The 41,930-nt window shown below is 72.9% G+C and carries 36 protein-coding genes, 1 pseudogene and 2 riboswitches; of the genes and pseudogenes, 29 read left to right on the plus strand and 8 right to left on the minus strand.

The window, feature by feature from the left end:
• The 4 genes from ACWDNY_RS21655 to gcvT all read right to left on the minus strand — a co-directional run.
• Positions 1-1,185, minus strand: a 1,185-nt coding sequence (locus tag ACWDNY_RS21655; RefSeq protein ID WP_451647423.1) for an L-serine ammonia-lyase, incomplete at its 3' end; no start/stop codon positions are given.
• A gap of 160 nt (positions 1,186-1,345) precedes the next feature.
• Positions 1,346-2,608, minus strand: coding sequence for a serine hydroxymethyltransferase (gene glyA, locus ACWDNY_RS21660; RefSeq protein WP_451647424.1), 1,263 nt, complete (start codon positions 2,606-2,608; stop codon positions 1,346-1,348).
• 15 nt (positions 2,609-2,623) lie between these two features.
• Positions 2,624-3,001 carry a glycine cleavage system protein GcvH gene (gene gcvH, locus ACWDNY_RS21665; RefSeq protein WP_451647425.1) on the minus strand — a complete coding sequence of 126 codons (378 nt, stop codon included), beginning with the start codon at positions 2,999-3,001 and terminating at the stop codon, positions 2,624-2,626.
• A gap of 140 nt (positions 3,002-3,141) precedes the next feature.
• Entirely contained in the window at positions 3,142-4,269 is a 1,128-nt protein-coding gene (gene gcvT, locus ACWDNY_RS21670; RefSeq protein ID WP_451647426.1) for a glycine cleavage system aminomethyltransferase GcvT, read from the minus strand.
• Positions 4,270-4,337: 68 nt separating this feature from the next.
• A riboswitch (glycine riboswitch) is annotated at positions 4,338-4,461 on the minus strand.
• A riboswitch (glycine riboswitch) is annotated at positions 4,462-4,561 on the minus strand.
• A gap of 177 nt (positions 4,562-4,738) precedes the next feature.
• Here gcvT and ACWDNY_RS21675 point away from each other — a divergent pair.
• The 10 genes from ACWDNY_RS21675 (at position 4,739) to ACWDNY_RS21720 (ending at position 16,345) form a co-directional block, all read left to right on the plus strand.
• Positions 4,739-5,428 carry an AAA family ATPase gene (locus ACWDNY_RS21675; RefSeq protein WP_451647456.1) on the plus strand — a complete coding sequence of 230 codons (690 nt, stop codon included), beginning with the start codon at positions 4,739-4,741 and terminating at the stop codon, positions 5,426-5,428.
• A gap of 306 nt (positions 5,429-5,734) precedes the next feature.
• The gene (locus ACWDNY_RS21680; RefSeq protein WP_451647427.1) at positions 5,735-6,526 is read left to right on the plus strand and encodes an enhanced serine sensitivity protein SseB; all 792 of its coding nucleotides are present in this window, start codon (positions 5,735-5,737) and stop codon (positions 6,524-6,526) included.
• A gap of 262 nt (positions 6,527-6,788) precedes the next feature.
• Entirely contained in the window at positions 6,789-7,544 is a 756-nt protein-coding gene (locus ACWDNY_RS21685) for an enhanced serine sensitivity protein SseB C-terminal domain-containing protein (RefSeq protein ID WP_451647457.1), read from the plus strand.
• Between the two features lie 324 nt (positions 7,545-7,868).
• Entirely contained in the window at positions 7,869-8,876 is a 1,008-nt protein-coding gene (locus tag ACWDNY_RS21690; protein WP_451647428.1) for an ABC transporter permease, read from the plus strand.
• Between the two features lie 68 nt (positions 8,877-8,944).
• Entirely contained in the window at positions 8,945-10,738 is a 1,794-nt protein-coding gene (locus ACWDNY_RS21695) for an ABC transporter substrate-binding protein (RefSeq protein WP_451647429.1), read from the plus strand.
• Positions 10,739-10,846: 108 nt separating this feature from the next.
• Positions 10,847-11,845 (plus strand): ABC transporter permease, encoded by a 999-nt coding sequence (locus ACWDNY_RS21700; RefSeq protein ID WP_451647430.1) that lies wholly within the window; start codon positions 10,847-10,849, stop codon positions 11,843-11,845.
• Positions 11,842-12,939 (plus strand): ABC transporter ATP-binding protein, encoded by a 1,098-nt coding sequence (locus ACWDNY_RS21705; RefSeq protein WP_451647431.1) that lies wholly within the window; start codon positions 11,842-11,844, stop codon positions 12,937-12,939. The genes ACWDNY_RS21700 and ACWDNY_RS21705 overlap by 4 nt, the downstream gene beginning before the upstream one ends.
• 23 nt (positions 12,940-12,962) lie before the next feature.
• Positions 12,963-14,492, plus strand: coding sequence for an ABC transporter ATP-binding protein (locus ACWDNY_RS21710; RefSeq protein ID WP_451647432.1), 1,530 nt, complete (start codon positions 12,963-12,965; stop codon positions 14,490-14,492).
• A 243-nt stretch (positions 14,493-14,735) separates the two neighbouring features.
• Entirely contained in the window at positions 14,736-15,392 is a 657-nt protein-coding gene (locus tag ACWDNY_RS21715; protein ID WP_451647433.1) for a trimeric intracellular cation channel family protein, read from the plus strand.
• Positions 15,393-15,484: 92 nt separating this feature from the next.
• Positions 15,485-16,345, plus strand: a complete 861-nt coding sequence (locus ACWDNY_RS21720) for a thioesterase family protein (protein WP_451647434.1) — start codon at positions 15,485-15,487, stop codon at positions 16,343-16,345.
• A gap of 240 nt (positions 16,346-16,585) precedes the next feature.
• Here ACWDNY_RS21720 and ACWDNY_RS21725 read toward each other — a convergent pair whose 3' ends face one another.
• On the minus strand, positions 16,586-17,212 hold the full coding sequence (locus ACWDNY_RS21725; RefSeq protein WP_451647435.1) for a TetR family transcriptional regulator: 627 nt from the start codon (positions 17,210-17,212) through the stop codon (positions 16,586-16,588).
• A gap of 155 nt (positions 17,213-17,367) precedes the next feature.
• Here ACWDNY_RS21725 and ACWDNY_RS21730 point away from each other — a divergent pair, with 155 nt between their 5' ends.
• The 3 genes from ACWDNY_RS21730 to ACWDNY_RS21740 all read left to right on the plus strand — a co-directional run bounded on the left by ACWDNY_RS21730 (position 17,368) and on the right by ACWDNY_RS21740 (position 19,124).
• A complete protein-coding gene (locus ACWDNY_RS21730; RefSeq protein WP_451647436.1) occupies positions 17,368-17,535 on the plus strand; it encodes a hypothetical protein in 168 nt (55 codons plus the stop codon).
• A gap of 34 nt (positions 17,536-17,569) precedes the next feature.
• Complete coding sequence (locus tag ACWDNY_RS21735) at positions 17,570-17,836, plus strand: DUF4190 domain-containing protein (RefSeq protein WP_451647437.1); 267 nt, start codon at positions 17,570-17,572, stop codon at positions 17,834-17,836.
• Between the two features lie 124 nt (positions 17,837-17,960).
• A complete protein-coding gene (locus tag ACWDNY_RS21740) occupies positions 17,961-19,124 on the plus strand; it encodes a cysteine desulfurase family protein (protein ID WP_451647438.1) in 1,164 nt (387 codons plus the stop codon).
• 33 nt (positions 19,125-19,157) lie between these two features.
• Here the strand turns inward: ACWDNY_RS21740 and ACWDNY_RS21745 are convergent, their stop codons facing one another.
• The gene (locus tag ACWDNY_RS21745; RefSeq protein WP_451647439.1) at positions 19,158-19,817 is read right to left on the minus strand and encodes an N-acetylmuramoyl-L-alanine amidase; all 660 of its coding nucleotides are present in this window, start codon (positions 19,815-19,817) and stop codon (positions 19,158-19,160) included.
• Positions 19,818-19,877: 60 nt separating this feature from the next.
• Here ACWDNY_RS21745 and mnmA point away from each other — a divergent pair, with 60 nt between their 5' ends.
• Positions 19,878-21,002, plus strand: coding sequence for a tRNA 2-thiouridine(34) synthase MnmA (gene mnmA / locus ACWDNY_RS21750; RefSeq protein WP_451647440.1), 1,125 nt, complete (start codon positions 19,878-19,880; stop codon positions 21,000-21,002).
• Between the two features lie 67 nt (positions 21,003-21,069).
• On the opposite strand, the gene ACWDNY_RS21755 is transcribed toward mnmA, so the two are convergent.
• Together ACWDNY_RS21755 and ACWDNY_RS21760 are read right to left on the minus strand one after the other, a co-directional pair.
• A complete protein-coding gene (locus ACWDNY_RS21755; protein ID WP_451647441.1) occupies positions 21,070-21,849 on the minus strand; it encodes an alpha/beta fold hydrolase in 780 nt (259 codons plus the stop codon).
• Positions 21,850-21,896: 47 nt separating this feature from the next.
• Positions 21,897-22,226: a DUF427 domain-containing protein gene (locus tag ACWDNY_RS21760; protein WP_451647442.1), complete on the minus strand. Its 330-nt coding sequence runs from the start codon at positions 22,224-22,226 to the stop codon at positions 21,897-21,899.
• A 51-nt stretch (positions 22,227-22,277) separates the two neighbouring features.
• Here ACWDNY_RS21760 and ACWDNY_RS21765 point away from each other — a divergent pair, with 51 nt between their 5' ends.
• The 15 genes and pseudogenes from ACWDNY_RS21765 (at position 22,278) to ACWDNY_RS21835 (ending at position 41,840) form a co-directional block, all read left to right on the plus strand.
• Complete coding sequence (locus tag ACWDNY_RS21765; RefSeq protein WP_451647443.1) at positions 22,278-22,817, plus strand: LOG family protein; 540 nt, start codon at positions 22,278-22,280, stop codon at positions 22,815-22,817.
• Between the two features lie 24 nt (positions 22,818-22,841).
• Positions 22,842-23,531: an SDR family oxidoreductase gene (locus tag ACWDNY_RS21770; RefSeq protein ID WP_451647444.1), complete on the plus strand. Its 690-nt coding sequence runs from the start codon at positions 22,842-22,844 to the stop codon at positions 23,529-23,531.
• An 86-nt stretch (positions 23,532-23,617) separates the two neighbouring features.
• Positions 23,618-24,622 (plus strand): methionine synthase, encoded by a 1,005-nt coding sequence (locus tag ACWDNY_RS21775; protein WP_451647445.1) that lies wholly within the window; start codon positions 23,618-23,620, stop codon positions 24,620-24,622.
• A 15-nt stretch (positions 24,623-24,637) separates the two neighbouring features.
• The gene (gene ligA / locus ACWDNY_RS21780; RefSeq protein WP_451647446.1) at positions 24,638-26,830 is read left to right on the plus strand and encodes an NAD-dependent DNA ligase LigA; all 2,193 of its coding nucleotides are present in this window, start codon (positions 24,638-24,640) and stop codon (positions 26,828-26,830) included.
• A 261-nt stretch (positions 26,831-27,091) separates the two neighbouring features.
• Entirely contained in the window at positions 27,092-29,332 is a 2,241-nt protein-coding gene (locus ACWDNY_RS21785) for a putative bifunctional diguanylate cyclase/phosphodiesterase (RefSeq protein ID WP_451647447.1), read from the plus strand.
• 286 nt (positions 29,333-29,618) lie between these two features.
• Positions 29,619-29,915: an Asp-tRNA(Asn)/Glu-tRNA(Gln) amidotransferase subunit GatC gene (gene gatC / locus ACWDNY_RS21790; protein WP_361509248.1), complete on the plus strand. Its 297-nt coding sequence runs from the start codon at positions 29,619-29,621 to the stop codon at positions 29,913-29,915.
• A 6-nt stretch (positions 29,916-29,921) separates the two neighbouring features.
• Positions 29,922-31,421, plus strand: a complete 1,500-nt coding sequence (gatA, locus tag ACWDNY_RS21795) for an Asp-tRNA(Asn)/Glu-tRNA(Gln) amidotransferase subunit GatA (protein ID WP_451647448.1) — start codon at positions 29,922-29,924, stop codon at positions 31,419-31,421.
• Positions 31,418-31,657, plus strand: a complete 240-nt coding sequence (locus tag ACWDNY_RS21800) for a hypothetical protein (protein WP_451647449.1) — start codon at positions 31,418-31,420, stop codon at positions 31,655-31,657. Before gatA ends, ACWDNY_RS21800 begins: the two co-directional genes overlap by 4 nt.
• Before the next feature lie 15 nt (positions 31,658-31,672).
• On the plus strand, positions 31,673-33,187 hold the full coding sequence (gene gatB, locus ACWDNY_RS21805; protein ID WP_451647450.1) for an Asp-tRNA(Asn)/Glu-tRNA(Gln) amidotransferase subunit GatB: 1,515 nt from the start codon (positions 31,673-31,675) through the stop codon (positions 33,185-33,187).
• Positions 33,188-33,972: 785 nt separating this feature from the next.
• Positions 33,973-34,227 (plus strand): annotated as a pseudogene (locus ACWDNY_RS21810) (hypothetical protein); the annotation flags it as partial.
• A 257-nt stretch (positions 34,228-34,484) separates the two neighbouring features.
• Entirely contained in the window at positions 34,485-36,725 is a 2,241-nt protein-coding gene (locus ACWDNY_RS21815) for an MMPL family transporter (RefSeq protein WP_451647451.1), read from the plus strand.
• Positions 36,703-37,254, plus strand: a complete 552-nt coding sequence (locus ACWDNY_RS21820; protein WP_451647452.1) for a GNAT family N-acetyltransferase — start codon at positions 36,703-36,705, stop codon at positions 37,252-37,254. Before ACWDNY_RS21815 ends, ACWDNY_RS21820 begins: the two co-directional genes overlap by 23 nt.
• A gap of 79 nt (positions 37,255-37,333) precedes the next feature.
• The gene (locus tag ACWDNY_RS21825; RefSeq protein WP_451647453.1) at positions 37,334-38,074 is read left to right on the plus strand and encodes a hypothetical protein; all 741 of its coding nucleotides are present in this window, start codon (positions 37,334-37,336) and stop codon (positions 38,072-38,074) included.
• 293 nt (positions 38,075-38,367) lie between these two features.
• Positions 38,368-38,541, plus strand: a complete 174-nt coding sequence (locus ACWDNY_RS21830; RefSeq protein WP_451647454.1) for a hypothetical protein — start codon at positions 38,368-38,370, stop codon at positions 38,539-38,541.
• A 149-nt stretch (positions 38,542-38,690) separates the two neighbouring features.
• On the plus strand, positions 38,691-41,840 hold the full coding sequence (locus tag ACWDNY_RS21835) for a helix-turn-helix transcriptional regulator (protein ID WP_451647455.1): 3,150 nt from the start codon (positions 38,691-38,693) through the stop codon (positions 41,838-41,840).
• Positions 41,841-41,930 lie beyond the last annotated feature (90 nt).

The raw sequence follows: 41,930 nt of genomic DNA on the forward strand, positions 1-41,930 counted from the left end.
GGGACCCGGAGGACGAGGCGTTCTGGCGGGCCGGCGGGGAGCGGATCGCCCGGCGGAACCTGCTGTACTCCGTCCTGTCCGAGCACATCGGGTTCCCCGTGTGCCGCCCATGACCTCCGCGAGCGCGCCCGCGGCCATCGAGCAGGCCGAGCCGACCTCGCCCTGGCAGCCGACCTCGGCGCCGGAGATGGAGGCGTTCTCCTTGAACAGCATGCCGATGGCGCCCGCGGCGAGCAGGAAGCGGACCACGCCGTCCTCGTCGGCGCCCGGCACGAAGTCCATGTAGTAGTGCAGGACCGCCGGGATGATGCCGGCCGCGCCGTTCGTCGGGGCGGTCACCACCCGGCCGCCGGCCGCGTTCTCCTCGTTCACCGCCATCGCGTACAGCGTGATCCACTCCATGGCGTGCGCCAGCGGGTCGCCCTCGGCGCGCAGCTGGCGCGCGGTGACGGCCGCGCGGCGGCGCACCCGCAGGCCGCCCGGCAGGATGCCCTCGCGGGTCATGCCGCGCCGCACGCAGGCCTGCATGACCCGCCAGATCTCCAGCAGGCCCGCGCGGATCTCCTCCTCGGTGCGCCAGGCGCGCTCGTTCTCCAGCATCAGTGAGGAGATCGAGAGGCCGGTCTCCCGGGTCAGGCGCAGCAGCTCGTCGCCTGTGCGGAAGGGGTATTTCAGGACCGTGTCGTCGAGTTTGATCCGGTCCGCGCCGACCGCGTCGTCGTCGACGACGAAACCGCCGCCCACCGAGTAGTAGGTCTTGCTCAGCAGCTCGGACCCGGAGGCGTCGTGCGCCCACAGGGTCATGCCGTTGGCGTGGTAGGGCAGCGCCTTGCGGCGGTGCAGGACGAGGTCGTCGTCGAAGGAGAACGGGATCTCGTGCTCGCCGAGCAGGCTGATCCGGCCGGCGGTCCGGATGGTCTCCACCCGCTCGTCGGCGCTCTCCACGTCGACCGTCCGGGGCGAGGCGCCCTCCAGGCCGAGCAGCACCGCCTTCGGCGTGCCGTGGCCGTGCCCGGTCGCGCCGAGGGAGCCGTAGAGCTCCGCGCGCAGCGACGCGACGGAGCCGAGCAGGCCCTCGTTGCGCAGCCGGCGGGCGAACATGCGCGCCGCGCGCATCGGGCCCACCGTGTGGGAGCTGGACGGGCCGATGCCGATCGAGAACAGGTCGAACACCGAGATGGCCACGGTGACTCCTCAGGACGGGGTGGTGCGGGGTGGGCACCGGGTACGGGTGTGCGGGACGTGCGACGGCGGCACCGGCGCGGGGTGGGCGCCGCGTGCCGGGCGGGCGCGCGAGGGGCACCGCGCCCACGGTCCAGTGTGCGCGGTGCCCGGCGAAGGGGTTCTACCGGTTCAGACCCGGGTAGAGCGGGTGCTTGTCGGCCAGCGCCTTCACCCGCGCCTTGAGCGTCTCCGCCTCGTAGGACGGCTTGAGGGTCTCGGCGATGACGTCCGCGACCTCGGCGAAGTCGTCGGCGGTGAAGCCGCGGGTCGCCAGGGCGGGCGTGCCGATGCGCAGGCCGGACGTCACCATCGGCGGCCGCGGGTCGTTCGGGACGGCGTTGCGGTTGACCGTGATGCCGACCTCGTGGAGGCGGTCCTCGGCCTGCTGCCCGTCGAGCTCGGACTCGCGCAGGTCGACCAGGAGCAGGTGGACGTCCGTACCGCCGGACAGGACGTTCACCCCGGCCGCGCGGGCGTCCGGCGCGGTGAGCCGCTCGGCGAGGATCTTCGCACCCTCGACCGTCCGGCGCTGCCGCTCCTTGAACTCCTCGGAGGCGGCGACCTTGAAGGACACCGCCTTGGCCGCGATGACGTGCTCCAGCGGACCGCCCTGGAAGCCGGGGAACACCGAGGAGTTCAGCTTCTTGGCGAAGTCCTTCTTCGCCAGGATGATGCCGCCGCGCGGGCCGCCGAGCGTCTTGTGGGTGGTCGAGGTGACCACGTCCGCGTACGGCACCGGGTTCGGGTGCAGACCGGCGGCGACCAGGCCCGCGAAGTGGGCCATGTCGACCCACAGGTGGGCGCCGGTCTCGTCGGCGATGCGGCGGAAGGCGGCGAAGTCCAGCTGCCGCGGGTACGCGGACCAGCCGGCGATGATCACCTTCGGGCGGTGCTCCTTGGCCAGCCGCTCGACCTCGGCCATGTCGACCAGGCCGTCGTCGTCCACGTGGTAGGCGACCACGTGGAACTGCTTGCCGGAGAAGTTCAGCCGCATTCCGTGGGTCAGGTGGCCGCCGTGGGCCAGGTCCAGGCCGAGGATGGTGTCGCCGGGCCGGGCCAGCGCGAAGAGCGCGGCCTGGTTGGCGGAGGCGCCGGAGTGCGGCTGCACGTTGGCGTACTCCGCGCCGAACAGCTCCTTGACCCGGTCGATCGCGATCTGCTCGGTGACGTCGACGTGCTCGCAGCCGCCGTAGTAGCGGCGGCCGGGATAGCCCTCGGCATACTTGTTGGTCAGGACGGAGCCCTGGGCCTCCATGACCGCGACGGGGGCGAAGTTCTCCGAGGCGATCATCTCCAGCGTGGACTGCTGGCGGTGCAGTTCGGCGTCGACCGCGGCGGCCACCTCGGGGTCGAGCTCGTGCAGGGGGGTGTTCAGCATCGACATGTCGCTGGGTCTTCCTCAGCCGGCGGTGTGGGAGGCGTACTCGTCGGCGGAGAGCAGCTCGGCCGGCTCCTCCGTCACCCGCACCTTGAACAGCCAGCCGCCCTCGTACGGCGCGGAGTTCACCAGCGACGGGTCGTTGACGACGTCCTCGTTGATCTCGGTGACCTCACCACTGACGGGGGAGTACAGGTCGGACACCGACTTGGTCGACTCCAGCTCGCCGCAGGTCTCGCCCGCGCTCACCTCGGTGCCGACCTCCGGGAGCTGGGCGTAGACGACGTCGCCGAGCGCGTTGGCCGCGAACTCGGTGATGCCGATCGTCGCGACGCCGTCCTCGGCGGGCGACAGCCACTCGTGCTCCTTGCTGTAACGCAGCTGCTCGGGGTTGCTCATGGCGTGAATTCTCCTTTAATCGGGTCGGTGGTGGTGACGGGGGACGGACGAAGGTGCCGGCGAGCGGGGGAAAGTGCCCGGTGTCACACGCGGGCGGCCGGGCGCGCGTCCGACGGCGCCGGGCCCCGCCCGACCGGTTGCTACTTCCGGCGCTTGTAGAACGGGAGCGCCACGACCTCGTACGGCTCGTGGCTGCCCCGGATGTCCACGCCGACGCCGGCGGTGCCCGGCGCCGCGTGCGCGGCGTCGACGTAGGCCATGGCGATCGGCTTGCCGAGCGTGGGGGAGGGGGCGCCGGAGGTGACCTCGCCGATCACCTGGCCGCCGGCGACGACGGCGTAGCCGGCCCGCGGGACGCGGCGGCCCTCGGCGACCAGGCCGACCAGGACACGCGGCGGGTCGTTCTCGGCGCGCGCGGCGGCGGCCAGCAGAGCCTCGCGCCCGACGAAGTCGCCCTCCTTGTCGAACTTCACCACCCGGCCGAGACCCGCGTCGAACGGGGTCAGCGAGGTCGTCAGCTCGTGCCCGTACAGCGGCATCCCCGCCTCCAGGCGGAGCGTGTCGCGGCAGGACAGCCCGCACGGGACCAGCCCGGCGGGGGCGCCCGCGTCGGTCAGCGCCTGCCAGAGCTTCTCCGCGTCGGCCGGGGCGACGAACAGCTCGAAGCCGTCCTCGCCGGTGTAGCCGGTGCGGGCGATCAGTGCGGGGACGCCGGCGACGGTGCCGGACAGGCCCGCGTAGTACTTCAGACCGTCCAGGTCGGCGTCGGTCAGCGACTTCAGGATGCCCGGGGACTCCGGCCCCTGCACGGCGATCAGGGCGTAGGCGTCGCGGTCGTCGCGCACCTCGGCGTCGAAGCCGGCGGCCCGCCCGGTCAGCGCGTCGAGGACCACCTGGGCGTTGGAGGCGTTGGCGACGACCATGTACTCGCTCTCGGCGAGCCGGTAGACGATCAGGTCGTCGAGGATGCCGCCGTCCTCCCGGCAGATCATGGTGTAGCGGGCGCGGCCGACGCCGACGGAGGCGATGTTGCCGACCAGGGCGTGGTTCAGCAGCCGCGCGGCCTGCGGGCCGGTGACGGTGATCTCGCCCATGTGGGACAGGTCGAACAGGCCCGCCCTGGTCCGGACGGCGAGGTGCTCGTCGCGCTCGGAGCCGTAGCGCAGCGGCATGTCCCAGCCGGCGAAGTCGGTCATCGTCGCACCGAGGGAGCGGTGCAGCGCGTCGAGCGCGGTACGGCGCTTGGGTGCGGGTTCGGTACTGCTCATCGGTCGGTCTCCAGGCGATGGGGGTCCCCCGCGCGGGCGCGGCCGGGCGGGGGGCGGGCGAGGAACGTTCCTCCCCATCTGTCATCGGAACCTGAGAGGTTCGCCATGACCACCGGTCCGCGTGGGAGCCGGGCCGGGTCACGGCTTGCACCTTGGGTGGGGCCGCACGGGCGGCCCGCTTTTCAGATGTGCCTCGCCCGCGCGGTGACGGGGCCTGAGAGATTCAAGGGAGGGACTTGCTCCTTCGGCGCCCCGGCGAAACGGCTGCCGGGGACTCTCCCGCGCGGATTCAAACGGCCGGTATGCAGTTGGCGCGAACATCATTGCACGCCCCGCCCGCTCCTGGCAGGACCGCATCCGTAACCGGGTTGTGGCGTTACGTGCACGAAAACGCGAGACACCGGGTATTACCTTCTTTTTACACTCGAGGGGGAGGGGATCTGTGACCACTCCAGGGGAGGCGATCACGGTGAACAGCACCACGGCACGCGCCACGACTCCGGCACTCGCGCTGCCGCAACGGGCCCAAGCACTGCCGGGGCGTCCCGCGGCTCCGGCCCGCGTGCGGTCCGGGGAGCGCCCCGCGCCCGTCGTCCGGGACCTGCGCGAACGGGCCGGCCGCAGCCCGCACGCCCTGCTCTTCGGGCCCCGCGACCTCGTCGTGGTGACCGGCCTGCCCGGCAGCGGCAAGTCCACCCTGATGCGCCGGGCGGTGCGGGGCACCCGCATCGACTCCCAGGACACCCGCGACCGCTTCGACGACCGGCTCGCGCGGTTCCTGCCGTACGCGGTCTACCGGCCGCTCGTCCGCCTCGCCCACTACGCGGGGCTGCGTCGCGCCCTGCGCACCGGTGAGGGGATCGTGGTGCACGACTGCGGGACGCAGGCCTGGGTGCGCGGCTGGCTGGCCCGCGCCGCCCGCCGCCGCGGCGGCACACTGCACCTGCTGCTGCTCGACGTTCCGCCCGCCGCGGCCCTGGCCGGCCAGCGCGAGCGCGGCCGCGGCGTCTCGCGCTACGCCTTCCTGCGCCACCGCACGGCCGCCGAACGACTGCTGCGCGCGGCCGAACGGGGCCGCCTGCCCGACGGCTGCGGTTCGGCCGTCCTGCTCGACCGGGACGCGGCGGACACGCTGCGGCGCATCGACTTCACGGGGTGATGCACGGCGCCACCGGGGGCGTGCGCCCGTGCGGCGGCGGCGCGGGCCCACGCCCGGCCCGCGCCGCAGTGGCGCCCGCCCGTGTGCGCCCGTGCACCGGTGGGGTCGGCCCGTTGTGCGAGGGTGGCGCCGGTGGTGCCACCGGGGGGCGCCCGCGTGCGGCGGTGCGGGCCGGCGGCGGCGGGCGGCACGTTCCGCGGCGGGGGACCCCCGGGCGGGGAGCCCGCTCCGTGGGCATCGGAGGGGGCGGCGCGGGACCCGTTAGCCTTTCAGCCACACCCGTGGTTCACAGCAGGCGGTAGGCAGATGGACTTCCCGGCGGACATCCCCGCTGACTTCCCGGCACAGGCGCACCCCCAACCGCACGGCGGCTGGCCCGGCAACGAGCTGGAGGAGGTGCTGTCGGCGTCGCTCGGCATGCCCTCGGCCGGCGGGCGCATCCTCGAGGTGCTCGGCCGCAGCTTCGTCTGGGTGCCGCTGCCCAACGGCGGCGGTCCGCACAGCGGTCCGCTCGACCTGCCCACGCTGGAGATCGAGGGCCAGGCGTACGTGCCGGTCTTCAGTTCCGAGGAGCAGTTCCGCCAGGTCGCCGGCGCCCACATGCCCTGTACCGTCGCGCCCGCCGTGGAGTTCGCGCGCGGGCTGCCCCCGCAGGTCGGCATCGCCGTGAATCCCGAGGGCGTGGTCGGTGTCCCGCTGCCCCCGCAGGCCGTGGCGGAGCTGTGCCGGGCGGGGCGGACGTCGCTGGACGGCCCGGTGACCGGCGGCCGGGTCCGGCTGTTCGAACCGGACTGGCAGGACGACCCGGTGGACTTCCTCGCCGCCGCCTCCGCGGAGTTCGACGGCACCGGCGTGGTGCTCACCGCCCGCCGCTGCCTCGCCGCCGTCGAGACCGCCGACCCGGTCATGTTCGTCGGCGTGGAACTGTCCCACTGGGAGGGCGACCTGCGGGCCCGGCCGCTGGAGGCCCTCGGCCGCGCCCTCGGCCGGGTCCCGGTCGCATGGCCCGTGAACCTGGTTCTCCTGGACGTGGCCGAGGACCCGGTGGGGGAGTGGATGCGCGCGACGGTGCGGCCGTTCTACCAGCAGGGCCACTGAAGGAGCCCGGCCGGGACGCGGGCGGTGACCGCGCGCGGGTCGCGCCGCGTGGGACGTCGGCGGCCCGGGCGATCCGCGGTCGCGGGCCGACGGCGGCGGGTCCCGCGCCGCGGGGCGGCTTAAGCTAGAGCGTCCACGGGCGATGTCGTGTGAACGCGGCCTGCCCGGGCACTGGACGCACGGCTCGGTCGGAGTGTTGGTTGCATGAAGGGGCGGTAAAAAGGTGAGCGCTGGCACCGCCGCGGCCGGGCAGGTCGAGCAGATGCTGCGCCAGGTGACGCCCGGGCGGTACGACGCCTACGAGGCACTCCTGCGCGCGCTCGCGACGCCCTCCTCCGGCCAGGTCTGGATGCTGCTCTGGCACGGCCAGGCCGGCTCCCCCGACGCGCAGTACGGTCACATGGAGGTCGACGGCCACGGCTACGCGCCCTGCGTCACCTCCGCGCAGGAGCTGTCGGCCAGCGGCTGGATGCGGTCGTACGAGGTGGTGGACGGCCTCGACGTCGCCCGCACCCTCTACCCCGACCACTACGGCCTCTGGCTGAACCCGCACGCCCCCGGCGGTGGCGTCGGCATCCCCTGGCTCGACCTGCGCCGCATCGCCACCGGCCTGGACCGCCAGCCGGCCGGACCGCTGAGGCTGTCCGAACCGGCCATCGACGTCGCGCAGTTCTACGCCCTGCTCGCGCAGAACGCGCACCGCACTCCGGCGGTCCGCTCGCTGCGCCGTGCCTGGGTCCAGCCCGCGCTCGGGGCGCCGTACCTGGCCATCGGCCTCGACGTGTACGACACCTCCCCGCCGGCCGTCGACTCGGTGCGCGCCATGATGCAGCAGTCCGTCGGCGCCGTCCCCGACGGTCTGCCGGTCTCCACGGTCGCGATGTCCGACGAGTACGACCCCATCGCGATGTGGCTGCGCGCCAACGCCCGTCCGTTCTACGACCGCGAGGCGCACGGCGCCCCCGCGCAGGCCCCGGCGGCCGGCTACGGGTACCCGCAGCCCCGCGGCGGCTACTGACGCGCGGCACCGTCCACCGGCACCGAGGGCTTCCGAACCGGGAGCCCTTCTTCGCGCGTAGATGAGGGCGAGACGTCCGCTTCTCCCACTGATTGCTCCAATTGGTCCGCGTCCGACCCCCGTTACCCAGTGTCCGGATAACGGAACCCCCCAGACAGCATCACGTTTACGCATCCATTCACCGTCAAGTCTGGCAACAGATCGCCAAAGCGTTGAAGACTCCCGCACCAGGGGGCCTTTCGCCCCTGTGTACGACGGACTGATCATGCCGCCACAGCGGCAAGTGCGGGCCGGCTACCGCCGGTTGAGAGGGGTCCCTGCCTGATGACGGCACCATTGCACGAGCCGACCGCGGAAGCGGCCCCGAGCGCGGCCGACGAAGCGGCGGTAGCCACCACCGGCGCGAAGGCCGTCCAGGGGCGCTCCCTGGGCCGGATCGCCTGGGAACGCCTTAAGCGGGACAAGCTCGCCCTCTCGGGCGGTGTCGTCGTGCTGCTCCTCATCCTGGTCGCGATCCTGGCGCCCGTGATCGCGCACCTGGTCGGCCAGGACCCGGAGACCCACCACGAGGACCTGATCGACCCCCTGTTCGGCACGCCCACGGGCTCCCTCGGCGGCATCAGCGGCGACCATCTCTTCGGTGTGGAGCCGGTCAGCGGCCGCGACATCTTCGCCCGCATCGTCCACGGCGCCCGCATCTCCCTGCTGGTCGGCTTCCTGTCCGCACTGGTCGCCGTCGTCGTCGGCACGATCCTCGGCATCCTGGCCGGTTTCTTCGGCGGCTGGATCGACGCGGTCATCAGCCGGGTGATGGACGGTCTGCTCGCCTTCCCGCAGCTGCTGTTCATCATCGCGCTGGTCTCCGTCATGCCCACCACGATGCTGGGTCTCACCGGCACGGGTGTGCGCGTCTTCGTGATGATCCTGGTCATCGGCTTCTTCGGCTGGCCCTACATCGGACGCGTGGTGCGCGGCCAGACGCTCTCGCTGCGTGAACGCGAGTACGTCGAGGCCGCCCGCTCCCTGGGCGCGGGGCGCTTCTACATCCTCTTCAAGGAGCTGCTGCCCAACCTCGTCGCGCCGATCATCGTGTACACGACCATGATGATCCCGACCAACATCCTCACCGAGGCGGCACTCAGCTTCCTGGGCGTGGGCGTCAAGCCGCCCACGGCCTCCTGGGGGCAGATGCTCTCGAGCGCGATCGACTACTACGACTCGGATCCCATGTACATGGTGATCCCCGGCGTGGCGATCTTCATCACCGTTCTTGCCTTCAACCTCTTCGGCGACGGCGTGCGCGACGCGCTGGACCCGAAGGGCTCCCGCTGATGCCGTACCCCAAGCCTCCCGTGGCGCTGCCCACGGGGTCTCTCATCAAATCCGGAGGATCCAGGATCGTGACTACCCAACGCACCTCAGGGCGGCGCAAGCAGGCCGTGGCCGCTGCCGCCGTGGTCGCGGCGCTGCTGACCACGGCGGCGTGCGGCGGCGGCGACGACGGCAAGGGCGGTTCGAAGAACGGTGCGGCCGGCTTCGACGCCGCCAACAACAAGGTCGCCCAGGCCTCGGCGGCCAAGAAGGGCGGCGTGCTGAAGTTCGGTGCGGCCCAGGACGCCGACTCGTGGGACACCACGCGCGGCTACTACGGCTTCATGTGGAACTTCGCGCGCTACTACAGCCGCCAGCTCGTCACGAACAAGACCGAGCCCGGCAAGACCGGCGCCGAGCTCACCCCGGACCTCGCCACCGGCCTGGCCAAGGTCACCGACGGCGGCAAGACGTACACGTACACGCTGCGTGACGGCGTCACCTGGGAGGACGGCAAGCCGATCACCTCCAAGGACGTCAAGTACGGCATCGAGCGCGTCTGGGCGCAGGACGTGCTGTCCGGCGGCCCGACCTACCTCAAGGACGTCCTCGACCCCACGGGCGCGTACCAGGGCCCGTACAAGGACAAGACCGCGGACAAGCTGGGCCTGAAGGCGATCGAGACGCCCGACGACAAGACCGTCGTCTTCAAGCTGCCGAAGGCCAACTCGGACTTCGAGGAGATGCTGGGCCTCACCTCGGCCTCCCCGGTCCGCCAGGACAAGGACACCAAGTCCAAGTACGCGCTCCACCCCTTCTCCTCCGGCCCGTACAAGTTCGAGTCGTACAACCCGGGCAAGGACCTGACCCTGGTCCGCAACACCGCGTGGAAGCAGTCCTCGGACCCGATCCGCAAGGCCTACCCGGACAAGATCACGGTCAAGTTCTTCTCGAACGCCAACGACCTGGACGCGCGTCTGATCGCCGGTGACTACGACCTGGACATCAACCAGACCGGCATGTCGCCGCAGGGCCGCACCACCGCCCTGAAGCAGCACCGGGCCAACCTGGACAACCCGGTCTCGGGCTACATCCGCTACGCGGTCTTCCCGCAGAGCGTGGCGCCGTTCGACAACATCCACTGCCGCAAGGCGGTCATCTACGGCGCGGACCACGTGTCGCTGCAGACCGCGCGCGGTGGCCCCGTCGCCGGTGGCGACATCGGCACCAACATGCTGCCGCCGTCCGTGCCGGGCGCCGAGGGCCAGAAGTACGACCCGTACCAGCTGGCCGGCGCCAACAAGAGCGGCAACGCCGCCAAGGCCAAGGAGGAGCTGAAGGCCTGCGGCAAGCCGAACGGCTTCAGCACCACCATCGCCGTCCGCAACAACAAGCCGGTCGAGGTGGCCACCGCCGAGTCCCTGCAGGCGTCGCTGAAGAAGATCGGGATCAACGTCCAGATCGACCAGTACGACGGCTCGCAGACCACCGGCATCATCGGCAGCCCGGCGAACGTGAAGAAGAAGGGCTACGGCATCATCATCATGGGCTGGGGCCCGGACTTCCCGTCCGTCCAGGGCTTCGGTCTGCCGCTGTGGGACAGCAAGTACATCCTGCAGAGCGGTAACAACAACTACGCCCTGATCAAGGACAAGGCCATCGACGGCCTGTTCGACCAGTACGTCAACACGCTGGACGACGCCGGCAAGACCAAGATCGCCACGGAGATCAACCACAAGGTGATGGAGGGCGGCTACTACCTGCCCTTCGTCTTCGAGAAGTTCATCAACTGGCGCTCGAACCGACTGGCGAACGTGTACACGACCGACGCCTACAGCGGTCAGTACGACTTCGTCAACCTCGGTCTGAAGTCCGCGAAGTAAACCCGGCACACCCGCCGTACGGCACGAAAGGCAGGTGAAGGCCGGCGCGGCGTGACCGCGGGCCCTGGACGATCTCCGGGGCCCGCGGTCCGCGGCGGGCCGTAAGCTGTGCTCGCTTACCTCATCAGGCGGCTGTTCGCCGCCGCAGTGATGCTGGTGGTCATCATCGTGGTGGTCTTCGGCATCTTCTTCCTCGTCCCGAAGTGGGCGGGCGTCGACGTGGCCACGAGCTTCGTGGGCAAGCAGGCCGATCCCGCCGCCGTCGAGGCCATCCGGCAGAAGCTGGGTCTGGGCGACCCGATCTACCTCCAGGTCTGGGAGTTCTTCAAGGGCATCTTCGCAGGCCGCACGTACGCGGTCGGCGGTGACGTCACGCAGTGCGCCGCGCCGTGCTTCGGCTACTCCTTCAAGAGCGAACAGGCCATCTGGCCGGTGCTGACCGACCGCTTCCCGGTGACGCTGGGACTCGCGCTCGGCGCCGCCGTGCTGTGGCTGATCTTCGGTATCGCCGCCGGTGTGCTCTCCGCCCTCAAGCGGGGCAGCCTGTGGGACCGCGGCGCGATGATCGTGGCCCTCGCGGGTGTCTCCCTGCCCATCTACTTCACCGGCCTGCTCAGCCTGGCGATCTTCTCCTACGGCCTCGGCTGGATCGACGCGGAGTACGTGCCCCTGGAGGACTCCTTCACCGGCTGGCTCGGCGGCATGATCCTGCCCTGGATCACCCTGGCCTTCCTGTACGCGGCGATGTACGCCCGCATCACCCGGGCCACCATGCTGGAGATCCTGGGCGAGGACTACATCCGCACCGCCCGCGCCAAGGGCCTGCGTGAGCAGGTCGTCATCAGGAAGCACGCCATGCGCTCGACGATGACGCCGATCCTCACCATGCTCGGCATGGACCTCGGTGCCCTCATCGGCGGGGCGATCCTGACGGAGACCACGTTCAGCCTGCCCGGACTCGGCCAGGCCGTGCTCAACGCGATCAAGACCCAGGATCTGCCCGTCATCCTGGGCGTCACCCTGATCACCTCGCTCGCGGTGCTCATCGCCAACCTCGTGGTGGACGTCCTCTACGCCGTGATCGACCCCCGAGTGAGGCTCGCATGACCGAACTGAGCAAGAGCGGAGCGGCCGTGGGCGAGCCCACCGTCACCTCGCCCGCCCCGACCGCCTTCCTGGAAGTGCGCGACCTGAAGGTGCACTTCCCCACGGACGACGGTCTGGTGAAGTCCGTCGACGGGCTCAGCTTCCGGCTGGAGAAGGGCAAGACCCTCGGCATCGTGGGCGAGTCCGGCTCCGGCAAGTCGGTGACCTCGCTCGGCATCATGGGCCTGCACACCGCCGGCCAGTACGGCAAGCGCAAGGCGCAGATCTCCGGCGAGATCTGGCTGGACGGCACCGAACTGCTGTCGGCCGACCCGGACCACGTCCGCAAGCTGCGCGGCCGCGAGATGGCGATGATCTTCCAGGATCCGCTGTCCGCGCTGCACCCGTACTACACGATCGGCCAGCAGATCGTGGAGGCGTACCGCATCCACCACGACGTCGACAAGAAGACCGCCCGCAGGCGGGCGGTCGAGATGCTCGACCGGGTGGGCATCCCGCAGCCGGACAAGCGGGTGGACAGCTACCCGCACGAGTTCTCCGGCGGCATGCGGCAACGCGCCATGATCGCCATGTCGCTGGTCAACAACCCCGAGCTGCTGATCGCCGACGAGCCGACGACCGCCCTCGACGTGACCGTCCAGGCGCAGATCCTCGACCTCATCCGCGACCTGCAGAAGGAGTTCGGCTCCGCGGTCATCGTCATCACCCACGACCTGGGCGTCGTCGCCGAGCTGGCCGACGACATCCTGGTGATGTACGGCGGCCGCTGCGTCGAGCGGGGTCCGGCCGAAGAGGTGTTCTACGAGCCCCGGCACCCCTACACCTGGGGCCTGCTCGGCTCGATGCCGCGCCTGGACCGTGAGCAGCAGGACCGCCTGATCCCGGTCAAGGGCTCCCCGCCCTCCCTGATCAACGTCCCGTCCGGCTGCGCCTTCAACCCCCGCTGCCCGTACGCCGACGTGCCCAAGGACAACGTCACCCGCACGGTCCGCCCCGAGCTGACCGAGGTCGGCGACCAGCACTGGGCCGCCTGCCACATGACGCAGGAGCAGCGGCAGCGGATCTGGACCGAAGAGATTGCGCCGAAGCTGTGAGTGAGAACGCAGAGGACAAGGCAGTGAGCATCCCTGCCCAGAGCAACGGCGAGAAGGCCACGGCCTCCGGCGCGGCCACCCTCACCCGGGACGTCGCCCCCGGCGAGGTCCTGCTGAAGGTGACCGGGCTGCAGAAGCACTTCCCGATCAGGAAGGGCCTCTTCCAGCGCCAGGTCGGCGCCGTGCGCGCGGTCGACGGCATCGACTTCGAGGTGCGCTCCGGCGAGACCCTCGGCGTCGTGGGCGAGTCCGGCTGCGGCAAGTCGACGATGGGCCGGCTGATCACCCGGCTGCTCGAGCCGACCGGCGGCACGGTCGAGTTCGAGGGCCAGGACATCACGCACCTGGGCGTCGGCGGGATGCGCCCGCTGCGCCGCGACGTGCAGATGATCTTCCAGGACCCGTACTCGTCGCTGAACCCGCGCCACACCATCGGCACGATCGTCGGCGCACCCTTCCGGCTCCAGGGCGTCGAGCCCGAGGGCGGCATCAAGAAGGAAGTGCAGCGGCTGCTGTCGGTCGTGGGTCTCAACCCCGAGCACTACAACCGCTACCCGCACGAGTTCTCCGGAGGTCAGCGCCAGCGCATCGGCATCGCCCGCGCGCTCGCGCTCAATCCGAAGCTGGTCGTGGCGGACGAGCCGGTCTCCGCACTGGACGTGTCGATCCAGGCGCAGGTCGTCAACCTGCTCGACGACCTCCAGCAGGAGCTGGGCCTGACGTACGTGATCATCGCGCACGACCTGTCCGTCGTCCGGCACGTCTCGGACCGGATCGCGGTGATGTACCTCGGCAAGATCGTCGAGCTGGCCGACCGGGACTCGCTGTACCGGGCGCCGATGCACCCGTACACCAAGGCGCTGATGTCCGCCGTGCCCATCCCGGACCCGCGGCGCAGGAACGCCAAGAGCGAGCGCATCCTGCTCCAGGGCGACGTGCCCTCGCCGATCGCCCCGCCGAGCGGCTGCCGCTTCCACACCCGGTGCTGGAAGGCGACGGAGATCTGCCGCACGACCGAGCCGCCGCTGAAGGAGCTCAAGCCGGGTCAGCGCGTGGCGTGCCACCACCCCGAGAACTTCGAGGACCAGGCGCCGCAGGACACGGTGCTGCTGCTGGACGCGAAGAAGGCGGCGGAGTCGGTGTCCGACGAGGTCCTGGCCGAGTCGGCGGCGACCTCGGCGGCGGTGGCCGCGGAAGTGGCCGCGGAGACCGCCGAGAAGGACGGCGCTTCCGTGGAGGACGGCGGTCCTGTGCAGGACGGTGCTTCCGTGGCGGAGGCGTCCGCTGAGGAAGCGGCGCCCGTGAAGGACGCGCCTGGGAAGGGCGAGGCTGCGGTCGAGGGCGACGCTCCTGCGGAGGAGGCGCCCGCGAAGGGCGAGGCTGCTGTGGAGGACGGCGCTCCGGTCAAGGGCGGCGCGACCGCCGAGGCGGACGCGCCCGCCGAAGCCGAGGCGTCCCCGGCCGCGGAGGAGTCCGGCGACCACGCCCCCAAGGCGTCAGCCGAGCCCGATGGGTCCGTGGGGTCCGACGGCCGGGAGTCGAGCGACGACTGACGTGTGACCCGCACGGTCACGCAGCCACCCGAACGGGAGAGCGCGGAGCCGGCCCGTCCCCGCGGCGGGCACCCGCCCGAGGAGGGCGCGGCTCACGGCGCTCTCCCGTTCGGCGTCCGCATGGCGCCCCGCCGTCCCGGCGGCTGGGCGCCATGCGGACGCCGAACCGGCACAACGGGGTCCCAACCGCCCTCCCGCCTTCCATCGCAAGGCGGACACCCATCTCTGGGTGAGAATGTACGGGTGCTGTCCCAACTGTTCAGTCCCTCCGTCCAGCACACACTGGACCTGATCGGCATCTTCGTGTTCGCCATCTCCGGCGCGCTGCTGGCCGTTCGCAAGAACTTCGACGTCTTCGGCATCGCCGTGCTCGCCGAGGTGACCGCCCTGGGCGGAGGGCTGTTCCGCGACCTGATCATCGGGGCCGTGCCGCCGGCCGCGTTCACGGACCTGGGGTACTTCATCACCCCGCTGCTCGCCGCGCTGCTCGTGTTCTTCCTGCACCCGCACGTGGAGCGCATCCAGATCGCGGTCAACGTCTTCGACGCGGCCGGTCTCGGCCTGTTCTGCGTGGCCGGCACGACGAAGGCCTACGACTACGGCCTCGGCCTCACCTCGTCGGCGGCCCTCGGCCTGGCCACCGCCGTCGGCGGCGGTGTGCTGCGGGACGTGCTCGCCAACGAAGTGCCCTCGCTCCTGCGGTGGGACCGCGACCTGTACGCGGTCCCGGCCATCGTCGGCGCCACCCTGGTGGCGCTGTGCATCCGCTACGGCGCGCTGACTCCGTTCACCACCGGGTTCGCGGTGGTCGTGGCCTTCGTGCTGCGCCTGCTCGCGATGCGCTTCCACTGGCGGGCCCCGCGCGCCTGGAACCGGCGGTCGACGGTCCGCGAGGAGTAGCCGCCCCGGGAGCTCCAGGCGCACGAGGCGGCGACGGTCGGCGTACGAACGGAAAGCTACCGCTTAGTAGTTACCTGTTGTACGGTTCACGCATGCCCGAAGCAGCTTCCGCACCGGCCGCGCCGGCCACGATCGGCGACAGCGAGTTCGACCGCGACACCGCCGTCACCCCGCGCGCGCCCGGCGTCTACGACATCGACCTCTCGGCCGGCTGGACGATCATCAACGCCGTCAACGGCGGCTATCTGCTGGCCGTGCTCGGCCGGGCCCTCGCCCATGCCCTGCCCCACCCGGACCCGTTCACCGTCTCGGCGCACTACCTGACCGCGTCGCAGCCGGGCCCGGCGGTCGTCCGCACGGACGTCGTCCGCACCGGGCGCAGCCTCTCCACCGGCCAGGCCTCCCTGTTCCAGTACGACGAGGAGGGCCGGGAGGTCGAGCGCCTGCGCGTCCTCGCCTCCTACGGCGACCTGGACGCCCTGCCCGACGACGTCCGCACCAGCGCGAAGCCGCCCGCCGTCCCGCCGATCGACCAGTGCTTCGGGCCCGCGGACGGCCCGGCTCCGATCCCCGGCAGCTCGGCCATCACCGACCGCCTGATGCTCAAGCTGGACCCGGCCACCCTGGGCTGGGCCCTCGGCTCGCCGTCCGGCAAGGGGGAGATGCGGGGCTGGTTCGGGCTCGCCGACGGCCGGGACGCCGACCCGCTCTCCCTGCTGCTCGCGGTGGACGCGCTGCCCCCGACGGCCTTCGAACTCGGCCTGAGCGGCTGGGTGCCGACGGTCGAGCTGACCGTCCACGTCCGCTCCCGTCCCGCCCCCGGGCCGCTGCGCGTGTCCATCACCACCCGCAACCTGGCCGGCGGCTTCCTGGAGGAGGACGCCGAGGTCTGGGACAGCGCCGACCGGCTGGTGGCCCAGTCCCGGCAGTTGGCACGCGTCAGGCTGGGCTGACCGACCGCCCCGCGGTCCGGGCCGCCGCCCCGGAGGCGGCGGCGCGCGCCGGGGGGCACACCTCGGCCGCGCCATCGGCCACGCCGCGACCGTGGCGTGCCGGCGTCGTCACGGCGCTCGGCATGGGCCCGCCGCGGCGCAGACGACCGCGTGCCGCCCGTCGGCCCCGGCCGGGTGTCCGTCGCCCGTCCGCCCGGGCCGGGTGTCCGCCCGTCGAAACCCGGGCCCTCGTGCCGCCCGTCAGTCCAGCCAGTGCCGGCGGCCCAGGCTGATCAGGCGCAGTTGCCTGCCCGCCAGCCCGGCGACGCGTCCCCGCTCCTCTCGTGGAGCGTCCAGGGTCTCCAGGAACAGGGAGGCCGTCATGAGCATCTGGTCCACGTACAGATGGGCCAGCATCAGCAGGTCGTCCTCGCCCCAGCCCGCGGACTGCCGGTCCTTGGCGAGTTCGTCCTTCACCTCCCGCGCGAACCGGGCGAGTTGCTCCCGGATGGCCTCCCGGACCTGCCGCACCCCGCCGTGGCGCTCCCGGGCGACGAACCGCACGTGAGCGGGGTGCGCCTGGACATGACGGGCGATCACATCGACGGCGCGGGTGATGCGTTCCCCGCTGTCGTCCGCCGTGGACACCGTCGTCCGGATCACCGGGTGGAGGCTGCCCAGGGCCTCCTCGACCAGGGCCACCCCGAGGTCCGCCGTGGACCGGAAGTGCCGGTAGAAGGCCGTGGGTGCGACACCGGCGGCGCGGGTGACCTCGCGCAGGCCCAGGCTGCTCAGGCTCTGGTCCTCCAGCAGGGCCAGAGCCGCGTCCAGGAGCGCCTGCCGGGTCCTCTGCTTCTGCGCCTGCCGGAGACCGGGGGTGTGACTCATGCCATGCAGTTAACAACTGTTCTCCGGAATTGCAAAGGCCGGTAGCGCGCTAGACTGGGTAGTCAGTGAACAACTGTAATCAGAAATGTTCACCCAAACGCTCCGGGGGTTCACCCGAACGTCCTCGGACGCACGTCGGAGGGGGATCCGATCCCATGCTGTTCCTCGTCGCCACCCTGATGCTGCTCGGTGTCGTCATGGGCACCGTGGCCCACGCGCCGCTCGGCCTCAGCGCCGTGGCCGCCGCCGTCATCGCCGCCTGGCTCGCCGTCTTCGCACTCCGCGAGCGGCACGGCCGCCGGCGCGGCACGTCGGCCCACTGACCACCCGTCCCACCGACCGCCGGGAGTGACCACCATGCACCTGACCGCACCCGCCGCACGCCGCACCGGACTCCGAGACGTCGACGGCATGGCCGTCGCGTCCTTCGTCCTCGGCCTGCTCGGCCTCCTCGTCCTCAACGTCTTCCTCGGCCCGATCGCCATCGCCCTCGCCGGCGCCGCCCTGTGGCGCGGCACGACCCGCCGCGGCCGAGCGCTGCTGGGGCTGGCCCTGGGCGTCGCCGACCTGCTGGTCCTGCTCGCGTTCGTGCAGGCCGACAGCACTGTCTCCTGGAGTTTCTGAGCCGTCCGGCGGCAGGCCGCGGCTCGCGGCCCCGGGGACGACGGGGCGGGCCGGACGGCGGACCGGGACGCGGCGCACGCCGGTCCGGGCTCCGCGACGGCGGCGCCGTAGAATCGGGCTCACCATGGCATACCTCGACCACGCCGCGACCACCCCGATGCTTCCGGAGGCGGCAGAGGCGCTGACCGCCCAGCTGAGCGTCCTGGGCAACGCCTCCTCCCTCCACGCATCCGGCCGCAGAGCCCGCCGCACGGTCGAGGAGTCGCGCGAGACCCTCGCCGAGGCCCTCGGCGCCCGCCCCAGCGAGGTCGTGTTCACCTCCGGCGGCACCGAGGCCGACAACCTCGCGGTCAAGGGCCTGTACTGGGCCCGCCGTGACGCCGACCCGGCCCGCGTCCGCGTGCTGGCCAGTCCCGTCGAGCACCACGCCGTCCTCGACGCCGTGCACTGGCTCGGTGAGCACGAGGGCGCCACCGTGGAGTACCTCCCCGTCGACTCCCAGGGCCGCGTGCGTCCCGAGGCCCTGCGCGAGGCCATCGCCCGCAATCCCGAAGACGTGGCCCTCGCCACCGTCATGTGGGCCAACAACGAGATCGGCACGGTGCTGCCGGTCCGTGAACTGGCCGAGGTGGCACGGGAGTTCGACATCCCTCTGCATGCCGACGCGGTCCAGGCCCTCGGCCAGGTCCCGGTCGACTTCGCCGCCTCCGGCCTGGCCGCGATGACGGTCTCCGGGCACAAGATCGGCGGGCCGTACGGCATCGGCGCCCTGCTCCTCGGCCGCGAGTACACCCCCGTTCCCGTCCTGCACGGCGGTGGACAGGAGCGGCACGTCCGCTCCGGCACCCTCGACGTCCCCGCCATCGTCTCCTTCGCGGTGGCCGGACGGCTGGCCACCGAACGGCGCGCGTGGTTCGCGCGGGAGATCGGCGCCCTGCGGGACAGCCTGATCGAGGCCGTCCGCACGGCCGTGCCGGACGCGATCCTCGGTGGTGACCCCGTGGACCGCCTGCCCGCCAACGCCCACTTCACCTTTCCCGGCTGCGAGGGCGACTCGCTGCTGCTCCTGCTGGACGCCCAGGGCATCGAGTGCTCGACCGGCTCCGCGTGCACCGCGGGCGTCGCCCAGCCCAGCCACGTCCTGCTGGCCACCGGGGCCGACCCCGACCTGGCGCGCGGCACCCTGCGCTTCTCCCTCGGCCACACCTCCACGCAGGCGGACGTCGAGGCGGTCGCCAAGGCCATCGGTCCCGCCGTGGAACGCGCCCGCGCGGCGGGCCTGAGCTGAGGCGCCCGGCCCCGCTGTTCCGCCCTCCGGCCGCTACGTCCGCGTCGTGCGCGCCTGCCGCACCAGCCGCAGATACCGGTCCCAGTCCCAGTGCGGCCCGGGGTCCGTGTGGTCGGTGCCCGGCACCTCGACATGGCCGACGACGTGCTCCCGGTCCACCGGTATGCCGTACCGCGCGCAGATGCCCGCCGTCAGCCGCGCCGAGGCGGCGTACATCGCGGCCGTGAACGACGACGCCCTGTCCACGTAGCCCTCGTGCTCTATGCCGACGCTGCGCTCGTTGTAGCCGCGGTTGCCGGCGTGGAAGGCCACGTCCAGCTCGCGGATCATCTGCGTGACGTGCCCGTCGGCGCCCACGACGTAGTGCGCGGCGGCCTGGTGGGCCGGGTCCTGGAACACCTTCACGGCACCGGCGTAGCTGCCCTGCGTGACATGGACGACGACCCGGTCGATCGAGTAGTCGTCCGGGCGGTCGGCCCGCCGGTAGTTGGCCGGGGAGGCCGCCACCCAGCGGGCGCCGCGGAAGTCGACCGCGCCCTCCACCCGCGGCCGCTGCGCGCCCGGCAGCCGCCACCACAGGTGCGGCAGCCGCTCACGGGCCAGCGCGGCCCCGCCCACGACCGCCACCGCACCGCCGATCAGCACCGTCCGCCGTGCCGTGCGCCGGCCGGCCTCGTCCTTCGTCGCCCCCATGTGATCGACAACGGATACGCGCGCGTGACGGTTCCCGCCGCCCCGTACTCTGGAGTGGTTATGACTGAGACCCCGCAGCGCCCCCTCCGCGTCCTCGCCGCCATGTCGGGCGGAGTCGACTCCGCCGTCGCCGCCGCGCGCGCCGCGGAAGCCGGCCATGACGTCACCGGCGTCCACCTCGCGCTCTCCGCGAACCCGCAGTCGTTCCGCACGGGCGCGCGCGGCTGTTGCACCATTGAGGACTCGCGCGACGCCCGCCGCGCCGCGGACGTCATCGGCATCCCGTTCTACGTCTGGGACCTCGCGGACCGCTTCCGCGAGGACGTCGTCGAGGACTTCGTCGCCGAGTACGAGGCCGGCCGCACGCCCAACCCGTGCCTGCGCTGCAACGAGAAGATCAAGTTCGCCGCGCTGCTCGACAAGGCGCTCGCCCTCGGCTTCGACGCCGTCTGCACCGGCCACTACGCGAAGGTCGTCACGCTGCCCGACGGCACCCGCGAACTGCACCGCGCCTCAGACATGGCCAAGGACCAGTCCTACGTCCTCGGCGTGCTGGACGACCGGCAGCTGGCGCACGCGATGTTCCCGCTCGGGGACACGGTCACCACCAAGGACGAGATCCGCGCGGAGGCCGAGCGGCGCGGCCTCGCCGTCGCCAGGAAGCCCGACTCGCACGACATCTGCTTCATCGCCGACGGCGACACCCGGGGGTTCCTCGCGGACCGCCTCGGCACGGCAGAGGGCGACATCGTCGACGAGTCCGGCACCAAGGTCGGCACCCACGAGGGCGCGTACGGCTTCACCATCGGCCAGCGCAAGGGCCTGCGCATCGGCACCCCGGCACCCGACGGCAAGCCGCGCTACGTCCTGGACATCTCGCCGGTCGACAACACCGTCACGGTCGGCCCGGCGTCCGCCCTCGACGTGTCCGCCCTGACCGCGATCAAACCCCGTTGGTGCGGCGCGCGCCCGTCCGGGCCCGGCACGTACACCGCCCAGCTGCGCGCCCACGGCGACGAGACGGAGGTGAGCGCCGAGCTGGTCGACGGCGAGCTCCACGTCACCTTCGCCGAGCCGGTGCGCGGCGTCGCCCCCGGCCAGGCGGTCGTCCTGTACGACGGCACCCGCGTGGTGGGCTCGGCGACGATCGCCTCGACGGCCCGCGCGACGGCCGGGGCGGCCTGACACCGCCGGCCCGTTCCGCCGCCGGCGCGCCGGCCGGCCCGGTCCCGTCGGCGGTCCGTCCGGGCGCTCAGGAAGCGAAGAACTCCGCCAGCACAGGCGCCAGTACGTCCGCCTCCACCGCGTGGCTCTGGCCCTCCAGCGTGCGGAACGTCCCCTGCGGCACGAGCTGCGCCACCTGTTGGGTGGCCGCGCGCAGCCAGCCGGGGCTCGCCCCGCCCGCGAGGGCCAGGACCGGCACCGTGACCGAGGCGAGCAGGTCGCGTGGGATCCGGCCGCCGCCCATCACCGCGTCGTCGTAGGCGAGCGTCGGCGCCAGGGCCTCCATGCCGGCCCACAGGGGCGCCTGGCGGGCGCTGGCGATCACCTCCGGGCTCAGTCCGGTGAGCCGGAGGAACAGCTCGACCGCGTCCCCGCGCCGGCCCTGCCCCAGCGCCTCGGCCAGGTCCCTGGTGTACTGCGCGCGCTCCCCCAGACCCTCCTCGTCCAGGACGAACGGCGGCTCGTACACCGCCACCCGGCGCACCGGCAGCCCGCTCGCCGCCGCCCTGAGCGCCAGCGCGCCGCCCGACGAGATCCCGTACAGGGCAGCCTCTCCGCCGACCGCCCCGATCACCGCGGCGAGATCCTCGACCTCGCGTTCCACCGCGTAGGGCGTCGTGTCCCCGCTCCCGCCCCGCCCCCGCCGGTCGTACACGACCGCAGAGAAGCGCTCCGACAGCGCCGCCGCCAGCGGCGCCAGCGTGCCGCCCGTCGACATCGCGCCGTGGACCAGGACGACCGCGGCCCCCTGCCCGCTGCGGTGCTGGGCGAGCGAGGTGCCGTCACGCGAGAGGGTCTTGTTGTCCATGACTGTCAAGAGTGCCACGCGCGGGTGGAGAGGCGAGGGACCGCACGTCAGCCGGCCACGACCTCCACGTCGTAGAAGCAGAGGTGGTCCTTGAGCTCGGCGACGGCGGGCTTGGGGTCGGGGTACGCCCACACCAGGTCCGGCGCGTCCGGCAGGGACCAGTACGACGCCGTGCCCTTGAACGGGCAGTGCGTGTGCGTCCCGGATGCCTTCAGCAGGTCCAGGCGCACGTCCTCGGCGGGGAGGTAGTAGCGCGCGGGGCACCCGGTCTCCCGCAGCACCAGGGGGCGGTCGCTCTCGGCCAGGACCAGGCCGTCACGGACGACCCGTACGCGCTGCGTGCCGTGCTCGATGGTGATCTCGTGTGCAGAAGCCATGTGAGGGAAGCGCCCGCGGGCCCGCGATTCTTCCCGCGTACCGTTGAGCGCATGAACATCTGCGTCTTCCTCTCCGCCGCCGACCTCGACGACCGCTACACCCGCCCCGCCCGCGACTTCGCCGAGCTGATCGGCAAGGGCGGGCACACCCTGGTCTGGGGCGGCAGCGACAGCGGTCTGATGAAGGTGGTCGCGGACGGCGTGCACGAGGCGGGCGGCCGGCTCGTCGGCGTCTCGGTCGATTTCCTGTCGGCGAAGGCGCGGCCCGGCGCCGACGAGATGGTCATCGCACGGGACCTGGCCGAGCGCAAGAAGCTGCTGCTGGAGAAGGCCGACGCGGTGGTGATCCTGGTCGGGGGCACCGGCACCCTCGACGAGGCCACCGAGATCCTGGAGCTGAAGAAGCACGGCCGCACCGACAAGCCGGTGGTGCTGCTGAACACGGCCGGCTTCTGGGACGGCCTGAAGGAGCAGTTCCAGCGCATGGACGCGGAAGGGTTCCTGCCCCGCCCGCTGGCCGAGCTGATGTGCTTCGCCGACGAGCCGGCCGAGGCCATGGCCTACCTGGAGGAGTCGCTCGCGGACCGCTGAGCCGGGGGTGCGAGCATGGCGGGCATGGCTACTCATGTGATCACCGGGGCGGGCTCCGGCATCGGCGCGGCCGTCGCCCGCCGCCTGCACGCGCGCGGGGACGAGATCGTGCTGCACGCCCGCGACGCGGCCCGGGCGAAGGAACTGGCCGCCGCCTTCCCCGGCGCGCGGACCCTGGTCGGCGACCTGGCGGACCCCGGCCGGCTCAGCTGGGCCCTCTCCCACCAGACACTGCCGGACCGGGTCGACTCGCTGCTGCACATCGCCGGCGTGGTCGACCTCGGCCCGGTGGGGGAGCTCACCCCGAAGACCTGGCGCCACCAGCTCGACGTCAACCTGATCGCGCCGGCGGAGCTGACCCGGCTGCTGCTGCCGCAGCTGCGCGCCGCCCGCGGCCACGTCGTCTTCGTCAACTCGGGCGCCGGACTGCACGCGAACGCCGAGTGGGCCGCGTACGCCGCGTCCAAGCACGGCCTGAAGGCCCTCGCCGACGCCCTGCGCCAGGAGGAGCACGCGGCGGGCGTCCGGGTCACCTCGGTCTACCCGGGCCGCACCGCGAGCCCGATGCAGGCCAAGGTCCACCAGCAGGAGGGCAAGGAGTACGACCCGGGTCGGTGGATCGACCCCGAGTCCGTCGCGACGGCCCTCCTCATGGCCCTCGACCTTCCCGAGGACGCCGAGGTCGTCGACCTGACCGTGCGACCGGGACGGTGACCGGCCGCGGCCGCTCCGGCCCGCCTCGACAGCGACTGGAGGCGGTCGCGGCGGACCGTTCGAGGAACGTTCCGTAGGCTTCCCGCGTGAGTGAGAACAGCGAGTACCGCTTCCCGGCCGCCACGGGCGTCGGATCCCTGCCCGGCGAGGACGCCCGGGAGGCCGTCAGGACGGTCACCGGGACCTTCGAGGACTTCCCCTTCCTGCCGGAACTGCCCGCGCGCGGGCCCGGCGCGGACATGATCGGGCGGACCGCGGGGATACTCGCCGAGCTGTACGCGCGCGTCGAGCCCAGCGGGTGGCGGATCAGCGACAGGCCGGGCCGGGACACCAGGCGGGCGCGCGCGTGGCTCGGTGAGGACCTCGACGCGCTGGAGGAGTTCACCCAGGGCTACGAGGGACCGCTGAAGGTGCAGGCCGTCGGGCCGTGGACGCTCGCCGCGAACCTGGAGCTGAGGAACGGCGAGGCCGCTCTCTCCGACGCCGGCGCCTGCCGCGACCTCGCCGCGTCCCTCGCCGAGGGGCTGCGCCTGCACCTGGCGGAGGTGCGGCGGCGCGTGCCGGGGGCACAGCCCGTCCTCCAGCTCGACGAGCCCTCCCTGACCGCGGTGCTGCGCGGCCGGGTGAGGTCAGCCAGCGGCTACCGGACCCACCGGGCCGTGGACCGGCAGGTCGTCGAGGCGGCGCTGCGCGACGTCGCCGGCGTCCACCGCGGCCCGGTCGTCGTGCACTCCTGCGCCCCGGACGTCCCCTTCGCACTGCTGCGCCGGGCCGGTGCCGCCGGTATCTCCTTCGACGCCTCGCTGCTCACCGAGCGTGACGACGAGGCGATCGGGGAAGCCGTGGAAGGGGGTACCCGGCTCTTCGCCGGAGTGGTCCCGGCGACGGAGGGCCCGTTGTCGGACCCTGCGAGTAGCGTCATGGGTGTCAGGACGCTGTGGCGCAGGCTGGGACTGCGTCCGGGGCTTCTCCCGGAGACGGTCACCGTGACCCCGGCGTGCGGCCTCGCGGGCGTTTCCCCCGCGTACGCACGCCAGGCGCTCGCCCACTGCGTCCAGGCGGCGAGATCACTCGCGGACAACCCAGAGTAACGGGAGGACAACACGGTGGCCGGCGACAAGCAAGCGGAGACGACGGTGCCCGCCGAGGCACGGGAGAAGCACGCGCAGCTCGCGGAACAGGTCGAGGAGCACCGCTTCCGGTACTACGTCAAGGACGCGCCGGTCATCAGCGACGCCGAGTTCGACCGGCTCCTGCGCTCCCTGGAGGCGCTGGAGGAGGAGTACCCGGAGCTGCGCACGCCCGACTCGCCGACCCAGAAGGTCGCGGTGGCGTACGAGACGGGCCTCGCGGAGGTCGTGCACCGCGAGCGCATGCTCTCCCTGGACAACGTCTTCGACGACGCGGGGCTCGCCGCCTGGGCCGACCGCGTCGCCAAGGACGTCGGCACGCCCGACCACCACTTCCTGTGCGAGCTCAAGGTCGACGGCCTCGCGGTGAACCTGACGTACGAGGAGGGGCGGCTCACCCGCGCGGCCACCCGCGGCGACGGCCGGGTCGGCGAGGACATCACGCCCAACGTGATGACGATCGCGGAGATCCCGCACCGGCTGAGCGGCGACGCGGTCCCGCGCCTGGTGGAGATCCGGGGCGAGGTGTACTTCCCGATGGAGGCCTTCCAGGACCTCAACGCGCGCCGGGTGGCCGCCGGCGAGAAGCCGTACGCCAACCCCCGCAACTCCGCCTCCGGCTCGCTGCGCCAGAAGGACCCCAAGGTCACGGCGACGCTGCCGCTGCACATGGTCGTCCACGGCATCGGCGCGCTGGAGGGCTTCGAGGGCTTCTCCCGGCTCTCCGAGGCCTACGAACTGCTGAAGTCCTGGGGCCTGCCCACGTCCCCCCACAACCGGGTGGTCGACGACCTCGACGGCGTCCGCGAGTTCATCGCCCACTACGGCGAGCACCGCCACTCCGTGGCGCACGAGATCGACGGCGTCGTCGTCAAGCTCGACGAGATCCCGCTCCAGGGCCGGCTCGGCTCCACGTCGCGTGCGCCACGCTGGGCCATCGCGTACAAGTACGCGCCGGAGGAGGTCAACACCAAGCTCGTCAACATCCGTGTGGGGGTGGGCCGGACGGGCCGGGTCACGCCGTACGCGCAGGTCGAGCCGGTGACCGTGGCCGGCTCCGAGGTCGAGTTCGCCACGCTGCACAACCAGGACGTCGTCAAGGCCAAGGGCGTCCTGATCGGCGACACGGTGGTGCTGCGCAAGGCCGGTGACGTCATCCCGGAGATCCTCGGCCCCGTCGTCGACCTGAGGGACGGCAGCGAGCGCGAGTTCGTGATGCCGTCGGAGTGCCCCGAGTGCGGGACGCCGCTTCGGCCGATGAAGGAGGGCGACGTGGACCTGCGCTGCCCGAACGCGCGGGCGTGCCCGGCCCAGTTGCGTGAGCGCCTCTTCTACCTCGCCGGCCGCAAGGCGCTGGACATCGAGCACTTCGGCTACGTCGCCGCGGCCGCCCTCACCAAGCCGCTGGAGCCCGCCGAGCCGCCGCTGAAGGACGAGGGCGACCTCTTCGACCTCACCGTCGAGCAGTTGCTGCCCATCAAGGCGTACGTGCTCGACCAGGACAGCGGTCTGCCCAAGCACGACCCGAGGACCGGCGAGGAGAAGGTCGCCACGGTCTTCGCGAACCAGCAGGGCGAGCTGAAGAAGAACGCGCAGGCGATGCTGGACAACATCGCCGCCGCCAAGGAGCGTCCACTCGCCCGGATCCTCACGGGCCTGTCGATCCGTCATGTCGGGCCGGTGGCCGCCGAGGCACTCGCGCGCGAGTTCCGCTCCATCGAGCGCATCGAACAGGCCAGTGAGGAGGAGCTGGCCGCCACCGACGGTGTCGGCACGATCATCGCCGCCTCCCTCAAGGAGTGGTTCGCCGAGGACTGGCACCAGGAGATCCTCCGCAAGTGGCGGGCCGCGGGCGTCCGGATGGAGGAGGAGGGTGCCGACGAGGACCAGGGGCCGCGCCCGCTCGAAGGCCTGACCGTGGTGGTCACCGGCACGCTCGAGCGCTTCACGCGCGACGGCGCCAAGGACGCGCTGCAGAGCCGGGGCGCGAAGGTGACCGGGTCGGTCTCGAAGAAGACCTCGTTCGTCGTGGTGGGCGACAACCCCGGATCGAAGTACGACAAGGCGGTGCAGCTCAAGGTGCCGGTCCTGAACGAGGACGGTTTCACCGTCCTGCTGGAACGAGGGCGGCAGGACGCGGCCGAAGTCGCCCTTCCAACCGAGGAGTAGTGGTTGAAGGCCACCCGATCGGCGCATATCAGATGCATACGGGTGGCCGGGGCGCATTCGGGCAACCGTCGGCGACCGCTGCCCGTGACAGCCTTCAGCGGCCTACTGTTGAGGTTGCCACCTGCCGTGCCCAGCCGGGGTCGGAGCATTCCCGCACACGTCACGGGCACGGGGAAAGGGGTTCCCAACGCCGTGCCGCCGCAGGGGAGTCGGGCATCGGGCCGCGTGGCGTGGGCACCGCCGGTTGTGAGAGGGACGGGAATGGAACCGACCGAGAGCGCCACCGGGCCCTCGCGGTTGCGCCGGATGACCGGCGCATGGCGGGGGTGCCGGGGGCGGACTTCGGAGCGTGCGGGCACGGAGGCGTGCGCCCTCGGGCCGTACGCCGTCACCGAGGAGCGCGGCTCCGCGCAGCCGGCCGCCGAAGCCGCACCCCGCCCCTCCCACCCGGGCGACACCGACCGCCCCCCGTCCTGGCCCGCACTGCCCGCGGCGGTCGTCGCGGCCGCCGGGCTCACCTTCGCCGCGGGCCTGTACGCGGCCTTCGCCGGCGGCCACGCGCTCTTCCCCTCCGGCACCGCCGGCTGGTCCCTGGCCGTGCTGACCGGAGTCATCGTCGGCCACTTCGTCGCACTCGGCCGCGCCCGCTGGTGGGGCGGCGCCGGCTCGGGCGCCGCCCTCACCCTCGCCGTGCTGCTGCTCTACGGCTGGGTGGCCGCCGGCCTGGTCAGCCTCACGATCGTCGTCCTGGTCGGCGCGGCCCGCCGCCACCGCCGGCGGCAGGGCGTGCTCCTCGGCGCCGCGGACCTCCTCGGCATCGGCGCCGGAGCCCTGGTGCTGGCCGCGTCCGGCCGCGTGCCGACCGTGGAGGAGCCCTGGGACCCGGGCACCTGGGACGCCGGCACCTCCGTCCAGGTGATCCTCGTCGCGGCCGCCTACCTCGCGGTCTCCCGGGTCCTGCTGTGGTACGTGAACACCCCGCGCGGCGGGAGCCTGCCCACCGTGGCCCGCACCGCCCTCGTCCGGCACGGCCTGATCGCGGTCGCGCTGCTCGGCATAGCACCCCTGCTCTGCGTGGTCGCCGTCGCCAAGCCCGTGCTGCTGCCGTTGTTCTCCGTCCCGCTCATCGCCCTCGACTCCACCCTGTGGATGGCCCGCGCCCGCGCCGAGGAGCAGTTGCGCGACCCGCTCACCGGGCTGCCCAACCGGCAGTGGCTCCTGGAGCGGATCTGGACCGCCCTCGACGACGCCGAACGCATCGGCGCCCGGTCCGCCCTGATGCTGATCGACCTGGACCGCTTCCGGTCCGTCAACGACACCCTCGGGCACCTCGCCGGTGACCGGCTGCTCCTCCAGATCGCCGACCGGCTGCGGGTGGCGCTGCCGCGAGGGGCGGAGGCCGCCCGGCTCGGCGGCGACGAGTTCGCCGTCTTACTGCCCGTCGCCGACTCCACCACGTCCGCGACCCGGGCCGCCCGCGCGCTGGTCACCGCGCTCAGCTCCCCGCTCGACCTCGACGGGCTCACGCTGGTGCTGGAGGCCAGCGCCGGGGTCGCCGTCTTCCCCGACCACGCCCTGGACGCCGAGGGCATGCTGCGCCGGGCCGACGTGGCGATGTACCAGGCGAAGCGGGACCGCACGGGCGTGGAGGTGTACGAGTCCAAACGGGACTCCAACACGCCCGACCGGCTCGGCCTGCTGGGCGATCTGCGCCGCGCCCTCGACGCGCACGAGGTCGAGCTGCACTACCAGCCCAAGGTGCGCTTCGACGGACAGGTCGCCGGGCTGGAGGCCCTGGTGCGCTGGGTGCATCCCGAGCGGGGCAAGGTGCCGCCGGACGAGTTCATCGCGATCGCCGAGTCCTCCGGACTGATGCCCCACCTGACGGAGTACGTGCTGGAGACCGCCCTGGGGCAGGTCGCCGCGTGGCGGGCCCAGGGCCTGGTCGTGCCGGTCGCCGTCAACGTCTCCCCACGCGACGTCCACAGCCCCGGCTTCGCCGGATCGGTGGCCGCCCGGCTGGCCCGGCACGGCGTCCCGGCCGGAGCGCTGCAACTGGAGATCACCGAGCACGTCCTGCTGGAGGACCCGCAGCGCGCCGCCGACACGCTGCACGCGCTGACCGGGCACGGGGTGAAGATGTCGCTGGACGACTTCGGCACCGGCTACTCCTCGCTGGTGCATCTGCGCCGGCTGCCGGTGAGCGAGCTGAAGATCGACCGTTCGTTCGTGGCCCGGCTGGCCGTGGACACCCAGGACGCCGAGATCGTGCGCTGCACGGTCGACCTCGCGCACTCCCTCGGTCTGCTCGTCGTCGCCGAGGGCGTCGAGGACGACGAGACCTGGGAGCGGCTGCGTGACCTCGGCTGCGACGCCGTCCAGGGGTGGCTGGTCGCGGCCGCGATGCCGCCCGGGGAGACCACGGCGTGGCTGCGGGCCCGCGGGTCGCGCGGCTGGCAGCGGCCCGCCGCGGCGTTGCCCGCGGCGGCGGCCGAGGAGTGACCTGCGCGGCCGTACCGGCCGGCCGGCGGCCTGACCGCTCGGCCCGCGGCGGCCGCTCTTCCGGCGCGGCGGGGTCCGGATCGGGCGCCGGCGGACGTCCCGGCCGGGGGACGCGGGGGAAACCGTTTCACGGGCACCGGGCGCGGCCCCATAGGATTGGAGCCTGACGCCACATTTCCGACCGCCGCGCGACGCCTGGCCCGCACGCCCGCCGCGTCGCCGGACCGGGAAGGTGACGACAGGCCCTAGGCCCGAACCACACACACTCACCCCAGAGGATCGCTGCATGCCTGGCATCACGCGCGAGGAGGTCGCCCACCTCGCCCGGCTGGCGCGTCTGGAGCTGAAGCCCGAAGAGCTCGACCACTTCGCGGGACAGCTGGACGACATCATCGGCGCGGTCGCCCGCGTCAGTGAGGTCGCCGACCGAGACGTACCGCCGACCTCCCACCCGCTGCCGCTGACCAACGTCATGCGCGCGGACGAGGTCCGTCCGTCGCTCACCCCCGAGCAGGCGCTGTCCGGCGCCCCGGCACAGGAGCAGCAGCGTTTCAGGGTGCCGCAGATCCTGGGGGAGGAGTAACCAGCCATGACGGACAGCCCCATCATCAAGCTCACGGCCGCCGAGATCGCCGGCAGGATCGCCTCCGGCGAACTCACGGCCGTCGAGGTCACCGAGGCCCACCTCGCCCGGATCGAGGCGGTCGACGAGAAGGTGCACGCCTTCCTGCACGTCGACCGCGAGGGCGCCCTGGCGCAGGCCCGCGCCGTCGACGAGAAGCGGGCGCGCGGCGAGAAGCTCGGCCCGCTGGCCGGCGTGCCGCTCGCGCTGAAGGACATCTTCACCACCGAGGGCGTGCCGACGACCGTCGGCTCCAGGATCCTCGAAGGCTGGATCCCGCCCTACGACGCGACGCTCACCAAGCGGCTGAAGGCCGCCGACGTCGTGATCCTCGGCAAGACCAACATGGACGAGTTCGCCATGGGGTCCTCGACCGAGAACAGCGCCTTTGGGCCCACCGGCAACCCGTGGGACCTCACCAGGATCCCGGGCGGTTCCGGCGGCGGTTCGAGCGCCGCCCTCGCCTCCTACGAGGCCCCGCTCGCCATCGGCACGGACACCGGCGGCTCCATCCGCCAGCCGGCCGCCGTCACCGGCACGGTCGGCGTGAAGCCGACCTACGGCGCGGTCTCCCGCTACGGCATGGTCGCCTTCTCGTCCTCCCTCGACCAGGGCGGTCCCTGCGCCCGCACGGTCCTGGACGCGGCCCTGCTGCACGAGGTGATCGCCGGGCACGACCCGATGGACTCCACGTCCATCGACGCCCCGGTCCCGCCGGTCGTCGAGGCCGCCCGCAACGGCTCGGTCGCCGGTATGCGCGTCGGCGTCGTCAAGCAGTTCCGCGGCGAGGGCTACCAGGCCGGCGTCGTCCAGCGGTTCGACGAGTCGGTCGAACTGCTGAAGGAGCTGGGCGCGGAGATCGTCGAGCTGGACTGCCCGTCCTTCGACCTGGCCCTGTCGGCGTACTACCTGATCGCGCCGTCCGAGTGCTCCTCCAACCTGGCCCGCTTCGACGGCCTGCGCTACGGCCTGCGCGTCGGCGACGACGGCAGCCGCTCCGCCGAGGAGGTCACCTCGCTCACCCGCGAGGCCGGCTTCGGCGCCGAGGTCAAGCGCCGGATCATGCTCGGTACGTACGCACTGAGCTCCGGCTACTACGACGCCTACTACGGCAGCGCCCAGAAGGTCCGCACGCTGATCAAGCAGGACTTCGACGCGGCGTTCGAGCAGGTCGACGTGATCGTCTCCCCGACGACCCCGACCACCGCCTTCCCGATCGGCGAGCGCGCCGACGACCCGATGGCGATGTACCTCGCCGACCTGTGCACCATCCCGACCAACCTGGCGGGCAACGCGGCCATGTCGCTGCCGTGCGGCCTGGCGCCCGAGGACAACCTCCCGGTGGGCCTGCAGATCATCGCCCCGGCGCTGCAGGACGACCGGCTGTACAAGGTGGGGGCCGCCGTCGAGGCCGCCTTCGTGAAAAAGTGGGGACACCCGCTGCTCGAGGAGGCTCCGTCGCTGTGAGTGCACTGACCAAGGCCAAGGGCTTCAAGAAGTCCAAGTCCGGAACGTACATGTCCATGGCCGCCACCGCGTTCGGCGCGATCGGCGTCGCCAAGCAGATCAAGAAGGCCCGCGTCGAGAACGACACGCTGCGGCTGATCGACGCCGTCGTGACCGCCGCCGGCGTCGCCACCGGCCTGGCCATCCTCTACCGCGAGCTGAAGCGGCTGGGCGACGACGACGTCCTGCTGGGCTGAGAGGGAAGTTTCACCGTGACCACCACGACCGACCTGGTGTCGTACGAGGACGCGCTGGCGTCGTACGACCCCGTCATGGGCCTCGAGGTCCATGTGGAACTCGGCACCAGGACCAAGATGTTCTGCGCCTGCTCGACCGCGCTCGGCGCGGAGCCGAACTCGCAGACCTGCCCGACCTGCCTCGGCATGCCCGGCGCCCTCCCGGTCGTCAACGCGACCGGCGTGGAGTCCGCCATCCGGATCGGTCTCGCGCTGAACTGCGAGATCGCCGAGTGGTGCCGCTTCGCCCGGAAGAACTACTTCTATCCGGACATGCCGAAGAACTTCCAGACCTCCCAGTACGACGAGCCGATCGCCTCCGACGGCTACCTCGACGTGCAGCTGGAGGACGGCGAGACCTTCCGCGTGGAGATCGAGCGCGCCCACATGGAGGAGGACACCGGCAAGTCCACGCACGTGGGCGGCGCGACGGGCCGTATCCACGGCGCCGACCACTCGCTGCTCGACTACAACCGCGCCGGCATCCCGCTGATCGAGATCGTCACCAAGCCCATCGTGGGCGCCGGCGAGCGCGCCCCCGAGGTGGCCAAGGCGTACGTCCGCGAGCTGCGCGAGCTCATCCGGGCCCTCGGCGTGTCCGAGGCCCGTATGGAGATGGGCCAGATGCGGTGCGACGTGAACCTGTCGCTCATGCCCAAGGGCAGCGACACGTTCGGCACCCGCAGCGAGACGAAGAACGTCAACTCGCTGCGCTCGGTGGAGCGCGCCTGCCGCTACGAGATCCAGCGGCACGCGGCCGTCCTGGGCGACGGCGGCACGATCATCCAGGAGACCCGCCACTTCCACGAGGACACCGGGTCCACGACCTCGGGCCGCGTGAAGGAGGAGGCCGAGGACTACCGGTACTTCCCGGAGCCCGACCTGGTGCCCGTCGCGCCCTCGCGTGAGTGGGTCGAGAAGCTGCGGGCCTCGCTGCCGGAGCTGCCCCTGGTGCGCCGGAACCGGCTGCGTGAGGAGTGGGGGATCTCCGCCACCGACATGCAGGCGATCGTCAACGCCGGCGCGCTGGAGCCGATCGTCGCGACGATCGAGGCGGGCGCCGACGCGGCCGCCGCCCGCAAGTGGTGGATGGGCGAGCTCGCCCGCAACGCCAACGAGTCGGGCAAGGCCCTGGAGGAGCTGGCGATCACGCCGAAGCAGGTCGCCCGGGTGACCGAGCTGGTCGCCGCCGGCGACCTGAACGACAAGCTGGCCCGTCAGGTCATCGAGGGCGTCCTCGCCGGCGAGGGCGAGCCGGACGAGGTCGTCGACAAGCGCGGCCTGAAGGTCGTCTCCGACGAGGGCGCGCTGACCGCCGCCGTCGACGAGGCGATCGCGGGCAACCCGGCCGTCGCGGACAAGATCCGCGGCGGCAAGGTGGCCGCGGCCGGCGCCCTGGTCGGCGCGGTCATGAAGGCCACGCGCGGCCAGGCCGACGCCGCCCGGGTCAAGGAGCTGATCCTGGAGAAGCTGGGCGTCGGCGAGGGCTGAGCCCGCGCCGGGCAGTGCGCCGCGCGGGTCCGGCCGGTTCGCCGGCCGGCGCGCCGGAGCCGGCCCACCGGCCCGAGCGGAGGGGGACGCACCACACCCGGTGCGTCCCCCTCGGCATGCCGCCACCGGTACGTGCCCGGACCCGGACCCGGATCCGGGCGTCCCGGCCCGAGGCGCTACGCTCGCGCGGCATGAGTGGACGCGCCGATTCCGAAACGCACCCCGGGATATTCGACGGGGAGGACGTCGAGGGCGCCGGCGTACGCGCCCCGCGGGAGGCCCGCGGACCCTGGACGGGGGACGGCCCCGGGCGCGCCGCGGGGCCCCGGACCGGGCACTGTGCCGCGGCCGCCCATGGGCACGGCACCGGTGACGGCACAGCCGAGACGGCCACCGAGGCCGACGCCGGCGAGACCGCCGACGCCGGCGAGACCGCCGACGCCGGCGAGACGGCCGTAGCCGAGACCGCCGCCGACGGCACGCACGAGACCGCTGACGTCGGCGTCGACGCCGCCGACGCGGGAGCCCTGACCGAGACCGCCGCCGGCACGCACGCTGACGCTCACGGCGTCGCCCACCCCGCCGACACCGCTGGCGCCGGCGCCTACGCCGGTCCGTCGGCCGCGGCCGAGACGGCCGCCGCCGACGCCGGCACCGGCGACACCGCTGACGCCGGCGCCCCTGACGCCGCCCCGACGGCCGCAGCCGAGACCGCCGCCGACGCCGGTACGGGCGAGAGCGCCGTCACCGGCGAAGCCGCTGACGCCGGCGCCGACCACGCCGAGGACCCGGTCGAGGACGCCCGCCGCGCCCGCTGGACGGCGGGCGGCGCCGGGGTACTGCTGGCACTCGCCGGGCTCGCCGCCTCGCTGCTGCGCCTCGCCGGGGCGTCCCCGGCCCTCGTCCCGGTCGCCTACGCCGCCGGGGCCGCCGTCTGCGCCCTGGCCGCGGTGCTCGGCTCCAGGGGCCGCACCCGGCGGGCGCTGTGGCTGCTGATCGCGGGCGTGATGGTGATGGCCCTCGGGGACCAGTTCGACTGAACCTCCCGGTCGGCGCCGTGCGCCGAGGGCCTTGGGCGCCGGGTCCGAGCGGCGGGGGCCCTGCGGCCGCGAGGTGCCCCCCTCTGACCAGGCGTTTAGGCAGTCCTTACGGCTGTGAAGAGCACCACTAACGCCGCAAATGATCTTTTTGGCCTGGAATAATCGCCACTGCTCTTGCGTTCTTGGCGGGCCGTTCACCTGCGTATCCGTGTTCCCGGTCAAAGATGCACCATCACCACCATTCTGGGGGCACGTTCGTGGCAGCCCTTGCACGCTGGTGTGTTCGGCACCGGCTCGCCGCCGTTCTGCTCTGGCTCCTCACCTTCGCCGGAGTCACCGCGGCCGGCGCCGTCGCCGGTTCGGCCTACTCCAACGACTACGAGGTGCCCGGCACCGAGTCGGGCCGTGCCACCCAGCTGCTGCACAAGGGCTTCCCCGGCCTGGGCGGTGACAGCGACACCGTCGTCTGGCACACCGCGCCGGGCTCCGTGCGCGACGCCGACGTCGAGCAGACGATGACCCGGACCCTGGAGCGGATCGCGGACCTGCCCGGTGTGGCCTCCGTGGTAGGCCCGTACAAGGCGCAGGGCACGGGCCAGATCAGCGCCGACGGCCGGACGGCGTACGCGACCGTCACCTTCGACGACCCGGCCGGGGACGTCACGCCGGCCGAGGCGCGGGCCGTGACCGACACCGCGAAGGCGGCCGCGGCCGACGGGCTCCAGGTGGAGCTGGGCGGCACCGCCGTCGCCGGCCATTCGTCCCAAGGGCACACGGCCGAGATCATCGGCGTCGTGGTGGCGGCCGTGGTGCTCTTCCTCGCCTTCGGCTCGCTCGCCGCGTCCGCGCTGCCCATCGCCACCGCCCTGGTCGGCGTCGGCACCGCGTACGCGGGCATCGGACTGCTCGGCCACGCCATGACGGTCGCGGACTTCGCGCCCATGCTCGGCCTGCTGATCGGGCTCGGCGTCGGCATTGACTACGCCCTGTTCATCGTCACCCGGCACCGGCGCGGCCTGAAACGCGGCCTGAGCGTCGACGAGGCGGTCACCAACGCCGTCACCACCACCGGTCGCGCCGTCGTCTTCGCCGGCGCGACCGTGTGCATCGCCCTGCTGGGCATGCTCATCCTGCGTCTGCGGTTCCTCAACGGGGTCGCCGTGGCCGCGTCCCTGACGGTGATGCTCACCGTGGCGGCCTCCGTCACCCTGCTGCCCGCCCTGCTGTCCTTCATCGGGCCCCGCGCACTGAGCCGGCGCGAGCGGCGCCGGCTGGCCGAGCACGGGCCCGAGCCGGAGGTGCCCACCGGGTTCGCCGCCCGCTGGTCGGCCTTCGTCGAGCGCCACCCCAGGCTCCTGGGCGCCCTCGCCCTGGTGGTCGTCACCGTCCTGGCCCTGCCCACCCTCTCCCTCCGCCTCGGCACCTCCGACCAGGGCAACGACCCCGCCGCCACGACCACGCGGAAGGCGTACGACCTCGTCGCCGAGGGCTTCGGCCCCGGCGTCAACGGGCCCCTGACCCTGGTGACGAAAGTGGCGGGCGCCGAGGACCGGCTCGCCCTGGACAACCTCGGCACCGGCCTGCACGGCACCGACGGCGTCGCCGCGGTCACCCCGGTGACGTACAACAGCGCAGGCGACACGGCGTACCTCACCGTCGTCCCCGACTCCGCGCCGCAGTCGGAGCGGACCAGCGACCTGGTCGACCGGCTGCGCACCGACGTGCTGCCCCGTGCGGAGACCGGCACCTCGCTCGACGTACAGGTCGGCGGGGTCACCGCCGGCTACGACGACTTCGCCGCCGTCATCGTCGGCAAGCTGCCCGTCTTCGTCGGCGCCGTCATCGGCCTGGGCTGCGTGCTGCTGCTGCTCGCCTTCCGGTCCGTCGGCATCCCCCTCAAGGCCGCCGCGATGAACGTCGCCGCCGTGGCCGCCGCCTTCGGCGTGGTCGTCGCGATCTTCCAGTGGGGCTGGGGGAGTGAACTGCTCGGCCTCGGCCGCGCGGGCCCCATCGAGCCGTTCCTGCCCGTGATCATGGTGTCGGTCCTGTTCGGGCTCTCCATGGACTACCAGGTCTTCCTGGTCAGCCGGATGTACGAGGAGTGGCTGGAGACCGGTGACAACCGGGTGGCCGTGCGCGTCGGCCTCGCCGAGACCAGCCGCGTGATCAACTCCGCCGCGGTCATCATGATCTCGGTCTTCCTCGCCTTCGTGCTCAGCGGCGACCGTGTGATCGCGATGTTCGGCATCGCGCTGGCCGCCGCCGTCGCCTTGGACGCCTTCGTCCTGCGCACCCTCCTGGTGCCCGCCCTGATGCACCTGCTCGGCGCCGCCAACTGGTGGCTGCCGCGCCGGCTGGACCGCGTGCTGCCGCGGATCAGCATCGAGCCGCCCGAGTGCCGGACCGCCCATGAGAGGCTGGCCGCGGCGACGGACGCCGAGGTGGCGGCCGTACTGGCGAAGGAGCGGCAGCAGGATGTACGCGATATCCCTGGGTGACGACGCCGAACTGCGACCCCTGGAACCCTGGCACGCCGAGGAGTTCCTGGCGCACCTGGACCGCGGACGTGACTTCGTCACCCGCCACGTCCCGTTCGGCTCGACGGCCACGGACGCCGACTCCGCGCGCGCCGTCCTGCAGTCCTACGCCGACAAACGCGCCGCCGACACCGGCTTCCTGCACGGGCTGTGGCTGCACGGGACGCTGGTGGGCGGCCTGCTGTTCCGCGTGTTCGACGCCGCCACCGGCACCTGCGAGCTGGGCTGCTGGCTGGAGCCGGCCGGCACCGGGCGGGGGCTGGTCACCCGGGGCGCGCGGGTGCTCATCGACTGGGCGTTCGACGAGCGGGGGATGCACCGGGTCGAGTGGTGCGCGTCCTCGGCCAACGCGCCGAGCGTCGCCGTGGCGCGCCGCCTGGGCATGACCCGCGACGGCGTGCTCCGGGCGCACTATCCCTACCGGGGTGTGCGCCAGGACATCGAGGTCTGGTCCGTGCTCGCCCCCGAGTGGGCCGGGCGGGGCGCATGACCCGGTCGGCCCGCCGTTCCACCCCGATGGCCGACGATCATTAAGGCGCCTCTCAGAGAGCGTCCGTACCGTGCGAAGCATGGGTAGCAAGAGTGCAGACGAAACCGGAGCCGCCGGCAGGGCGGCCGAGGTGAGGAACGACCGGGAGACGGCGGGCGTCACCGCGTCCGACCACGGTGACGGGGCGACCCGGGCCGAGACGCAGGGTGCCGGGAGTGCCGCAGCCGCCGAAGGAACCGACGCCTCGCGCCCCGAGGGCGAGGGGACCGGCGCGGGCGGGACCGGCGCGAACGCAGCCGACGCCGACGGGGCCGGCGCGGAAGGGACGGGCGCGGAAGGGGCCGGTGCCGATTCCGGCGCGGACGCGAAGGACGCCGACGGAAGCGGCGCCGACCGGAGCGACGCCGGTACCGCCGGGGCCGGACCGTCCGGGGCCGGCCAGGGTGCGGGCGCCGTCGTCGCCGCCGCGCTCGGCACCGTCTCGCTCACCGGCAGCTGGCTCGGCACCGTGGCCGGGGCGCGCGAACAGCTCATCGGCCAGCTGCAGACGTCGTCCTCCGCGAGCGTCGCCCGGCAGATCAAGGAGGTCTACGGCGACGCCTGGCACGCGACCGCGCTGTGGAGCGGACTGTTCGCGCTGGTCGCGCTGATCGTCGGGGTGGTGGTCCTCGCCCGGCCCGCGTTCGGCGCCCCCGGCCGGCCGCAGGCGCCGTGGATCAAGTCCGTCGCCTGGGCGGGCGTCGCGCTCGGCGTCGTCGGCCTGCTGCTGGCCGTCCTGAAGTACACCGACGTCCTGCTCGGCCTGCCCTCGGCCGGCTGAGACGCACCCGACCGGAAGAGGGGGCCTCCCCGCAGCCGGCGCAGACGCCCGCGGCGGCCCGAGGCCCCTCCTCCGCCTGGCCGCCGTACGCACCGGACCCCGCTCGGGCCGGCCGGAAGGCGCCGCACTTCTGAGCCTGGCTGATCCGGACGACAGGCTCTAAGGCCCTCCTTAAGGCCCCGCGTCCGACGAAGATGCGGAACTCTCCCGATGTGGTGGCACCCCCTGGGGGACGAGGGTGAGGGACATCGCCGGCGAACGTCGCCGGGCACCCCTCCACCACGGGAGACACCATGTTCGAGTACGAGCTGCAGAAGATGCGGGCCGCGGAGCTGCGCCGCCGGGCCGACCACGAACGCCTGGTCCGCGAGGCGGTGGACGGCCGGCGCGCGGCCGCCCGCCAGGACCCCGAGGCCCGGACCGACACCCGGCCTCCCCGCAGGCACCGGTTCACCCGCGCCGCGTGAGCACCGGGGGCAGGAAGGCCGGCCGCACGGGCCCCGGCCTTCCGCACGGTTCCGGCGGGCACCCCGCGGCACCGGTCTCCGCGGACGGCAACCCGCCCCACCCGTCCGCCCAGGGGAAAACCGGTGCCGCGGTGCCGGAGCGCCGTGCGATGCTCAGGGCTGTGGAGACCAGGTCCGTCAGTCCCGTGTTCGTCGGCCGCACCGAAGAGCTGCACACGCTGAACGAGGCGCTCACCCGGGCGGCGGCGGCCGAGCCGCAGGCGGTGCTGCTCGGCGGCGAGGCCGGAGTGGGCAAGACCCGCCTCATCGAGGAGTGGGCCGCCGCCGCCCGCCGCCGGGGCGCCGTCGTCGCGCTCGGCGGCTGTGTGGAGATCGGCGCCGACGGGCTGCCCTTCGCCCCGTTCTCCTCCGCGCTGCGCGCCCTGCGCCGTGAGCTGCCCGACGCCCTGGCCGCCGCGGCCGCCGGCCAGGAGGAGGAACTGGCCCGGCTGCTGCCCGAACTGGGCGAGCAGTCCACCGCACGCCGGCCCGGCCGGCACCACGAGGAGGGCATGGCCCGCCTCTTCGAGCTCACCGCGCGCCTGCTGGAACGCGTCGCCGCCGAGCACACCGTCGTCGTCGCCCTGGAGGACCTGCACTGGGCCGACGCCTCCACCCGCCACCTCCTCACCTACCTCTTCCGCACGCTGGGCACCGGCCGCCTCCTCGTCCTGGCGAGCTACCGCTCCGACGACATCCACCGCCGGCACCCGCTGCGTCCCCTGCTCGCCGAACTCGACCGGATGCGCACCGTCCGCCGGATCGAGCTCGCCCGGTTCAACCGGCAGGAGGTGGGCCGCCAGATCGCCGGAATCCTCGCCACCGAACCCGATCCCGCCCAGGTCGACGAGATCTTCGAGCGCTCCGACGGTAACGCCTTCTTCGTCGAGGAACTCGCCGTCGCCGCGCACGAGGGCTGCCGCACCAGCCTCAGCGACTCCCTGCGCGACCTGCTCCTCGTCCGGGTCGAGAAACTGCCCGAGCCGGCCCAGCGGATCGCCCGGATCGTCGCCGAGGGCGGCTCCACCGTCGAGTACCGGCTCATCGCCGCCGTCGCCGGGCTCGGCGAGGACGACCTCATCGAGGCCCTGCGCGCCGCGGTGAACGCCAACATCCTCATCGCCGCGCCCAGCGGCGACGGCTACCGCTTCCGGCACTCCCTGGTCCGCGAGGCCGTCAGCGACGACCTGCTGCCCGGCGAGCGCTCGCGCCTCAACCGCCGTTACGCCGAGGCCCTGGAGACCGACCCGAGCCTCGTCCCTCCGGACCAGCGCGTCATGCGGCTGGCCAGCTACTGGTACCACGCCCACGATCCGGCCAAGGCCCTGCCCGCCGTCCTGGACGCCTCCGTCGCGGCCCGCGCCCGACACGCCTACAGCGAGCAACTGGGGCTGCTGGAGCGGGCGATGAACCTGTGGGACATCGCGCCGGAGGGTGTCCGGGCCCGCCTGCGCACCGTCGACTACACGGACGCCTACCCCTCCGCACCGCCGGGACGGCGCGGCGGCGCCCCCGGCGGCTGCGAACCCGCCGCCACCCCCCTGCGCTACCTCGACCTGATGGCCGAGGCCGCCGTCGCGGGCCGCTTCTGCGGGGAACGCGAACGCGCACTGAAGATCACCAGACGGGCGCTGCGCCTGCTGGAGGACGACCGCGACCCCGCCGCGCACCCGGCCCACGGTGCGGGCGGCGGAGATCCCCTCCGCGCCGCCTGGTTCTGGGTGCAGCGCTCCCGCCTGGTCCAGTCGAAGGCCCAGGGCGACGGCTGGCAGGAACTGGCCACCGCACAGGACCTGGTGCGCGGGCTGCCGCCGTCCGAGGTGCACGCCGAGGTACTGGCCAACGTCGCCAACTGGTCCATGGTGCACGCCCCCGGCCCCGACACCTTCTCCGCCGCCGAGCGGGCCGTGGAGTACGCGCGCATGGTGGGCGCCTGCGAGACAGAGATGAGCGCGCGCCTCACCCTGGGCGGCCTGATGGTCCAGGCCGGTGACATCGAGGCGGGGCTGGCCGAGATGTACGAGGTCAACCGGCGCACCCTCGAGGAGGGTCTGTCGGCCGTCGCGGGTCGCTCCTATGTGAACCTGCCCTCCGAGCTGGAGGGGATCGGACGGTCCCGTGAGGCCGTCCCCCTCATGGAGGAGGGCCTCGCGTACACGCGGCGCTTCGGCTACCTGGACCACGAGGCGTGGGTGTGGGGCAACCTCGCCGAGTCCCTGTACACGCTGGGCCGCTGGGACGAGGCGGCGGAGGCGGCCACCCGGTCCGAGCGGGTGGGCCAGAGCGCCCAGCCGCGCGGCTTCCACGCCCGCATCCGGGCCGAACTCGCCCTGGCCCGCGGTGACCTGACCGAGGCCGCCGGGCAGCTCCACGCCGCCCGCGGTCACTTCGGCACCCACTCCGACGCGCCCCAGCACTGCCTGCCGCTGTCCCGCATCGCCGTCGGCGTCGCCGCGGGAGAGGGCCGCCTGCTGGACGCCCGCACCGAACTGGCGCGCGCCCTGGACGCCGGCTTCCCGCCCGGCACCCAGCGCTACGGCTGGCCGCTGCTGGTCACCGCCGCGACCGTGGAGAGCCGCGCCGCCGGCCTGCCCGCGGCCGGTCCGGGACGCCCGGAGGTCCTCGAACGCATCGGGCAGGCCGCCAAGTCCCTCGCCGCCAACGTGCCCGTCTGGCAGGCCTACGCACGGTGGGTGCGCGCCGAAGTGCTGCGCGCCGAGGGCCGCGGAGACCCGGAGGAGTGGGCGGAGGTCGTCGCGGCCTTCGAACCGCTGGAGCGTCCGTACGACCTCGCCCGCGTGCGATGCCGTCTGGCCGAGGCCCTGCTCGTACCCTGTCCCGGGCACCGGGGCGGCCCGGTCGGCGACGAGGACGGGCGCGAGCGCGCCACGGAGCTGCTGCGGCTGGCCCACGCCGTCGCCGAGCACCTGGGCGCCCGCCCGCTCGCCGACTCCGTCGGCCGGCTCGCCCAGCGCGCCCGGCTCACCCTCGGCCCCGCCGCGCGTCGCGGGCCCGGGGCCGACGACCCCGCCGGATCGCTCGGCCTGACCAGCCGGGAACGGGACGTCCTGCGCCTGGTCTCCGTCGGCCGCACCAACCGCCAGATAGCCGAGGAACTGTTCATCTCGCCCAAGACGGCCAGCGTGCACGTCTCGAACATCCTGGGGAAGCTGGGGGTCTCGGGAAGGGGCGAGGCGGCGGCGGTCGCGCACCGCCTGGGGCTGTTCCCCGACACGCTCCCCGCCCGCACGGCGGGCTAGTGCCGCGGCAGGCAACGTTCGCCCCGTCGCGACGCCCGGCACGCTCCCCCAAGCTCTCGGCTCCGCTCGAGCAGGGGGTACCCCCACTCG

The sequence above is a fragment of the Streptomyces sp. NPDC003697 genome (assembly GCF_053587115.1).

Excerpts from the sequence above, each read along its gene's own strand:
- glyA (WP_451647424.1), bottom strand. The coding sequence starts at position 2,608 with ATGTCGATGCTGAACACCCCCCTGCACGAGCTCGACCCCGAGGTGGCC.
- gcvH (WP_451647425.1), bottom strand. The coding sequence starts at position 3,001 with ATGAGCAACCCCGAGCAGCTGCGTTACAGCAAGGAGCACGAGTGGCTG.
- gcvT (WP_451647426.1), bottom strand. The coding sequence starts at position 4,269 with ATGAGCAGTACCGAACCCGCACCCAAGCGCCGTACCGCGCTCGACGCG.
- ACWDNY_RS21680 (WP_451647427.1), top strand. The coding sequence starts at position 5,735 with ATGGACTTCCCGGCGGACATCCCCGCTGACTTCCCGGCACAGGCGCAC.
- ACWDNY_RS21685 (WP_451647457.1), top strand. The coding sequence starts at position 6,789 with ATGCTGCGCCAGGTGACGCCCGGGCGGTACGACGCCTACGAGGCACTC.
- ACWDNY_RS21690 (WP_451647428.1), top strand. The coding sequence starts at position 7,869 with ATGACGGCACCATTGCACGAGCCGACCGCGGAAGCGGCCCCGAGCGCG.
- ACWDNY_RS21705 (WP_451647431.1), top strand. The coding sequence starts at position 11,842 with ATGACCGAACTGAGCAAGAGCGGAGCGGCCGTGGGCGAGCCCACCGTC.
- ACWDNY_RS21720 (WP_451647434.1), top strand. The coding sequence starts at position 15,485 with ATGCCCGAAGCAGCTTCCGCACCGGCCGCGCCGGCCACGATCGGCGAC.
- ACWDNY_RS21725 (WP_451647435.1), bottom strand. The coding sequence starts at position 17,212 with ATGAGTCACACCCCCGGTCTCCGGCAGGCGCAGAAGCAGAGGACCCGG.
- ACWDNY_RS21730 (WP_451647436.1), top strand. The coding sequence starts at position 17,368 with ATGCTGTTCCTCGTCGCCACCCTGATGCTGCTCGGTGTCGTCATGGGC.
- ACWDNY_RS21735 (WP_451647437.1), top strand. The coding sequence starts at position 17,570 with ATGCACCTGACCGCACCCGCCGCACGCCGCACCGGACTCCGAGACGTC.
- ACWDNY_RS21740 (WP_451647438.1), top strand. The coding sequence starts at position 17,961 with ATGGCATACCTCGACCACGCCGCGACCACCCCGATGCTTCCGGAGGCG.
- ACWDNY_RS21745 (WP_451647439.1), bottom strand. The coding sequence starts at position 19,817 with ATGGGGGCGACGAAGGACGAGGCCGGCCGGCGCACGGCACGGCGGACG.
- mnmA (WP_451647440.1), top strand. The coding sequence starts at position 19,878 with ATGACTGAGACCCCGCAGCGCCCCCTCCGCGTCCTCGCCGCCATGTCG.
- ACWDNY_RS21755 (WP_451647441.1), bottom strand. The coding sequence starts at position 21,849 with ATGGACAACAAGACCCTCTCGCGTGACGGCACCTCGCTCGCCCAGCAC.
- ACWDNY_RS21760 (WP_451647442.1), bottom strand. The coding sequence starts at position 22,226 with ATGGCTTCTGCACACGAGATCACCATCGAGCACGGCACGCAGCGCGTA.
- ACWDNY_RS21765 (WP_451647443.1), top strand. The coding sequence starts at position 22,278 with ATGAACATCTGCGTCTTCCTCTCCGCCGCCGACCTCGACGACCGCTAC.
- ACWDNY_RS21770 (WP_451647444.1), top strand. The coding sequence starts at position 22,842 with ATGGCTACTCATGTGATCACCGGGGCGGGCTCCGGCATCGGCGCGGCC.
- ACWDNY_RS21785 (WP_451647447.1), top strand. The coding sequence starts at position 27,092 with ATGGAACCGACCGAGAGCGCCACCGGGCCCTCGCGGTTGCGCCGGATG.
- gatC (WP_361509248.1), top strand. The coding sequence starts at position 29,619 with ATGCCTGGCATCACGCGCGAGGAGGTCGCCCACCTCGCCCGGCTGGCG.
- gatA (WP_451647448.1), top strand. The coding sequence starts at position 29,922 with ATGACGGACAGCCCCATCATCAAGCTCACGGCCGCCGAGATCGCCGGC.
- ACWDNY_RS21820 (WP_451647452.1), top strand. The coding sequence starts at position 36,703 with ATGTACGCGATATCCCTGGGTGACGACGCCGAACTGCGACCCCTGGAA.
- ACWDNY_RS21825 (WP_451647453.1), top strand. The coding sequence starts at position 37,334 with ATGGGTAGCAAGAGTGCAGACGAAACCGGAGCCGCCGGCAGGGCGGCC.
- ACWDNY_RS21830 (WP_451647454.1), top strand. The coding sequence starts at position 38,368 with ATGTTCGAGTACGAGCTGCAGAAGATGCGGGCCGCGGAGCTGCGCCGC.
- ACWDNY_RS21835 (WP_451647455.1), top strand. The coding sequence starts at position 38,691 with ATGCTCAGGGCTGTGGAGACCAGGTCCGTCAGTCCCGTGTTCGTCGGC.